This is a genomic window from Polynucleobacter sp. MWH-Adler-W8 (assembly GCF_001889925.1).
Taxonomy (GTDB): Bacteria; Pseudomonadota; Gammaproteobacteria; order Burkholderiales; family Burkholderiaceae; genus Polynucleobacter.
The window spans coordinates 115,344-158,962 of sequence record NZ_LZFI01000006.1 but is presented as its reverse complement, the minus strand read 5'-3'; the positions used below and the strand labels follow the sequence as shown (position 1 = coordinate 158,962).

The window sequence follows — 43,619 nt, the reverse complement described above, 5'->3', positions numbered from 1 at the left end:
CCACCGCTATAGGTATTAGCACCAGAGAGATTAAGCACTCCAGAGTTATATCCACTTGCAGAGTTCAGTGCCACAGATCCCGATCCAGAAATAATTCCGGTTACCTGGCTTGCGTTTGAGGTTGAGTTAATTGTGAGACTAGATAGGCCAGTCACCGCAGCAAGACTGACTGCACCACTGCCCGTAGTAATTGTTAAGCCAGATGTAGTGCTAAATTTAAATACGGCTATTCCAGATCCACCAGTACCGCCAAACTGATTCGTCATGCCACCCGCACCGCCTCCACCGCCACCGTAATTGGAGGCAGCATTGCCGCCTGCACTTCCACCGCTACCATTATTACCACCAGTACCGCCATTACCAGCATAGGTGCCGCCGCTACCCTGATTTCCATTGTTCATGTGTGGGATATCACCGGCACCGGCACCACCCCCACTACCATAAACAGCGGAGCTTCCAGTGATATCAGTTGTAAGGCCTGCCCCACCATTGCTAGCTGTTGATCCATTTGCTGAAGTGCCGACCGCTGTTGCTCCGCCGCCGCCGCCGTTACCTCCTCCAACACCATTCGTACCCGTACCTCCGTTATAGCCGTACGAGGTCAATCCAGATGGGCACCCGGAGCAGGAAGTAACCCCACCAGGATTATGTGCACCACCATATCCATTTCCACCGCCACCCGATCCTCCTGAAATACCTGTTGAAGAGCCCCCACCGTTACCTTCACCACCTGCACCACCGCCATATACAGTGATTGTTGCGCCGCCAGTAATAGTTGTATTGCCACCATTGCAACATGCATTTGTAGTGCTAAATGAACTAATACCCCCCGCTCCTACAGTAACCACATAATTGGTGTTAGCTGTTAGCTGCATCGTGCCAGATGCAACACCACCACCACCACCACCACCACCACCCTCATATCCACCGTTGGAGACAGCGCCACCAGATCCGCCACCAGCCACAAGAAGTGTGGAAACAGAACTCAATGTCAGACTGCTAGAAGGCGTGAATGTGTAATTAGTTCCGCTCCAAGAAATTGAACCTAACATGCCTAACGAAGAGGCTGAGGAACTGGCGGAGTAAGTAATTGCATTGAAGAGATAACTACTGTTTCCCAAAAACTCTAAAACAGTGGGCTGAGTTGTAATGCTGCCAGTAACCGTTACACCTGCATTACTTGTTTGCAATACGATAGATGGCATGCCAAGAACAACGTTGCCAGTGTAGGTCTGACTACCCATTGTTGTAACGTTGTTATTGATATAGATCGTTGTTGCAGTAAGTGATAGCGCAGCTGTTCCACTTGAAGCGCTAATTAATCCATTAATAACGATGGCGCTGGTAGGGCCAGATCCTGAAATGGAGTTTGAGCCAACACTTGTTGCAGCATTTGTAGCGTTGATCGTGACGGCTGTTCCAGCATTTAGAGCCGTGTTAATGTAGCCAGCCTCAGTACTTCCAATGATGTATGTATATGGATCTATTAACCACATTCCCCCTCTACCTGCATTAATACTTGCGAGCATAGAAAGGGTTGCGCCGGAGGTTTCTACTAAACCACCCGCGGTCGTATTACTTAGGTTGGTTTGAGATGCATTAATAGTAGTTAATGCATCTAAGCTCGTATAAATAGAAAACGGCAATGTGCTGTTATTAGCATCATTGCCGATTAAGATTGTTCCGCCTTGAATAAAGCCACTCGCTTCTACTGTTGCACCTGAGAGAATGGTTTGATTGAAAGCTGAAATGCCAATGCTACCGCCGCGACCATTGCCGCCGTTGGTCTGAATCAATGAGTCAAAGAGACTTAAATTCCCTGCGCGAGAGAGGATTCGGATGCTGCCGCCGTCCGTTGTACCGTTTGCGTATAAACCACTATTGACAATAACTGAATCTTGTGAAACATCAATAGATATGGTGCCTCCAGGCCCGTTCGAACCATTCGTTTGAATAGTGGCACCGCCATCAAATTGGGCATTATTTGCAGAAAGCGCAAAAGAGCCACCGTTTGCGCCATTGGCGCTTATCGCTCCTGAGAGGTGTACATCACTAGTTGTCAGAGTGATTACGCCACCGGGGCCATTGTTGCCATTGGCCTGAATCAGAGACCCGCTTTGAGCATTTAATGCTTGAGCAGTCATGTTGATATAGCCACCGGTAGTGCCATTTGCCTTGATTTCTGCAGTGCTGTAGAGATTAATCTCCCTAACGGCAGTCAGATTGATCACATTGGTCTGATTATTGGCGGTATTTGGGGTGCTGATGGTCGCATCATTAGCGGCAGTTGTTGAGTACACAACATCCAGCGCAGTTGTGGCGTTATTTTGTGCAGTCAAGAACGCAGGTAAGTCTTCCTTACGAATAACATTGCCGTTATACGTCACCGATGTATTGGTATTTGTGTTGCTGTTTGTATTGGTGTTCGTTGCAACATTTAAACCACCAGATACGTATATTGCTTGTGCAAGTAATTGAATCGCTGCACCCAGTGTTGTTGAGCTCACTGCATTGATGTTTCCGTTTGCATAAACACTTTGTGCCTGCACCGTCACTTGTGTTGCCGTGATTGTTGTGCCAACGTTCAGATATGCAATTGAACTGTTAATGATCACGCTCAAATTTTGTCCGCTAATGTCAGCGTTCAAATTAAAAATACCAGATGACGTTAATGTCAATGTTGTTTGTGTAAGACCTTGCTTCAGAATATTTGCGCCACTAGCAATCGTAAGATTGCCACTACCCGCTTGCGTACAGCCACCAAGGCTTGGGCAGACATTGCCATTCACAGCAATGCTGACGTTGTTGTTTGCAAGAGCAAGTGAAATGACATTTGCAGCAGATGCGTCAATGATCAAATCAATTGGATCTAGGAACCACAAACCAGATTTACCTTTTACAGCGCTGGTATCAACAACCAATTTTGGCGCAAGGTTTACTTGTCCTTTGGAGCTTGTTTCAACAAAACCACCATTGCCGTTTATTGCACCACCAATTGCTTTGAGCGTTCCAGCAACAGTCGTTTTAACTTGCGACCAAATCGCGATAGATCCTGCATTACCGTTTTGAGTTGCAGACACGTCAATCACAGCGCCCTGCTTCACGGTCACAGTGTTTGCCATTTGTTTTGTGTTCGCTGCTTGTGCTGCATTACTTGCAACGACTGCTTGATTTTGTTGTGCTGTATTTGCACTAGGCGTTTGCGCATTGACTTGCGTACCACCAGAAGCTTGGGTTTGCGCTAAACCAACATTCACCTGTCCGCCACCAGCTGTGCCAGTTGCTGTCGTAGAGGATTTCTTAGTGATCTTGATATCGTTTGCGACAAGATTGACTTGACCGCCTTTGCCATTAGTTGCAGAGCTATTGGCCTCAACTGTGCCTGCCTGGGTGACATTATTGGCAACCAGCTCAATGACACCACCGTTGTTGACCATGGAGGAGGCAGATATCTTGCCGGTGTTTTTTACCACTGAACTCATCAGCTGGTTAGCCGCTCCTGCGGCGAGGACAATCAGGCCCCCATTAGCCTCAACTACCCGCTTATTGACGATGAGGGCTTTCAGGGTCGCCTTATCTACCGTAACGCCAACCAAACTGTGATTGCCCTGGAAATTCAGGGTCACTTGGTCGCCAGCAGCCATGGCAATGCTGCCACCCGCCCTGGCTAGGACATAACCCTGGTTTTGGACCTCTGGAGCCAGCAAAGCGATAAAGCCATCAGGCTCATTGGCCTGAATCGAGCCTTTATTGATGATTTTGCCGGTTCCATTGCCGTTATAGGTGGATTTACCGTCCATAAAGTCTTTATCAGCGATGTTCATGGTGCTGGCCGTAACGGCTGCAGCATCTACCTGAGCACCCCTACCAAAAACTACGCCATTTTGGTTCACCAGGACGATTTGGCCATTGGATTTGAGGGCTCCATCGATCTGAGAAGCGCTAGTGCCAGTAACTCGATTCAAAGTCGCTGAATTTGCACCTGGAGTATTGATGTTTACAGAGGCATTTTTACCAATGTTAAAGCTATCCCAATTAATCACTGCACGTTGCGTGCTTTGATTGATGGTCATGGTATTGGTTGTCTGTGAAATCGATGCAGAACCTGCCACTACCTTTCCGTTGGTTGGCAATGCATTGAGTGGCTGGGCCACCACATATTCACATTGGAATGCAATTAAAACGAAAAAACTCAAAATGGCTTTTGGTTTGATTTTGGAGATGCTTTGTAATTTGAAATTGGAAGACAGGGTCGCTCGAGCAAATTTCTTCTTCAAAACACGATCTTGGAAAGATTGGACCAAGAGTATGAAAGCATCAAAAATACAAATCGTATTTTGGGTAATATTTTGAACCGCAACGACCGAAGAAAACATCTCAAGAGATGAGAAGAATTTTGCAATCTTTCGGGTCGGTGATTTGACGGTATTTTGGAGTGATTTCTTAACCGCTTGCGTGCGCGCAAGCAAGGCAATTCCCTTGCACATTTGTGTGTGCAAATGAATGCTACCTTGCGAGAGAATTTTTTTCAGTAGTACCAAAATATTTTTTACAAATGGTGTGTGTTTTTCATCTATACGAATCTGCGTTAAACCCTTTGTACATATAAAAAAACATCGCAGACGTTATTTTAAATAAAGTATTTTTTGAGAGCAAATATTGAAGTTGTCAAGCCCTGGAAGCCCCGTCAAATCAAGACCCAGTTTTAGAGCCATTCTCTAGATATCGCTTTTGAGAGGAAATCGCCCTTTTATGAGCCAAAGAGGCAATTCCGTTATCAGGGCCATATAGGGGCATTATTTTTAAAAAAATACGCTCGTATTTTTGTCCAATTGAAGAAATAAAGCGGGTTTATTTCAGTAGAAAAATGGAATGGAGCTGGCTCTATTTGAGCGAGAAAAAAGAATGTTGCTTCTCACTCAATGTGTATTTAAAAAGTGCCATTTTTGTGTCATTTTTATTGGCTATTTTTAAGTGTTTTTTGAGTTCACTAAGTGGGTTTTATCTGCCCCAAAATATCCATCTAATTTCACCCAAATTGGGAAAAGATTTCCGCCTAGAAAGAATCGGCTTGAGCTGTCTTGAGAGTTTTCATCTTTGACCACCCACCCGATTTTGATAAACCAATCCAGTGATTAGCCAGATCTTTTTTTTGCATTCTGAATCGAAAAAAGATTCTCAGAATTTTGACTTACACCGCCTATTTTTGAAAATGTAAGACTTCTTCCTTGGGTTCTTGTTGTTTTTGACTGGAGTGATTTACCTTGAAACTTGCATTAGAAATCCAGCGGATGTCCCAAGTTCATTCAAGAAGTCGTTATTAGTAAGGTGCATCAAATTGAAGGTTAAGCATGGCAATTTTTTGCATTTACCAATAAGAAATTGGCTTGTTATTTTGATGCAAAAACATACCGTTTTTTTAGGCAACATTTGGTACGAAAATTTCAAGAAAAAAGACTCAAAAACCACCCTCATTTGCGGGAATTTTTGAGTCCTGTTCTCTATCACTTAGGTTTATCGCCCTAAGTGATTTTTTATTGGGTATTTTGGCTGTATTAGAAGCTATAACTGCCGGTAATCCAGCCTCTTGGTTGGGTTTTGCTGCCATCGGTATTCACAGGTTGGCCATATTGACTATATAGGGGGTTTTTACCCACCATCCAGGCAACCATGGCTCCTAGATTCCAACCCTCGTAATCCCACTTTGCTCCAAAACCTGCACCCATCAGTGAATAGGTATTGTTGGCGTTAGTAAGGCCTTGCCAGCCTGGGTAGGTAAATTTGTATTGCTGCACCACGCCACCATCAAAGAAGGCCGATATGTTTACTTTAGGCATCAGCTCATGACGCAACTCCATTGTGAAGATTCCGCCTTGAGCGCCGCCCGATTGCGCCACTGGGTAAGCGCGCACGCCATAGGGGCCGCCTAAATAAAATTGCTCGGCAGAATTGAGGTTGGTAGAGGCAAATTGGCCAGATAAGGCGGTATACAGGGTTGTTGTACCGTCTTCAACCAATTGCTGGTTGCGGTTACCAGAAAATGTCAGCTTGCTGAAATTGCTGGGGGTAATAGGCTGGTAAACCGTTGGAGTGGTATCTGGTACAGCATACATGCTGTAGTTCGACATGCTGATTCCCAAGATGCTGAGGTTACCCAAAATTGCCGTTACTGAACCACTGCTAACAGCCCCATATCCAAAGCCATCCACAAAATTTCCGGATAAACCTGCTGATAGATTATTAATGTTGTAAGCGCTGATGGTTGTATTAGTAATCGTATTGCGGTTGTTGTAGCTCTTGATGTCGTAGTTCAAGCTAGTATTGAGGTTGGCACCTTGCGAACGAATGAGCGGGTAAGCTGCGCTGACGCCAGTAGTCCATGCATCACCAGCGCCGCCCGTGGACGAATAGTTGCTGACGTTTTTATATTGCAAATAGGTTCCTGCCAAACCCAGTCTTAAGCCATCTCTGGAGCCAGGTAGCGAGATAGCGCCCTGCACATATTGAGACCCCTGGGAGAAAATTCCATTGACTGATGCCGAGTCACCAATTCCCAATGCGCCGTTCAGGTTCATCGAAAATACACCTTGATTTGCGCCAGTAGTTCTACTGCCGTAGTTATTGGCCTCTACCCTACCCTGAACCAAATCGGGCTGAGTCAGCTGCAAACGCAGATTGGTATCACCATCTTTTTCGCCCGGCTCTAATTGACTTGAAACCATCACCCCTGGAGTTTCATTGAGGATGATGATGGCGCGCTCAACTGCATCCATGTTGAGCGGATTGCCCAAAGGGTTGGCATAAGTAATATAGGCCGCTGCTTGCTCTTTACTAAAGCGTGTTGGTCCCTGCGGATTCTCCACTTCAACTTTTCCAAGCTTTGCCTCGGTAATCAGGATCTTAACTACCCCGTCCTTAATTTTTTGGGGAGGCAAAATTGCTTGAACCGTATAACCCTTCTTACGGTATAAGGTCTGAATGGCATCGCAAGCTCTTTGTAAATCATCAAAGCTCACCGGCACACCTACCCAAGAACGAATTGCCAACTGCACTTCTGCTTCAGGAAGAATATTGACTCCTTCCAGCACAAATGAATTAACCGTAAAACGCAATTCACCTTCTTTGCTGGCGCTTGGCTCGCTTGGCGCCGCTTTACCGGGCTCTGGCAATGCCAACGGCGAAGGTAATGGCAATTGTTGCTCGAGACCTCGCTGTAATGCGCCCGCATCAACTTGAGCATTTACAAGAGATGCGAGGCCAAGCTGCAGCGTCAGAAAAGCAATTGCGGATAGCTTGAAGGTCTTAGTACGGTTTGAGTGCATAGTTTGGGTACTGAATATCAGCATTAAATATCAAAAAGTTCTGAGATTTTAACGGTTTAGAGCGTTTTACAGAAAAATGCCTATACAGGTTAAGATTTCGTATGAATTCAACTGTTAGCGCCCCAATTGCCTTTGATTACCCCCTGCAAGACTCAGCTGGCATCACCTGCACAGCTCAAGCCTGGGCCAAAGTACCGCACCACCTAGCTGGTCCTGAAAAAGCAGCTGTCATTACCCGTATTAAGGAGTTATTAGTAGAGAAAGATGCCGCCTTAGTGGCTCACTACTATGTTGACGGTGATATCCAGGATCTAGCTATCGAGACTGGTGGCTTTGTTGCCGACTCTCTGGAGATGGCACGCTTTGGCAAGAATCATCCCGCCAAGAATCTGATTGTTGCTGGCGTTCGCTTCATGGGTGAGTCTGCCAAGATTCTCAGCCCCGAGAAACGCGTCTTCATGCCCGACTTAGAGGCTACCTGCTCATTAGATTTAGGTTGCGATGCTGCTGACTTTGCTGCTTTTAGGGCAGCGCATCCAGATCGTGTTGTCGTTGTTTACGCAAATACTTCTGCTGCTGTAAAAGCACAAGCCGACTGGATGGTCACTAGCTCCTGTGCTTTAGCAATCGTTCATCGACTCAAGGTGGAAGGCAAGAAAATCTTGTGGGCACCCGATCGCCATCTTGGAAGATACATTCAAGAACAAACTGGTGCAGATATGTTGCTATGGAATGGCGCTTGTATTGTTCATGATGAATTTAAGGCGGCTGAACTGGAGATACTGAAAGCAGCGCATCCGAATGCCATGATCTTGGTTCATCCTGAATCGCCACAAGCCGTAGTAGATCTGGCAGATGTGGTGGGCTCTACTTCAGCCATGATCAAGGCCGTGGTTGAGGGCACTGCTACTGAATATATCGTGGCCACCGACAACGGCATCTTGCATCGCATGCGTCAATTGGCGCCCAACAAGAAACTCATTGAAGCACCCACTGCTGGCAATAGTGCTACCTGCAAGAGCTGTGCCCACTGCCCCTGGATGGCCATGAATGGTCTCCAGGGTATTTTGGATTGCCTAGAAAATGCTTCTGGAGAAATTGTTATCGATGAGCCCATTCGGGTTGAAGCGCTAGGTTGCATAGAGCGCATGCTCAATTTCACAACCAATCACACTGACTTACTAGCTAAAGCGCAACATGGCTTTGTCAAGAATATCGGCGCCGCCTAATATTATTAGTTCCATTATTTTTCTTTTTTCCTTTGGATTGATCCGAATTCTCCATGTTTGAATACAACGAAACCCTAGAGCAAGCGCGTCAACGTAATATTCATGATGCGCTCATGGAGGATATTGGCACTGGTGATTGGACTGCAAAGCTTGTCCCCAGTAAACCCGTTAATGCTCAGTTAATCGTTCGCCAAGAAGCTGTTCTTTGTGGCGTAGATTGGTTCGAAGGCACGCTCAAGAAGCTCGACCCTAATGCAAAAGTCACCTGGCATTACCTTGAGGGCGACATGATGAAACCTGACACCAAGGTTTGCGATATTCAAGCTGACTCACAAGCACTGCTTTCTGCAGAACGCACCTGTATTAATTTCTTACAAACACTTTCTTGGACGGCTAGTATTACTCGCCAGCACGTTGATGCGATTGCCGGCGCTAGTCCGAATCCAAAGGGCTGCGCGGTATTAGATACACGTAAAACCGTTCCTGGATTACGTCAGGCCCAGAAGTATGCAGTGTTAGTGGGTGGTGGAAAAAATCAACGTCTCGCTCTTTGGCATGGAATTCTCATCAAAGAAAATCATATTGCTGCTGCTGGTAGCGTTACCGCTGCATTAAAGAATGCGCAAGCACTGAACTCCGGGGTTGATATTCAGATTGAAGTAGAAAACTTTGCTGAATTAGAAGAGGCTTTAGCTGCAGGCGCCAAGAGCATTTTGATTGATAACTTCAATACCGATCAAATGAAGCAAGCTGTTGCCATTACTGCTGGGCGTGCTTTACTGGAAGCCTCTGGTGGTATCAACCTAGACCAAATGCGCGCCATTGCAAGCACTGGTGTTGACCGCATCTCTCTTGGAAAACTCACCAAGGATGTACATGCGGTTGATTTCTCAATGCGCATTTTGTAGCAATTTGGCTATACCAATAGCACTTGAATACCCTTAGTTTCAATTAGCTGAAGTAGCTTGGCAGCGGCACCACTAGGGTGTTTTCCAGAACCTGTCGACTCCCATTTTTGTACTGTAGAGACACTTACATTTAGTACTGAGGCAAAAATGGATTGACTCATTCTTGCTTGATGAATGCGTATATCCGTCACTTTTTTAGGTGTAAATAAAGGTGGCTTTTCTAAGCAAAGGGTCTTCATTTTTGCATAATCATGCTTAGTTAAAAGACCGTGCTCCTCCAATGCCTGCGCCATTTCCAATAACTCGTCAAGCACCCTTCTATCTTCAGATTTTAATTTTTTACTCATTGCAATTTAGCTCCTTCAATATCCCAGCCCTAACTAGTACCCGCAATCTATTTCTATCTGCCTTTTCGAATGACTTAGCAATAATCGTTGCCGCCTCTTGCTCCACATTGCTAAAGTCAGAGCCGGGATAACTCTTTTCCCTGCCAACGATAAAAATAATTGCTTCCTTATTTTTCTTGGCAACAATAGTGCGAATGCCCCCGCTTTTGCCCTGACCTGGAAGTGGGATTCTCTTTTTACATACCCCGCCACCTAAGTCAGCCTCATAAACTCCTCGCTCTATCTCTCTAGCAGCATTACAAAGTTCTATAGCTCCAATAATTTTTCTTGCCCAACGATCGAATGTTTTTGTTTTTAAGACTATTTTCATAGTCGAGATTTTAATATATAGCACTCAGTGCTATAACATTGTATCCGACAATGAATTAGGGTTGCAAGTAACCGGCTTTTATAGAAGAATTCCGTGCAAATCTATAGAGTTAAATCACACAAGCTATGCGCGTCATGTGAGAAGCCTGGTATCTACAACGCAAGAGGGAAGATGAAAAACAAAACTACAAGCCCCTATGATGTGGCAGAACATTTGCGCACACCCCAGGAGATGGCCCTCTATCTTCAAGCATGCATTGAGGAATCAAATGGAGATGTTGAATTTATAGCAAGGGTATTGGACGATATAGCTAGAGCCCAAGATGCAACCCTGGAACCCAATGGGCCAGGGTGTCCTGAGATTTAATACATTAACTACGCTTGCGAGCAAGCGCACTAAATTACCCTTCCCTACCCTTGTAAATCAACTGCTTCTCCAGGGCGTTGCGAATAAATTCAATATTGCTTCGCAGGCTATAGCATTCAGCAGTGGCTAGCTTTGCTGCTTTTGATCTGAGTATTCTGCGCTCCATCTCATTAAGCACCTCAATATATTCACTGCGACGATTAGGGTCAAAGGTTTGAATCGTGTTCTGCTCAAATTTATCCAACTCTTTATAAATCGAGTTAATTTGCTTCTTAGCCAGGTTGGTTCTATATGTTGGAATTGACTTAATAATCGGATATGCAAAAGCAGCAAAGGGGAGCAAGAGGAAGAACATGCGCTCCAAGAACTCAGCGAGCCAAAATGGCAAATACTTCATTAATGTCGGGGTGCCTTTTTCATAGAAGAACTTTGCCTCATCACTCAATGGCGCTTCAGTATTCATATAGGCCGGAAACTCTCCCGCCTTAGAAAAATAGGATTTGTTACCGTTAATTTCTCGGGCAGCCTCGAGGAATAAAACTTGGATTGCTGGGTGGAGGCGGTTATCAATTAAGAGATTGGTCGTAGTCGAAATCAACTGTATAGGGTGATCAGGGATATTTTTCCCGAGATCAAAGCCGCCCATAGGCACTGATACCTCCTCGAAATACGGTAATAAACGGGTATATGCGTCTGCACGCGTAAATGAAGCTAACTTAATGCCTGGATTTTTAATGAGACTTTGCACATTTGGTGAATCAAAACCATCCACCAAGATCACAGCATCAATTTCGCCACGTTCTAAGGCATGAACACCTTCGGCATTGCCAAGGCCGAGCAAATTAGGGGCATCACCATTCAAGCCATTGAGTTTAAATATGCCAAGAGCCTGCGTACGTGTTCCACTCCCTACCGGGCCAATATTGATTTTGAGTTTGGCAATATCTCTATCAGATACATGAATGCTTTCATTGAAGGCATTCTTTCGGTAAAACATCCAAACTGGCTCATAGTCAACACTACCAAGGGATTCCACACCAGAGAGATTGTCTACTGCAATCATTCCACCCTGAACAAGGGCCGCTTGGATTGGATCCTTGCGATCAATTAAATGCTGTAGATTTTCTTTTGAGCCATGGGTCTCTACCAGTTCGAGCTTAATTCCCTTTTTCTCAAAATAGATCTTATATTTTTCACCTAATACTTTGTAGGAGCCACCGGTACCGGTTGCCATTAATACTTTATTGGGTGGTGCAGGCTTTGCAAACCAAATCAGAATAGATAGCGCAAGTATTAATAAGAAAACAAGTGGCCAGACTTCTCGTAAAGCGCTAAACCAGTTCTTGATTTCATCTGCTGCCGTTTGGTAAACAGCAGAGATATGTTCGCTGACTTCTTCTTTAAAACTGGCCATGTCATTCCTCGTGATATTGGGCTAGCTTATCACCAAAAACCCTGATTTAAGGGCTTGGAATGCGCTTTTAAGTGGCTGAATCGCTCTCAGCACCCTCTGCTTGAGGGGTAAGAATGGTTGGGTATGACACAGCCCAGGTGCCTGGGTAGTCGCGGCTGTAATGAAGGCCACGGCTTTCTCTTCGCATCAAGGCTGAACGCACAATGAGCTCTGCGCACTCTAAGAGGTTTCTGAGCTCAATTAAATCGCGCGTTACTTTGAAGTTGGCGTAATACTCTTGCACCTCGTAGCGCAACAGCTTAATGCGATGTAGAGCTCGCTCCAAGCGTCGATTGGTTCTGACGATGCCTACGTAATTCCACATCAGGGAGCGTAGCTCATCCCAGTTGTGGGCAATAACGACTTGTTCATCGGCATCTTCAACCTGGCTCTCATCCCATAAAGGAAGAGCAGGCATTGCTGGTGTCTTGAGATTGGATATGTCTTCTGCTGCTGCCTTACCAATAACTACGCACTCCAACAATGAGTTACTGGCCAAACGATTGGCGCCGTGTAGGCCAGTATAGGTTGCTTCGCCAACTGCATAAAGTCCTGGTAAGTCTGTGCGTCCTTTGAGGTCTGTGACTACTCCACCACAGGTGTAATGCGCAGCAGGCACCACCGGAATAGGCTCCTTGGTGACATCTAAACCGAGACTCATGCAACGCGCATAGATCATCGGGAAATGTTCTTTAATAAATGCTTCGCCTAAATGTGTAGCATCTAGATGGACATAGTCTAAGCCGTGCTTCTTCATTTCAAAGTCGATAGCTCTAGCAACAATGTCACGTGGAGCTAATTCATTGCGGTCATCATGCTCTGGCATAAAACGCGTGCCATCAGGTAACTTCAGTAAACCACCCTCACCGCGCATTGCTTCGGTAATCAGGAAGGTGCGATCGCTCGGGTGATACAAACATGTAGGATGAAACTGAATGAATTCCATATTGCCCACGCGGCATCCTGCTCGCCAAGCCATAGCAATGCCATCGCCGGTAGCGGTATCGGGGTTGCTGGTGTAGCGATAGACCTTACCAACGCCACCTGTAGCCAATACTACTGACTTTGCTTCGATGGTCTCTACGCGATTATTTTTAATATCGAGTGCATACACTCCATAACAACGATTGGGTTTAGTTCGTTGCGTCTTAGCATCCAGTTGACGATTGGTAATGAGATCGAGTGCAATCCAATGCTCCAAGATCTGAATATTTTTATGGGCTCTTGCTTTATCAAGCAGTACTTCATGAATAGCCTTACCAGTGGCATCGGCAGCATGTGCAATCCGGCGATGGCTATGTCCGCCCTCACGCGTTAAGTGCAAACCCATTGGGCCAGATTTATCTTCTGTAAATGGAACGCCCTGCTCTACCAACCAACGAATTGCATCAGCGCTTTCTTCGGCGATATAGCGTGCAGTCGATTCCACTACGAGACCGGCACCCGCATCCAAAGTATCGGCCACATGAGAATCAATACTGTCATGCTCTTTGTCGACAACGCCAACAATACCGCCCTGGGCCCAAGCTGTAGCAGCTTCACCTAAGCCCCGTTTAGCCATCAAAATCACTGGCTGAGATTCAGCCATATGGAGGGCAACGGTTAAGCCGGCTAATCCAGCCCCAATAATAAGGACAGGAAGATCGGCGTTTGCAGTGGTATTTAAGGAGGGTTTGGAACTGGCCATAGGGGGTTCATTCTAACTGGCATTAGAAATAGGGGTTGCCTTTAAATTCCTTTGTCGCACGACGCAAAAGGAAGCAATTCGTCAAACTTAGACTCAGAAAGCGATAGAAGACAGTTAGCTACAAAGGTGGGTGGTAGCTCTGGATTATCTATGCACGCACGCTCCAATCGCGCCAAGAATTGAGCCTGCTCTTCCTTGGAATAACCGTTCTCAGCAGTGATGGTCTTCACGTAACTACATAAATTCCGCTCTAACATTGGGTACTTGCTGCCTAACCGATTGAGAGCAAAGACTTCACCTTAGCCCTTACTTCAGTGAGGGTCCTTGGATTCACTGTATTTTTATACTTTGCTTTTCTTATTTTCCAATCCAGAGACTTCACTTGGTCAGACAAGATAGCAGATTGCACCCCATCGATCTCAACCAACACCTCAAAGGGGTAGCCTTTAATCTGGGTTGTTAATGGGCAGCAAACCAATAAATTTGTTTTTTTGTTGTAACCCTCTGGGGTCAACACAACAGCAGGTCGACGACCAGCCTGCTCTCTTCCCGCCTGAGGGTCAAACACTAGCCAGACTACATCACCAGCCTCTGGCACATAAGCCCTAACCATTAGAGAAGCTCTTTGCCAACGGGCCCACCAAAGTCGGCCTCACCATGCAAATTCTTAGCGGTAATTCCGGACAATAGCTCATCCAGTGGATACTCTTGTTTAGTCATTGGCTCAATCACAATTCGACCCTTTTGCACTTTTACAGAAACAAGTTGATCAATATTCAATTGGGCGGACTTCATCACCGCAGCATTTAAACGCAAAGCTGGGCTGTTACCCCACTTTTTAATAATTGTTTGCATATGAGCCCCTCTAAATGTGTCTACATTGTATCTACATCATCCAATTCAAGCAAGTCAAAAAGAAAAACCCCGCCACCAGGACGGGGTTTTAGGGGGCTGTTCAAATTAAACGTTAGACATCACCTTAGATCCACCTGGGGCATTCGTGCCATAGCCCATGATCTTGGCTACTTCCCCACCCTTAGCAAGCTTCACAGCGCAATACTTAAACTCTGGAATCTTGCCAAATGGATCTAGCGCTGAGTTGGTAATCAAGTTAGCCGCAGCCTCATAGTAGGCAAACGGTATAAAGATCACGCCTCTTGGTGTGCCATCATCTCTTCTCACGTGAATACCAACCTCGCCACGACGAGACTGAACTGTAATGACGTCACCAGCAGATACACCTAACTGGGTCATGTCCTCACCATTCATCGACACAGTAGCCATAGGCTCAATCGCATCAAGCACAGTGGCACGACGCGTCATACTGCCGGTATGCCAATGCTCTAACTGACGACCAGTAATCAATACAAATGGATATTCAGCATCAGGACGCTCATTCGCCGGAATGATATCGGCTGGCACTAACTTCACTCGCCCATCTTTGGTATCAAACTTGTCATTAAAGACAATTGGGCGACCTGGATCTTCGGCGGATAAGCATGGATAAGTAACGCTAGATTCTTTTTCTAAGCGCTCCCAGGTTATGCCGTTGATCGCGCCGTGCATTGCCTGACGCATTTCGTCATAAACCTCAGCAACACCGGCATCAGGACCTTGGTAATTCCAGTTCAAGCCCATGCCTTTAGCGATTTGCTGAATAATCCACAAGTCAGGTTTTGCATCACCCGGAGGATTAATGGCTTTCTTACCCATCTGAACCATACGGTCAGTATTGCTAGCGGTGCCAACCTTCTCAGGCCAAGCACTTGCAGGCAAGACAACATCGGCAAGCAATGCTGTCTCTGTCATGAAGATGTCTTGTACAACTAAGTGTTCAAGAGCCGCTAATGCATGACGCGCATGATTTAAATCCGGATCACTCATCGCAGGGTTTTCACCTTCGACAAACATGCCGCGAATCTTGTCTGGATCAGAATCAGGTGCAGTGATCTTATGCATGATCTCCACCACGGTATAGCCAGGTTTTTTATCTAATGGCGTACCCCAGAACTTCTCAAACCAAGCATGCGCTTCTGGATTATCAACACGCTGATAGTTCGGGAACATCATCGGAATCAAACCAGCATCACTAGCACCTTGCACGTTGTTTTGACCGCGCAATGGATGCAAACCAGATCCTGGCTTACCAATTTGACCTGTGATACTCACTAAAGCAATCAAGCAACGCGCATTATCGGTGCCATGCACGTGCTGACTGACACCCATGCCCCATAGGATCATTGCAGATTTGGTGGTAGCAAATTCTCTAGCCACCTCACGCAAGGTTTCTGCCGAAATACCGCAGATTGGCGCCATTGCTTCAGGGCTATAACCTTTGATGTTTTCTTTTAAGGCTTCAAAGTTATTCGAGCGATTTTGAATAAAGTCCTTATCAACCAAGCCTTCTTCAATAATCGTATAGATCATGGCATTGAGCATCGCTACATCAGTGTCTGGCTTAAATTGCATCGTGCGCCATGCATGCTTACTGATTTCAGTCGCACGTGGATCACACAAGACAATTTTGGCGCCACGTTTAGCGGCATTCTTAAACCAGGTAGCAGCAACTGGGTGGTTTGCAGTTGGATTGGAACCAATCAAGAAAATTAAGCTGGAATGCTCAACATCATTAACCTGATTACTTACTGCGCCAGAACCAACACCTTCGAGAAGCGCTGCCACAGAGGATGCATGGCAAAGACGTGTGCAATGGTCTACGTTATTGCTACCAAAGCCAGTACGAACCAACTTTTGGAAGAGATAAGCCTCTTCATTACTGCCTTTGGCAGAACCAAAGCCCGCCAATACTTTTAAGCCATGTTGATCTTTTAATTTCTTAAGGCCTCCAGCAGCAAACTCCAAAGCCTCTTCCCAGCTAGCTTCACGGAAGATGTCTGACCAGTCTTGCTTGCCTTCAAGGATGGACTCATCCTTTGGAACGCCCGCTTTACGAATTAATGGTTTGGTGAGGCGTTGTGGGTTATGGATGTAATCCATACCAAAACGGCCTTTAACGCATAAACGATTGTGGTTTGCTGGGCCATCACGACCTTCAACACTAACAATTTTTTCGTCTTTGACGTTGTAAGTAATTTGGCAACCAACACCACAGAATGGGCAAACGGAGTCTACCTTGCGATCCACCGTTTGGGAACCAATCAAACCCTTGGGCATCAATGCGCCAGTTGGGCAAGCCTGCACACACTCACCACAGGCAACGCAAGTGCTCTCACCCATTGGATCATTTAGATCAAATACGATCTCGCTGTGACCACCACGCATAGCGTAACCGATCACATCATTGACTTGCTCTTCACGACAAGCACGTACACAACGATTACATTGGATACAAGCGTCCAAGTTCACAGCCATCGCTGGATGAGAAATGTCACTACTCACCTTCTCGCGACGTAGTGCTTTGAGTTCGGGGCGCACAGTCACATCCATGCGGGCAGCCCAAGTACTTAACTCACCATGCTGGTTTTGTTGCTCTTCTTCTTTGCTATCGCCCACCCACTTAAAACCTTCATCAGGCATATCGGAGAGCAACATCTCCAGAACCAGCTTCTGGCTCTTAACAGCGCGCTCGCTATTAGCCTTAACTTCCATTCCTGGAGTAGCACTTCTGCAGCAGCTTGGCGCTAAAGTACGTTCGCCATTAATTTCCACTACGCAAGCACGGCAGTTGCCGTCAGGACGGTAACCATCTTTAAAGCACAGATGAGGAATATCAATACCGTGTCGCTTAGCAGCTTTGAGAATCGTTTCGCCTTCGTATGAAACGATCGTCTTGCCATCGAGCTTGAACTCTACGGTTTGTAATTCGAGTTCTTTTGGATTTGTTGGTGCGTTCATGTTTGTCTCGTTATTCCCTGAATTTTTATTAAGGTACTTCCTTATTGAACTTCTTCAGGGAAATATTTATGAATACAACGAATAGGATTTGGTGCGGCTTGACCTAGACCACAAATAGAAGCATCCACCATCACTGTGGCTAAGTCCTCTAAGGTTTCTTGATCCCAAGATTTAGCCTGCATCAACTTAGCCGCTTTACCCGTTCCTACTCGGCAAGGCGTACACTGACCACAGCTCTCATGCTCAAAGAAATGCATCACGTTCAACGCCATATCACGCGCTTTGTCTTTGTCACTAAACACCATGACTGCAGCAGAACCGATGAAGCAACCATAAGGCTGCAAAGTATCAAAGTCGAGTGGGATGTCATTCATGGACGCAGGCAAAATACCGCCGGATGCGCCACCAGGCAAATAGCCGTAGAACTTGTGGCCATCTTGCATGCCCCCACAGTACTCATCAATCAATTCTTGAATAGTAATTCCCGCTGGGGCCAACTTCACACCAGGTTTGTTAACGCGCCCGCTCACGCTAAAGCTACGTAAGCCCTTGCGATCGTGGCGACCGAATGAACTAAACCACTCAGGCCCACGCTGAACAATATCGCGCACCCAGTAAAGCGTCTCAAAGTTGTGCTCTAGGGTTGGGCGTCCAAACAAACCGACTTGTGCAATATATGGAGGGCGCATACGCGGCTCACCACGTTTACCTTCGATACTTTCAATCATGGCGGATTCTTCACCGCAAATATAAGCACCAGCACCACGACGCAGTTCAATATTCGGCAATGGAAATGGCGGATTAGCTTTGAGTTTTGCTAATTCGGCCTCAAGCAATTCACGGCAACCGTGATACTCATCACGTAAATAGATATAGCAAGCATCAATACCAACCACGCTTGCTGCAATGAGAAGCCCTTCTAAGAAACGATGTGGATCACGCTCTAAGTAGGTGCGATCCTTAAATGTTCCTGGCTCACCTTCGTCGATGTTCACTGCCATCAATTTAGGAGCTACTTGATCTTTCACAATGCGCCACTTACGACCCGCTGGGAATCCTGCACCGCCTAAGCCGCGCAAGCCAGAGCTTTCCATCGCCTTGATGATGCTTTCGGCATCTTTCTTGCCGTCGAAAATTTCTTTAACTAAAGCGTAACCACCTTTAGCGCGGTATGACTCATAGCCAACATAGTCAGGAGAGACAGCTTGCATTTCACCCTGAGGAGAAACGCCCTGCTCTGCTAAGGCAGCGGGATCAAAGACGGCATCATCTTTAGCCATTGGCTGAGTGGTGAGCTTGTTATTAACGGCTGCCTGCACTTTGTCTATTGTTGCAAACAGAACTGGATATTGATGAACTACTGCTACAGGGGCTTGCTCGCAACGTCCCACGCAAGGAGCTGCAGCGACTTTGATATTTGGATTACCCAAGATGCCCGGTAATTTTGCTAGAAGATTTTGTGCTCCAGCTAACTCGCAGGCAATGCCATCGCAAACGCGAATCAGAATATCCGCTACCGGATCGTTGCCACGCACCACTTCAAAGTGGTGGTAGAAAGTTGCTACTTCGTACACCTCTGCCATTGGCAGATTCATTTCCTTGGCTAATGCCACTAAATGTCGGTCATGCAAAGCGCGGTATTCATCATTAAGCTTGTGAAGATTTTCAATTAATAGGTCACGACGATGTGGCGCATTACCAATGAGCTGACGAACTTCAGCAACTGAAACATCATCTGCTTGACGCCCCTTCAATTTGCTCTTACGGCGAATGGTTTCCCTCAAATCATCTGCGGTTGCAACAGCAACTGCTTTGACTTCTCCAGAAGGCTTTGGATGATTCATAGTTCGTAGTCTCTAATTTTCTATTTATTGCTATTTTGTACTCAGCACCAATGCAGAGCCTTATCCCACTTTGCGCATCAAAAAACCCTGCTAAGCCAAATACTTAGCCGGTCATCAATACGCAAAATAACGCTTAATTTTGGGTTATTTAAGGTCCTATGTCCTTGACGGCGCTCAAGGACTTTAACTAAGGGTTTACCCTACTATAGGAGGGATGGTGAAGGCTGGTCGCCAGGAGGAAGTGAGTAGTCCAACTTGCGCTCATACAGTCTGGCTTTGTAGCAATCCTGGTAACCCTTGCTGCCAATTTGCCAACCAATTGATGTGCAATCGTCTTGGGCAGCCGATTCAATAGAGCCACAGCCTACAAGGCCTAAAGCGACTAAGAATGTAATTACAGGGAGAATGGGCAATTTTGTTGAATTCATGACCTCAAGTCTACTTGATTCTGATCTCAACATCGAGAGGTATGCCCTCTTTTCCAGCCTCTACAGTCTTCACATCACCTAGCTGAATACGGTCCTTAAGACTGGGATCAGCCTTAACCATGAAGCCATAGGCCGTCATCGCCCTATTTTTCGCCAATTCTTGAAGCTCGGCATCAGTGATACCTATTCCAGCGATTAATTCCTCATGCAGTTGCTCATTGCGCTTCTCGCCATCTGGAAGTGTCAAAAGACGTTGTCCAAGCTTGATGCGCCCTATGTATTGGGCATATGCCGCCTTCAGGCCTGACTGCACTTTCGGGTCTGTAAATGAGGGGGTGGGTACCGGCTCTCCAGGGGTCAACTTAAAACCAGCATCTAGCAAAATGGCACCATCTGCCTTAGCTCTTGCAAGCTCCTTCTTGTCCTGCACAGGATCATAAGTACCGATGATCTCTAAGTTCGAGTTCGGGCGCCTCACCAAATACTCGCCAAATTTTTCTAGGCGATCTTGATCAGCAACCAGAAAGATCGTCTCTCCAGGCACTGCATTAACACCCTCTTCGCCACCCATACCCAAAATAGATGCAAGAGCTCTAAATGGTGCTGTTGCTACGTTTGTTAGAACATTACTTATGGCCTGCCAAACCAAGCCACTGGCACTAAATTCTGGAGAGTCAACATTGCCTGCAATCCGAACCGTAACGTCAATCGTGTCATCAGAGTCTTCTAACAAAGCAATTGCTAAGCCTAACGGTAATTTTTTGCCAGTAAAGTCCGGCACCTCCTCACCTAGCACCACCTTCTTAATAATGATCTGATTACTTCCATTAAGTTCGCCATCTTTGGCTTTGTAATTGAGATTGAGGTTTAGTCGTCCACTGGTAATTTGATAGCCTGCGAATGTCATGACTGCAGGATTGAAGGCAGTCAGCGGAAGGTTTCTAAAACTCATCAAGATGTCATGATTACGTCGTGGATCATCAAATGATGCTTGACCTTTTACTCGCATACTTCCCGAGCCAGCAACAACGCCATCCATCGCCACAGTGGCAAATCGACCAGGAGTATTGCTGACCCCCAAAAGAGTGGCATTGAACTTCTTCACATCCACCTTGAAGTTAGGATGCATCGCCATATCCGAAAAGTACACTTCCCCATTCTTCAGAAGAGTGGATCGAATATCCAAACTGAATGCAGAAGGATCTGCATTCTTAGAGGCAGCCACAGGCTCAGACTTTGTTTCTACTGCTGACTTAGCAAATAGCCTTCTAAAGTTTGAGAACCCTTCTTCATTAATTTCAAATTGCAGGGTTGGCGCATCAATGGCCAACTCATCTATTGAGAGGCTATTGTTGGAACCCTGTTTTGACTTAACGGATTGATATTCAAACTGACGAATATCCGCCATCTTCCAAACAATCAGTGGATTTTTTTGCCCTTTCTCTAGTATTGCTAAGTCTGCAATATGAATATCGCCCGTAACCAAATCAGTCTCACCGCCTATCTTCACGATTAGATCGGCATTCATCAGGCCACTGGTACCGATGAGCTCTTTATTAGCTGGCAATAGAGCGACGATTGGCGCGGTTGCAAGATTGTGAATTTCTAACTTGCCATTAACTGACTTCGAGCTGGTATTGAAATCCCAGTGTGAGCGTATCTCACCATCGTCCAACTTCAAGTTGAGCTGCGCGCCTAAGTTACCTGGCTGAGGATTATCCAATCCACCTGCAATAGCAACATGGCGATACGCAATAGTTTTATTGATTCCAGGTATTAATAACTGCAAGGCACCAAGATTAAAGTCGTATTGACCACGGACCCCAGTCACTAAACCATCCTTATCGTAATTGGCTACATCAAGCAACTTCATCGTAAACGGGTTGAGTGATTCTTTTAATTTGCTCGAATCATCCACCAAACTTAAAGAAGCTGAACTGACGATAAATTCATCGATCGATATTTTGAGAGGCTTCTTGAGCTCTTTGGGATCTGTAGCAGGCATCGCCTTTTCAACGGCAGCAATTAATTCCTGCCAATTCCAGGACCCTGCGTGCATGCCCTTAGGCAGACTCTTCTCGACCAACACTTTAGGCTCTTCCAGCAAAATCTCATCAAAGCCCAGCTCCCCTATAGCCAGCTTTGTCCACTTGAGGGTAATTGCTAGCTTTTTAAATTCCAGCAATTTAGAGCCACCTTCTTTTGCCAAGTGAAGACCATCAAGCTCCACCCTCAGCCGCAACGGAGAAAGACTGAGGTCTTGATAGGAGATCTCATAACCAATCTTGTTGCCATATTCAGTTAGGGACTTTTTAATCAAGCCAGGCAGCAACAAATGGCTTCCCAACCAGAATAAGGCGGCTATCAGAATAAAAAGTCCCGCCAAACGCAGAGACCATCGCTTTATTCGGGGGTTTGTGAGGGAAAGCATCTACTTGTCTTTATAGGTCAATATCAGTAACAATGAAAATGAACGCAGAATAATAAATATACCCCCCTCAGGAGACCCATGAAAACATTCCTCAAAAAACTGGCCTTATCTGTTGTGTGCCTTGCCGCTCTATCGATCGGTGGTGTTGCTATTGCCCAAAACTCTGATGGCTTTACCGATCTGATTGATGGCGTAAGTTTGAGTGGGTGGAACATTATTGGGAGCGCCAACTGGGTCATTGGTAATGGTATTGTCGAAGGCAATAAGCCCAATGGTTTTTTAGTCAGCACTAAGACTTACAAAAACTTTGTCATCAAGGCTGAGTTTTATGCTGAGTCCAATACGAATAGCGGCATTTTCATTCGCTGCCAAGACCCTAACAAGGTGAGTCAATCCACTTGTTATGAAATCAATATTTGGGATACCCGCCCCGAACAAGCGTACGCAACCGGCGCTATTGTGGATGTTGCTAAAGTTGACCCGGTACCTAAGGCCGGTGGACGCTGGAACACCATGGAGATTATTGCAAATGGTCCCAATTTTAAGGTCATGATGAATGGCGTTGTGACAGTGGCTAATGGTCAGGATAGCAAATATTCTGAAGGCCCTATTGCCCTGCAATCTGCTGGTGGCGTCATTAAATTTAGAAAGCTACAGATAAAGCCGCTTTAAATTATTGAATACTGATTTCGTAGCGATCGCCACATGCCACGGGCCTCAGGGCCTTGGCCTCTTGGAGCATTTTGACTAAGCCGTAATGAGACATTGTTTTTAGCGTGCGTGATAAGTTCCCCTGCTTTCTTCCGGTAAGCTCTGCCAACTCAGAAATCGATACAGGCTTAGTTGCTCTAATGACATGTAAAAGAGCCCTGTTTTCGTCGCTCAATACCTGCGCCAGTGAACGCATCGAGGTAAACCATATCTTCGGATCAGATGCTTTTGGTTTTAGATCGCCTTTAGCAATGGCCAAGACGCGTGCCCGAATATCTTTTTGTGATGCAATCCCTATTTTGATGACTTTCATATATCTTTATCTACCTTTAAGACTTTATCAACATCGACAAAAAAATCACTTAGGAGTTGGTGCGCATCCCTAAACTCATAGACAACGCCTGGGTCACTTGAACTACGATGCCTGTGATCGAATGCCAATTTTCTACCTGAATAGCCTGCTCTAAGCCTTACCGCATGAGCATTGTCTTAACCCAAAATTCGCAAGCCTTTGGGGTTGTGTAAGGTTAATGAATAGCGCACCCCGTGCGGTATTGCCTCGCTAACAACTACCTCCCAAGCCTCAATCTTTACCCAGTAACCATCACCTTGATCAATGACCTCTTGGTGCAGATCTAAAAGAGTGATAACTCCACGATTTCCCATCACTCATGGTATATCACCAGATGATATACCAAAAGTAACAGCCCCGCTTAAATTATGGGTTTATTTTGCTGGCGGAAAGCCTGCTTTTTGCTCCCACATATTATTAAATACATGGATGATTGGCTTTTCATAAACCCCTGCCTTGGTATAGGGCTCATCCTTTAACCAAACATCAACATCTGCCCTACTAGGAAAATCAATTGCAAGCAAGCTGCCAACCGTAGTCTTGCCATCGTCAGCAGTCATTGGACCGGCAAAAGCCATGCGATCCGAAAGTTGCGCCAAGTATGCGCGGTGTTCTGGACGGATTTGTACACGCAAGTCAGCAGTACCAGGCTTATCCATCAATAGAATTGCAAAGATCATATTTTCTCCATCTTTTAATTGGTTTTATTTTTAAATCTTAATTAGCAAGATATTACGGTAAGTTCCAAAGAAAAAACCACCCGAAGGTGGTTTTCTTGATACATGGCGGAAGAGGCGTCCATAAATGAGCCCTCCGAAGAGCTCCATCAAAACCCTGAAGCCCTTTATTTATATAGGTTTTCTGGTTAACCACACTCCCGACTAGCCCTCTCTAACCCACTAAAATCTATGCTTTGGTGGTGGGTAGAGTGGTGGGTAGAGAACGGGGTGTTGAGGCTTGGAAGAAGGTAAAAAAATTAGCTTTACGGCACGAGGTCTTGGGTCAATCATAAGCCCTGGGTACCATGCCGACCCAGAATCTAAGGGTCTATATATCCAAGTATCAAAAGGGTTAAACAACTTTAAGCGTAGCTGGATTTTTCGCTATACCAGCCCCACCCTATTTAAAAGACGCGAAATGGGTTTGGGATCCTTGGAGGCTAGGTCATTAGCTGATGCTCGCCGCAAAACTCTTGAATTACGTCAAATGGTCATGGATGGCATCGACCCGACCGAGGATCGCTGTAAGGCTAGAAGCAAAAGAATTACAGCTATTAATAGTGGCATCACCTTTAAAGAAGCTGCCGAACGCTGTATTGAGGGAAGAAAGGCGGAGTGGAAGAGCTCTAAGCATGCAGACCAATGGAAGAACACTATCTCCACCTTTGCATATCCTGAGATAGGTGAATTGCGCGTAGACCAAATCAACACCAGCCATATCGCCAAATTACTAGAGCAAGAAATTAAAAAGAAGAATGGCGCTGTTGAAGGTACGTTTTGGAATGTACGCACCGAGACCGCAACCAGAGTTAGACAACGCATTGAGGTGATCTTTGATTGGTGCAAGGCCCATGAGTACATCAAGGGAGATAACCCGGCACGCCTAAAAGGTGCACTAGGACATTTGCTGCCTAAGGCTAAAAAGATTCAGAAGAAGAGTCATCACCCAGCCCTACCATTTCAGCGCATTGGGGAATTTGTAAAAGATCTGCGTGAACACAATGGTTATTCTGCCTTGGCATTAGAGCTATTAATTCTGACTGCCACTCGCACAAGCGAAGTTATTGAATCAAAGTGGACTGAGTTCAATTTAGAATCTAAGGTGTGGGTAATTCCTGCGGCACGAATGAAGGCCGGAAAAGAACATCGCGTTCCGCTAAATGCTAGAGCGATGGAAATTCTTGAGCATCTGAAGACTATTAGTGTGAGTAGCTATTTATTTCCAGGATCACTGCATAAAGAAGAGTCTCACCTTTCCAATATGGCGCTACTGTCTATGATGAGAAAGATGCCAAAGTATTCTGAATATGTTCCCCACGGCTTTAGATCAACATTTAGGGATTGGGCAGCAGAGACGACAGACTATTCAAATGAAACTGTTGAACTAGCTTTAGCGCATACCATTAAGAATAAGGCTGAGGCTGCCTATAGGAGGCAGGATCAGCTGGAGAAACGCACAGTACTAATGGAAGAATGGGGCGCCATAGTAAATGCCGCAATTAATAAGAATGAAAATCTATCTACCATGATAAAGAGCAGTTAAAGCATCCTGACCGAAATACTCAACCGTAAATAAAGGAAATCCACTTAATACTGAGACTTGATTAGACCTCAAAATATGCTTCTCTAATTGAGCCCTAAATATCTGACCCTGGCTAAGCCTGGAAATCACCGTTTGATACTCTGGAGGGGCTCTATCACCTTGAACCAGGTAATTGGCTTTTTTGCAATTCTGGAGAACAACATAATCGAGCTCACTCTTTTTGATTTTCGATAGATGCATGTAATCAGTTTCATCATTTACAAGTTTTTTGTAACTTTTACCATCGGGGATATTAAAAACAGTATCAAGAAAGTCATTGACAGCATTGATATGCTTAACCGCTTCAACCATGGGGTAACTTATATATAGCTTTCCAGGTCCAGTTTCCTCATTAAAGTAATCCAACATGCTTCCCAAGTCCTCATCACAGGAAAGCGAAGTATGGCCATCATAATCAAAGAATAAATATATTTCTGATACATCACCCCTCTTTAAGGGGGCAATCTCATCATGATTTATAAGTGCCCGCTCTTTTAAAACCTCCAAAACATCCAAATACTCTTCAGAGGCCATTCGCTTCCAAAGCTGATAGATCTCGGCTCCAAAAGCAACCTTAATTGAAGTCTGTTTGCTAGAGAAATAGTGTCTCTCAAAAACTTCATGAACCTGTGTCTCTGTTTTTTCACCCTCATAAACGAATAAGACAGACTTAGCCACCAAAAGCTCCCGCTTTATACATTTTCTCAATGTTGTGGGCAAATCTTAACTCTTTATCTGTCATTCTAGAGAATGGAGTTATGACCTTATCTTCCATCACAAAACAGCAGTCTGGCCTCATTAAATCATTTGTCATTAAGCTCGTGTTGTGAGTAGTAAGTACAACCTGAGCATTCGCATCTTTTAACTTTTCAACAATGAATTCGGAAAGTTTGTAATGATAAAAAGCATCAAACTCATCAACAAAAACCAAAGAAACCTGACCATCATTAAGCAACTGAAGCCAGTAGTAAAAAAGTGATAGCGACTTTGTGCCAGTAGATGCCCCCTGCCAAAAATTAAGGGTTTTATCACCAAATTTAAAAACCACCTCCTCTTGACCATTGACTTCGATGGTCGCTAACTCACACTCTACATTTGCAGCATTAAGAAACTCTTCAAAGTCTTTTAGATTTCCTTTGTTAAGAATATTTTTTAATATATCGTCACCAGCCGCTTGATTGCCAATAAATGTTCTTTCATCCACAGATCTGAAAAATAGCATGCCATCAATAAAGTTAAAGAGCTTTTTTAGTGCGTCATTGGCTGGGCTTTTATCAAGAACTGCATTATTTTTAATATACTTTAGGGCGGAAATTTTAGTTGCACCCAAATCTCTGTTGAGTGACTCTGCACCAACTAAGTCTATCTGTATCGGTTCGCCCACTTTATAGAGAACAACAGTTTCACCATCAATTTTCAACTCTTCAAAAACAACTTCATTGACGCCCACTTTTTCACAAAAGTAGTCTATGTTAGTTCCATGAAATTTAAAGGCATACCTAAACCTAGCAGGCGCCCCAGAGAGTTCGGCATGCAAATAGTTTGCAATGTACTCGTGCCTTGGGACAAACTTATCCGTTAAATGAGAAATCAAATCAAAAATTGCGTAGCCCAAGTTTGACTTGCCGCACCCATTTTTGCCGTAAATCATGGCCTTATTTACGATGCCGTTATTTATACAGTCGCTGTTGAATTCATAGTTTTTAATCTCAGATAAATCAAAAATAAACCTATTCTTAAAGCCCCTGAAATTCTCCACCTCAAATTTAGTCAACATGATTTATCACCTTATTTAACTCGAATTTTCGAGTTCTCACTTTGGAGCAAAGATTGTATCAGTCATCCGTAATTTTTTTACGGATGACTGATACAATTATTTAATCCATAATATTCAATAAGTTAGGATAACCCTTTCAAAATGCGGCACATCCACAAACCCCTTGAAATTCCCACCCCACCTATTCTTGGGGCTCAGGCTTTCCCAGTATTCGCCGACTGTACGAATGAGTTCTTTATCCCAAACCAACTTCCCATTCCAAAAGAAGTTCAGATCAATAGCGCAGCGTCTTAGGTGGTTACTGTTCATAGTCTTTGATCTTCCACTCTTGAAATAGATCTCCTGCTGCTCAGGTGAGCGCCAAAGCTCTCCTCCTGTGACTACCCACCCTTCCGCAGTAGCAAACTGAATAAGCCTACTGACGTCAATCAAGAATGCTGCCTGCTCTTTTACTAGATTGCTCATTGCTCTTCTTTTTTGTTTAAGCCATGCATGCGCATTTCAAAGATCTTTTCTACCGATCTGCCGCCGAAGTAAGCAAGCATCACCAGTTGACCCCATTCTCCTAGGAGCTTTACATAACCCTCATTGATATCTATACCCATGGCTGAGAGCAATGCAAATAACAGATAGGCCGTGAGAATGTAGACCAGCGTGCCAGGGCGAATATTCTTTGATAGCTTTGAATCGCTACCCATATCCGATTGCCAGCGATTGGTGGCATTGTCTTGTGAGGCTCGATGCATCTCCGCTAGAAGTTTTGATTCTTCTATTTCGAGCTCTTTCTGTTTGAGGGTGTATTGCAACAAGAGTTGCTCTTGCTCAATCTCTAGTTGCTTGAGCTTGATTAGATCCTCGTGACTTGGATTCTCGGGAATGCGCGCACCAATCTTGCTTTCAATGAATTCCTTGCCTTTGGCTTGAACCGCGCCCGCAAGTAGACCAAGGCCATTGACGGCCAAGGTTTGTACTAGAGATGTGATGATTGGAAGCATGTAATAGGTTCTTTTCTTGATGCTTGTATTTAGAAGTCCACCGCCCCACTACCGCCTAGGCTTTTAATTGGTGTTGGCAGTGGGGCGCAGTTACGCGCGCCCACACACCATGGTTACTTCCACACCCGCAGCCGCACCCAAACACCTGCTGCTAGCGGTGGTCTTCCCTTCTGCTAGCGTTTTTTGGCCCCCTTGGTTTCTGGTGGCTCTTGCTCAAGAGTTCCTTCTAATGCCTTCTCTTGTGCTGAAAGCTGACCTTCTTTCATTAGACCTTCTACGATCTCCATTAGGCGATCACCATCATCTTCACCAAAGACTTTGGCTACGACCTCATGACCATACTTGGCGCATAGGCGGTCATACTCTTGCTCTGGAGTAATGGTGGTCTTTGATGGGCGCTCGAACACCGTGACGTTCTCGCGCCCAAAGAGGTTACGAAGGATATTAGTTTCATAGGGCGGTACGTGCACATGGATAGTTGTAAAAGCATCCCTGCGCACTACTGCTTCCACCTCTTTGATTTGGAAGTCACTATGAATAAGTTCTTTATGGTTCATGGTGTTATTCATTTCTTCCTCCTTATTGAATAGCCAATACCGCATGGGCATTTGCTCGTGAGATGGATAAAGCGCATCGCAGGTTCACCATGGCGTACATCGCCAAGGTATCGTGCGGACGGATTGGGGCAACGATGTCTAAGTCATCATCACGTAGCTTCATAAAGCGTGTGTTGAGGAAATAGCAGCGCTTACTCCACTCCACCGTGCGATTAGCCATGGCATCAAGCTCATCAAACTGCGGATCCCAGATGATCTCTACCCCCTTGAAGGCTAAGCCATTGTTAACACCAGCACCTACCCCGGCATCAATGTACTTAGTCTCACCAGATCCCGCAATATGGGTCACCGTCACTTGCTTACGATAGGTATCAATGAACTTACCACCCGCGATGATGAAATCAGGACTACCGCCATGCTTAATACATTGACGCCATGCGGTTTCCATCTCACCCACTAAGTTACCAGGCGATGTTGAGGCAATGTCTTTGATAGCGTAGTTACGCCAGTAACTTGCTTTAGCTCGATCGATACCTCCTACCGTACCGGCATCAGGCGCTAGGCTGACAAGACTATCTAAGCCAACTACCGCATCGGCGCCGTGTGAGCCGTCGCGGTGAAGTTCTAGGTCTAACTTATTCAGAAAGCCTTCTCTTAAGACCTCTAACTGCTCATCCAAGAGGTTGATGAGTTGTACGCGCTCGTTGTATTCCAACTGGAAACCACGCGCCCCGCCCTCACGCACCTTGATGCCGTTACTAAAGAGTCGGTCATAGTCGATATAAAGACCATCTACCGCCCTTCTCCATGGGAAGGAGGCCTGCTCAGTCGTATTGCGTTTATTGAACTTGACCGTCTCCTCCCCAAAGGCCCAGCTAAAGTTACTGCCATGCTCTTTGCGGATGTTCTCGACTACGTTTTGCTTTGCGCCCAATAGGCTCTTACGACCCTCCATCAGTTTTTTAAGGAAAGGTCTCTCTACAGCGATTTGATCGACCGGTAGATTACGCAAGTACTCATCTAAGGAAACCTTGGCTAACTCTTGCAAGTCTGTATTTGAAATTGGCATATGCCACCCCATCAATAATTATTTAAGAAATTGGTGGCTTCATACCTGGTGATGGAGCGTGAACCCATCCATTGCTACGCTACTAGTCGCGACTCTAGCTTTTACGCGATGGTATGAAGCAGTAGATTGAGTGATTAGCTCTCACCACATGAATTGATTATTGGGGTGCTTGGTGTGGGGTTTGGATATTTCTGGGGTTTTTATTGGCCGATTTATTCACATCGCTATGAGTCTTTATACCCAATGTGTCTTTGTGCCACCTTGGGCATAAAAGAGCGTTTCTTTGGCAGTGGCCGTCAAGGGTGCGCAAGCCACCCCTTTGGGGTGCCCTTGACTGAATTACTCTATCGTAAATTCATTAATAGGAATGTGGTGATTTATTTTGTTTGACTCTTTGCAGCTTGATCTCTACATTGCTCATTCATCTAAATGAATAGTGAAGGAGTCCCATGGACAAAGAGCAGTGTTATTTCGCGCTTGATTTAGAGCTTAACAATTCGCAAGATAATTCCACAGTAAATCCAAAGATCATTCAAATAGGGTTAGCAGTCGGAAACTACCATGACTATGTCAATCAATCCCTATCTTCGTATAAATGGTTCTTAGATCCTAAAGAGCCTATTTTTGAGTTCATCACCCAATTAACGGGCATTTGCAATCAGGATATTTCTGACTATTCAGTTCCACATGAACAAGCAGCTAAAGAAATTGGGGAAATTATTACTACGCGTAATTGCTTTGTTAATCCCATTACCTGGGGCGGTGGCGATTCACTTGAACTGAAATCTGAATTTAAAGATCGAGGTATCAGCTTTCCCTATTTTGGTCGTCGATGGATCGATGTCAAAACTTGGTATAGCCTGCACATGCTTGCCATGGGCAAAAAACCCAGTGGCGGTCTATCCTCAGGTCTGGGTTCTTTTAAGCTTCAATTTGAAGGCAGTCCACATAGAGCAGATGTTGATGCTCTCAATACCTTGAGGCTTTTCTTTGAAATCCTTCACAGGCACAATCGGATATATCAACTGGTAAACGATGCCAAGGCCTTGAAATAGCCGTATCTATATACCTAAAAATAGGGTTATTTTGATTCTATACGCACTTTTGTTGACATTAAACTATAATATATGCATAGTTGTTGACATTAATGGATAAATTGAGGCCCCATGAACACTTCTGTTGACCAGCTGCCCCTCTTGCTTTTTAGTTCGAGAGAAGACAAAACCAATGCCCAGAGAATTTCCCGCTTGGCTAGGTCTGGTCGTTTGCGTCAAATTTATCGCGGCATTTACACCAGCGACCTCAATAGCCCACTCGAGCAAATCATTCGGCCAAATTGGCGGCAAATTACCGAATATCTTTATCCAGGCTCCGTAGTAGCTTACCGCTCTGCTCATCTTTGCAAACCGGATGATAGTGGGAATATATTTTTGGTGTCTGGCAATAGAGCACGTCAAATAGCATTTCCAGGGTTGACTCTCAATATCTTGCCAGGCCCTGCTGCAGTTCAATCGCACAAAGATTCGCTAAACGATACCCAGTATGGAAAACTCTTTATATCCTCAGAGGCTAGGCGGTTACTGGAGAACCTCTATAGCCGCAAAGGCTCAGATCTTCGCACTATGGGTCGCCCTTGGGTTGAGTCTTATTTGAGTAAGCTATGCACCATTCGTGGTGAACACAAGCTCAATGCACTACGTGATGACGCTAAAGCAATTGCCCCTCAATTGGGTCTAGAGGTTCAATTTAAAACGCTCAACACGATTGTTTCGGCCTTAATGCAAACTGGTAAAGCCCGCTCTTTACGGGCTGCTGATGCATTAGCGCGCGCAGCTGGTAAACCTTATGATCCTGATCGCATTGAGATCTTCGAAACTTTGTTTTCTGCATTAAGAAAACCTTTTCCCATCATTGAAGATCAGGCAAAAACGGGTAAAAGCGCCTTTAATTTCGCATTCTTTGAATCCTACTTTTCGAACTACATTGAAGGAACTACATTCACTGTCGAAGAGGCCTCCGAGATTATTTTCGATGGGAAGATGATTCCAAAACGAAATGAAGATTCGCATGATGTATTGGGCACCTTTAAAGCAATCATGGAGCAGCCCTTTCGCTCTAAGCCCCCAAAAGATGAAGATGATTTCTTAGCGTGGCTTTTGCAATGCAACCTCCAAATACTCTCTAGTCGCCCAGATAAAAATCCAGGCGAATGGAAAGAGCAAAGTAACCAAGCAGGAAATACTATTTTTGTTCATCCAGAGCTTGTTAAAGGCACTTTGCGGGAAGGATTCAAGCGCATCGCTTTACTAGAAGATCCATTTGCGCGCGCATTGATGGCGATGTTTGTAGTTACTGAAGTGCACCCGTTCATGGATGGCAATGGCCGAACGGCGCGTCTAACCATGAATGCATTCTTAACTCAACACTCCGCCTCTCGCATTATTATTCCCACGGCTTATCGTGAGGATTATTTGCTGCCATTAAAAGCGCTGTCTCAAAACAATGATCCCAGCCCCTTCATTCGATCCATGACTCGCGCATGGCGTTGGACCGCTGGATTTGATTATTCGAACTTCCCAAATCTTTGGGAAAAAATGAAGGCTTGTAACGCATTTACAGACAACCCCTCACAGCATCAATTGCTTGATCCTCACGATATAAGCTAAGTTGTTGACGAAAAATGACTATATCGGCTGTTTTGTAGACAAAATGAGGCGATTTGGGTGTCTAAAGACATTTATGTCTACATGCCACTAGTTTTAAGTGGCATGTAATTCACAGCTATCTATATCCCCATATTCCCTAGATGCTGAGCAATTCGATCCATGGGATTGCCTGCGCTGGCCAATGGCGTGCCTAGGGTTGAGGTTCGCGCCCGTATAGGCTGAGGGCTATGGGTTGCCATAGGCTTAATGCCTCCAAAACTAGGCTCCGGCCTTCCAATCGCCTCATAGATGGACTCAATCATGGTCTGCCACTGCTCTGGCTGATTGCTCTGCACAAAGACTTGCATGTAGAAAGGGTCTGACATGTATTTGCTAAAGCAGATCGCCTTATCGGTGTGATCAATTTCATCTGAACGAGTATTCAAAAACTTGAGCATCTGCAGCTTTGCTTCTAAGACTAATTCGGAAGGCTTTTTCTGTGAATCCACGTGAGCCATCACATTACCCACAAACTTGCTTTCTATTTCATATTTACGAATCACGTCTTGCAAGCTTGTAACCGTGCATTGAAGATCTTCAACCTGCTTTTCTAGATCACGCTTTTCATTGATGATTCTCTGCACACGCTCACAACCCCTCTTCGATTTGATGTTGCTAGAGGCTTCTTGGTTAACGCTGCCATCGACACCAGGACTCAAACCCGTAGGCCCGGGGTTCAATACCCGCTTAATTAGATCTTCACCAGTTTCGATTTGAATCTCAGTTTTCGGAAGTGTATCGACGGTAATGGCGACTGGTGCAGGCAATATTTCACCAAGGTCATGGGCTTGCGGTGCTGCCTTAAGCCCTGAAGTAGGCATAAAGGCTGGTACATGCACCTCGCCCTTCATAGGCGTAAATATAGATTCGGGTTCAAGAGTTTCAGATTCCTCTTCTAATACCTCGCCCTCATCAATATCCTCCGATAACTTGATAAGAGATGTATTAGGGGTCTTACTTAAATCATCTAATAAGTTGGTTGCTTGAGTCCGACTCTGACTCTTACGTTCCGCCTTTTGGGTTTGTTGTGCCTGAGCGCTACGCTCCTTATCTAATTGAGCGGCTTCTTGCCTGGCTTTTGCTTGCGCAATCAATTCAAGCGCACGCTCTTCCCTTGCCTTATTGCGCCTTGCAGCACTTTCGGCCGCGTGCTTCTCATAAGCTTCTTTTTCAAGCCGCTCGCGCTCTTTCTTGGCCTCCCTATTCTGCTCCCTTTGAATTGAGCCACCCTTGCTTAGTACCTCCGATTTAAAGCCTTCCACTTCATTTGCTACTTGCGTCATTGCCTGTCTCCTCTTTTAATAAGTTGCTGCTGTAATGCATTTCAGCGTTTGTCTTTTGCCTTCGCTCAGAAAACCAATTCATTCCTAAGTTTGGATCGTCATCGCGTGACCATCCCTCCGTTTGCTTTTCTACATTCGGTATAAATAGATTTGAATCGATACGATCGTCATATCGCAAGAGGGTCTCATGTAGGAGATTACGGATATGCTCGTAATCCATTCCTCTTGCTTGTAGGTTTTGCATCTGAATTGATAGATTCGTAATCATGGGTAAAACCTTGAGCCAGCTCTCTTTATCTTCTACGCCATCTGGCGCTCCAGTGGTGCCTGCCCTGATGCGTAGATCGACCATGTCAAAGATTCGGTCTTTGGTGAGTTCTGGCCAGTCGTAGGTTTTCTCCATAGTCATGACTAGTTCGCCATTGGCCATGGTGGTCTTGGTGCTTGGCGGCCCCATGTAGCGCTCTACTTGCTCTTTGGTCAGTTCTTGTAAAAGTACCTGGGCACCGTATTGCGCGATCTCTTGTAACCAATCTTCTATCTGGTCTTTGAATTCAAATACGCGCCCTGATAAGGCTCTTTGCAATATGTTGGCTTCTGTAGCTGTCTTGGGTCTTACTACCGTGGAGCGTGCGGCATCTTGCAAGCCAGTAACTTGCTCCCAGTCATAACGCACTGCACTGGTGTCATAGACGATGGGGTCGATCTTGGGGTGACCCCGAGGAATGATGACTTGGTTAAGCGGTTTGCCTTCAGTATCGACAATCGTGATCTCACCAAATCTTGAATCCGAGTGCTTTTTGATGGTCTTTTCATTGATATCAGCAGAGGCTACCCATCCTGGTATGCAGAGATCTCGATGTTGATTGAACCGATCCCTCGCTTCGTTATGCTCGTCCTGAAGACGTTCTGTCAAATCTACTAGGCTTGGGCCAACAAACTGGCCATCAACTACCTGGTATGGCAACAAGAAGAATGGGTACCAGCGCTCTCCAGCCCTTGGTGGTGAATATGGTTCACGCAGCCATTCAGTCGCGCCCTCTACCATCGTGTATACGCGCTGAGTAGCTCTGTCCCAGATCTCTAGGACTGCTATTTGCTGATCATCAGTCACCGATCCTGAATTAGCATTCATTTGCATTGAGGCTAGGCGTTTGGCTTTCTTATGAGATGGCTCGCCTTGGCCTGGTTGGTAGATCTTGGCATTAGCTAGATTCTTCTTGTAGAGCGCTTCTGCTTGGCCACGCTTCATCGGGATGATTTGGCAGATCCAGTCAGCATCGGTGTAGTCCCAGAACTCACAGATGGATGGATCAATAAGGAGGTTTTCTGTAAGAACTCTGTCGATTACCAAGCCTTCGGCAGATTGCACTTCCGATTGTTCCTGCAATGACTTGATGAGCTCTTCTAGCTCCGCTCTCTTGGCATCATGATGATGACGTTGGTCATTCTCTTGGAGGTCTCGCGTTAGCTCCTCTATAGCTAGGAGGTTTTCTTGGGCATCATTAATGCGGCCTTGGATATATGAATCCTTACTTAGATCTCGCTGATACATCACTTTTAGAATCCCGAAGCTACAGGTCAGCGCCGCCCTTACCGTAGACTTGGCTCGATTCTTAAGCTGGGCATGTTCAAGCGCTCTATTGGTGACCTTCTCTAGCGTTTTACAGAAGAGCTTGATGTCAGCGCCCGAGTGGGTAGGCGTTGTAGATATCTCTGGGTTTCGTGCGTAGACGTTAGGCAGCACTGCTGAGATCGTGCCGTGTATGAGATTGGCTCGTAGGCTATAGAAATCTTTGCCGGTGGGATCGGCGTTCCAGTTAAAGCCAGCTACTGTATTGCGGTTGTGCCTTACGCGCTTATGAAATGTTGCCCAGTGAGCGCGCGCATGTGTGATGCGGGCGGTCCATTTTTGCTGGAGGGCTCTTGAGTCTTGGGGCACATCCTATTTATAGATGGCTCGCTCTTTGCTCGTGGATTTATTCTGGATAAATATTAGTAGGTCAGCTATAGGATGAAGAGCAGACCACCTCATGTCAAAATCTAACAGGCAGAGAACGACCCAAGGGAGACCTTGGAGGACAAGTCCAGTAACTCATCCCCCTAGTGTGTTACTACCTTGACCGATCCATCCACATATAGTTCTGCTGCATCATTTGGTTCATCATGTTCTGCTGCATACCCATGTATTGATCCATCATGTATTGGCGTTGCTTTAACTGCTCAGGTGTTAATTTAGAGTAATAGGGGCCCATACCATTCCAACCCATCATGTGTCCACCCATCATGCCGCCGTTACCACCACAACAACCCATCATTCCCGAACCCCACATGCCTTGCATCATATTCATGTTGCCCTGCATTGTGCTCCAGTGAGCCTGCATCAGCTTTTGCCTTTCTTGCGGATCTTGAGTTGCACGGATCTGATCCATCTGCTGTTGCATCTTTTTAAAGTTCTCTTGAATTTGAGCGGCTTGCTTATCAAACTCCGCTACATCAACATTTTTTTGTTGTGTCTGTGAGGCTTTAGTGCCCGCCCCTGCTGTTTGCGCCAAAACGGGCGCACTTAGTAAAACACCTAAACTTAAAATCGCAACCCATCCTAGCTTTTTCATTTTAGTACTCCTTGAGTTAACTGCTTGATATGAACTAACACCTAGCTTCTTAATAACCGCAATCCATTTGCCACTACTAGCAAGCTCGCACCCATATCCGCAAATACCGCCATCCACATCGTGGCTTGCCCTGTAAAGGTAAGCACAAGGAAAATAGCTTTAATGCCAAGAGCAAGAACAATGTTTTGAGTCAGAATTAGAGCGGTTGATTTGGATAGCCGAATAAAGGTAGCAATCTTGCGTAAATCATCATCCATTAGCGCAACATCAGCAGTCTCTATCGCAGTATCGGTTCCAGCCGCCCCCATCGCAAATCCAATACTTGCTCTTGCTAAAGCGGGGGCATCATTAATGCCATCTCCAACCATGCCTACCTTTACATTGGGATCCTTTTTTAGGCGACTGTCAATTATTTTGAGCTTATCTTCAGGCAATAAATTACCCATAATCTCATCGACACCCACCTGTTTACCTATTGCCTTAGCGGTGTGCTGATTGTCACCAGTGAGCATGATGGTAGTCACGCCTAATTGGTGAAGCTCATCAATAGCCTGCTTGCTTGTTTCTCTAACAGTATCGGCCACCGCAATAATGGCTAAAACCTCTGTTTGGTTGGTAAGCAATACCGCCGTTTTGCCTTGCTGCTCTAGTGGTAATAAACGATTCTCAATATCATCAGAGCACAAACCCAATTCTTCAATCAGTCGATGATTGCCAAGGTAATACAAATTACCCTCAATAACGCCTTTGACACCGCGACCCAGAATCGCCTCAAAGCTATCTACAGTCTTTAAATCATTCTTTTGCTCTTGATTAGCATGGGCAATTGCTAGAGATACGGGATGATCAGATCGCGCTGCAAGACTAATGGCAATTTCGTGAATATGCTTGTCATTGCTACTTAATGCAAAAAAGTCCGTTTGTGCAGGCTTCCCGTAGGTTAGTGTCCCTGTCTTATCTACTGCTAAGACCTTCATGCTCCGTCCTGCTTCTAAAAAAGCGCCTCCTTTAATTAAGATGCCTTTTCTTGCAGCGGCTGCTAAGCCACTCACAATCGTTACTGGTGTTGAGATCACCAAAGCACAAGGGCAGGCAATCACTAACATGACTAATGCTTTATAGATCCACTCTTGCCATGACTGCGCCATTAACAATGGAGGCAAAACAGCGACTAACACCGCAAGCAAAAAAACAGCTGGCGTATAGATCTTGGCGAATTGATCAACAAAACGCTGGGTGGGCGCACGACTTCCTTGCGCTGCTTCAACTGCATGAATAATTCGAGCTAGCGTTGAATGAGTCGCTTCTGCAGTAACTTTGTATTCGAACGATCCTGTCTGATTGATCGTTCCTGCAAATACCTCATCGCCAACTATCTTATCGACGGGTAGGCTCTCACCCGTGATTGGCGCTTGATTTACTGCCGAGTTACCACTTATTAATATGCCGTCTAAAGCTATTCGCTCTCCAGGACGCACTCGAACTAAAGCACCTAAAGCGATAGCCTTTACATCCGTTAGCACCCAAGAGCCATCGGCTTGCTGAACGGTTGCGGTTTCAGGGGTGAGGTCTAATAATCCACGAATCGCATTACGAGCACGATCTAATGACTTGGCTTCAATTACTTCAGCTAGAGTAAATAAGAACATCACCATGGCGGCTTCTGGCCAACTTCCAATCGCCATCGCGCCTGTGACTGCAATTGACATTAAGGCATTGATATTGAGATTGCCATTCTTTAATGCAATCCAGCCCTTTTTATAGGTGGTCAGGCCACCTGAAGCAATTGAGGCGATTACTAGAGCAATGACAATCCACTGATTACCAAGTTGCAGCAATTCCATGATTTCAGCCAAGGTTGCAGTGATACCTGCAACAGCCAATGGCCACCAATTTTTTTTAGGTATAGGCTCAATCGAGCTGTCCTTTGTAGAAGTCTGACCACTTTGTAGCACCGCCTGCATTCCAATTGAACCCAAAGCGGACTCGATAGCGTCAAGTGAGTTGAGATTGTGACCAACCGTGAGTATCCTTTGCATTAAGTTAAAGTCCAGCGACTCAATGCCGCTTACACTAACTAGCTTTTTGCGAATAAGCGCCTCTTCAGTTGGGCAGTCCATATTTTCAATGCGATAGATGGCCTTATTCTTGCTCCGTATCTCAGAAGCCTTTGTCACAGGGGTTGATGTAGAACAACTACAGGAGGTATTGCATTCGCTCATAGCGGAAACCTAAATGATGAAGACATAGAACATTTAACACCCTATAGTAACTATAGAGTCAAGGGATTAGAATAAAAATGTAAAAACTTGGAGGTCAAATGAGAATTGGTGAACTAGCAACAGCCACAGGCACTCAAGTGGAAACTATTCGGTTTTATGAGCAAGAGGGTTTGTTAGCAAAACCGGCTCGATCTGAGGGTAACTTCCGAATCTACGGGGATCAGCACCTGCAACGCCTTACATTTATTCGCCACTGCCGCTCGCTGGACATGACCTTAAGTGAAATTCGTCAATTACTTCGCTTAAAAGATTTGCCCGATGAAAACTGTGATGCAGTAAATGAATTGCTTGATGCCCATATTGAAGGTGTAAGCAATCGAATTAATGAGCTACGCCAACTTGAGCGACAATTAAAGCTGCTCAGAAAACAATGTCATGCGAATCAGGACTCAGCACACTGCGGGATCTTAAATAAATTATCGCTACCCGTGAAGTAAAAAAGAGGTGACACTACCGCCTCTTATTGGCCGTTCTCCGCCGGTCCAGCACCACATAAAACTTAGTTGAACGGCAGAAATGGGATGTAAAGCAGACTTTTCGCTTATCAGACAACAGTATCTGCAACTCTTCTCGCCCGCATTACCCCGTATCTAGTTGCATCCCAAGCATGGTCTTCTGCATCGGTATCTACATCTTCTGGATTTAATGAGTCTGGTGGTAGCTGGGGAATAGTTCTTAGCCAATGCTTACAAGTTGAGAAGATCTTGAGTCTATCCTCAGCTAGTAGCCGGATGATTTCTTGTGCTCCGTTTACTCGACTTCTAGGGGCGTTATAGGCCTCGGTCCATTTAACACCTTTGTCCCTAAAGATTTGTCCTATTGATCTTTCTGCTCCTATCTTGGAGAAGATGGATGGGTCTGCTAGATTCATGCGGTATTCATAGCCAAGGCGTTGATCATGAATCTCGATCTTTTTAATCTTGTCCGCGACTACTGTTGCATCTTCTCTGGTGCCCGTGTTTTCTTTATCTCCATACCCATAGAGCTCTCTCCATAGGTAATAGACTCCGTCATTAGATAGTGCGAACCAATACACGGCGTATGGCCTTGCATAGCCCCAATCCATTGAGCGCCAGACCTTCCAGGTTGGTGGAATTGCGAAGGGCTCTACAACGTGTCTAGAGGGCTGCCATACGCCTTCCAAGAAACTTCCCACGTGGATATCCCAATCACCCTCTAGCCAGGCTCTACGCCTGTTTGGATCGCTCAGCGACTCAAGACTCATCAGGTAGTTGGGATCGTTTTTGAGAAGGTGGGTGTTCTCGTAGATAGTCGAGTGAATTCGCACTCTGGGTAACGCGCCCTCCTGCCTGATGATTTGTCCTGCCGGTATTGCCCCAATCTGAAATCTTTCCTTTACGGACGCATGCCCCACTCCAAATGGATTGCACGTAGCTCGCACCATCCGTGGCATGCCTGGGTAAGAGGATCTGCAGGTTGAAAGCATTGCTTCGTAGAAGGAGAGATTGCGCCAATTAGTGAGTTCTTCGAATGCTAAAAATGGATACTCGTGTCCGTGATAATTCCAGTAGTCTCCCTCATTGGCCCCATACCGAAAGTACAACATCTCACCTGTGGGCCATTTCCACACATAGTCTGATTCATTGAACTTGGCACCCGGGAAGATTTGATAGAACCAGCGCTTACTCTTGGCAACAACGTCAGCCAATTGTGGATAGGTCAGGCGAAAGAGTGTGCCGCGCCAGTGATCACCAAAGCCTCTACCTACATGTTGGGCATAGCTCATGAGTAAGGTATCGGTCTTACCCCCACCTCTAGTACCTTCAAGCAATACTTCATACACTGGGCATGTCAGAAACAAAGTCTGGCTACCGGGCAATGGTGCCCAGATGGTTTTCATGGACTAGTGTTTTGCTTGGGCAGCCTGCTCCCACTCGTCTATGCTCATAGCGCTTGGCACGACCAGAACTCCACTTTGTAGGGGTGCGCCATCTTTACCTGTGTGCTCAATGGCAGATAAGCGGGGATGTACGTAAGGTGCAGCGTGCCTTCCTACGGTGGCAGCCATGTTCAGAAGCTTTATGCGAGCTTCATTTGCTAACGTCTTGTCGCCAAGTTCCTCTTCTTGAACATTGCCAGCTTCTTCGTATAGCTGGTGCATTACCTTCATCATGACTTCCAGCGGCGTGATCCCTTGGGTGGCAACAGCTTCAGCAATTTGGCGAGTACGCTTAGTTAGACTGCCAGTCTTGCGACCAGCCCCCTGTCTTTTTCCACCCTTTGATTTCTTTTGATTGTTTTCAATCATGAGGTGACAGTTGGTTCTTTGATGAGCTTCAAAAGATGGGGTTGCAAGGCTACCGAGTCTCCAAGGGGTTCATCAAACTCGATGATGATTCTTTGGAATAAGTCATGTCGGCTTTGGGCTCCGCGATGCTTTACCACGGTGCCTATGCGCCCACTAGGAGTCTTCACTTTTGATCCTATGGGGAAGTCCTCCATGTCTAGACGATCAATAACGCCTGCAATGGTTGGATTAGTTTGCATTGGGTTTCTCCGTGGCTTCTACGCGCTCATTTCGCTTGTGTAGTTCTGCAAAAATTCGGGTTTTAAAGCTCTCGTAGTTTTCCGCTCCTTGCGCTCTCATACCGAGATCCCTGGCCTTGATGTCTATGCCCTCATTGGTTTTCCACCAGGCATCTTCGTCTGCGCTAGCCGCTTCCGCCTTCTTTCGCACCCCTTTGAGTATTGCGAGCACATAGCCTGCATTGATGGGGGTTGGGTTTGAGACTTTCATACGTGTTTCCTTTGCTGTGGCGATAGCTTCTGCCACCTCAGCTTCCGTTACCCCGAGATTGACGATGTCTCGTATACGGTAATCGTCTACGGCAATTGCTCTGCCCTCCTTGCTGATCATGGCTGCAAAGCTTTTATATTTTTCGATGCGCTCCTGAAAAATCTTTTCATCATCGGCAAGCGTGGGTGGTCCTTGGGAAATTTTTTCCTTTTCACCCCCATTGTTTTGTTTGCCTGGCGTATGGAGATTGGTTACTGGTGACTGGTGTTTGGTGTCTGGTGAGCATTGCGTTCGCAATGCGATCGCATTGCGAACGCATCCATTATTTGATGGATTTTCTTCTGATGAATCATCATTTGGAAATGATTGCCATCTGCCTTCTGCGCTCCGCCTGGCTTTAAGTTGCTTGTCTTTGAAACGGGCTATTTCATGGTCACAGCGCTCTTGTCTCCAGCCATCATCAGTGAGGGTAAAAAATTCATTGAGGACAGATACAACTGCATTTTTTTCTTCTTTTGATCGTGCGTTGATCAATCTTTGCACTAGTTTGATTTCGATAGGTAACGGTTTTTCTGTGGCGTAATACTTTCGGATGAGGCGGCTGTAGGTTGCATCCTCTATGAATGTAAGATGCGCAGTCGCTTCTGCGTAATCTCCAATGTGATGCTCGTAGTAATTCATCTCAATCTGTCTCCGTGTAGTTCTTTTTCTTGCGCGCAATATTTTTTGCAAGAGATGAATCTAACAATCGGAAAGCGTATCGTCAAACGCGTTTTTTCTGAATTTTTCTTTAATTTATTTATTCATCAATTCGCTGTAATCCATGTTTGAGATATTCGTAAGAATGAATGTCTTCATCTAAAGTGTTTATTGATCTATGCGTGTCCACCAACCTCTTTGCGCTATCAGAAAGTTCTGACAAGGCTGTAGCCATTTATTTATATGGCTTGTGATACTTCTATGAATAAATATTTTTTTGTAGTCAAAAAATAATATGCGTCTTCAAAGTGGGTATTGACATTTGATTGACCACCAAAATTTCATTGACTACATTGCACTTCAGCAGCACACAAAATGATGCATAACAAAACACAATTGGAGATTAAATTAAATGGTGGCATTTCGTTTGTATAGCTTGTATCGATCTTATGGATACACAAAAATGAGTTCTGCAAAGATGGCGTTGCAGGTTTATCGTAAAAAAGTAAAACGCGCCCGCTAAGGAGATGGTGATGAGTCAATCAAATACTCAAATTCCACCAATTACTTTGATGAGAATTCCTCAAATATTGAAAGTGATGCCAGTTTCTAAATCTAAGTTTTGGCTAATGGTTCAGAAAGGTGAGTTTCCCAAACCAATCAAGATTGGAAGATCTTCGTTTTGGACGATTGAACAGGTTCAGGCTTTTATTAGAGAAAGGAGTGGGCAATCCACCAATTGAAACATGGACATCTCCTGAGCTTATGCTATCTATCCTACGGAAAAATCAGGAGATGACTATGCATGCAGTGAATTTATCCAAACCACTTAGCGTTGAGGTCTTTGACCATAAACGCCCTATGGATCAGAGTGCTTGGATTCAAATTGGGGATTATGAGGATCTGAAGGATGCTGTGGATGCATGCAGGAGAGTAATTGATCGGGCCTTATGCAAACCGCGATATTCATCTCTCGCTGGACACGCTTTGATGCAAGAGTATTTAACTTATGGCCCAGTCCCATGCATTTGCGGGGTTGATAATCTGGATACCTTTAACCCTTATGAGTATCTCGAAAGCAAAGCCAAGTTAGGCAGGCAATGGCGCCACGAAAATGTTCTAGGTCTTAGTCTTTAAATAACGGACAACAGTCCCCCAATCGGGAAACTCAGGGGTAGCAAAGTGAATATGCTCACCCTTAAACCTATCTACTCCATTCTTAAGGCGATCATCCACCAAGAAATCTCCATCATTCAGATTCTTGTGGTGACTTAG

The 43,619-nt window shown here is 45.4% G+C and carries 41 protein-coding genes (1 of these 41 only partly in view); 10 read left to right on the top strand and 31 right to left on the bottom strand.

The features are described 5' to 3' along the window. Window positions 1–4,499 (bottom strand): filamentous hemagglutinin N-terminal domain-containing protein (locus AOC28_RS11595; RefSeq protein WP_158009054.1); only part of this gene is annotated, 4,499 nt, incomplete at its 3' end. A 1,056-nt stretch (window positions 4,500–5,555) separates the two neighbouring features. Next, window positions 5,556–7,322 (bottom strand): ShlB/FhaC/HecB family hemolysin secretion/activation protein, encoded by a 1,767-nt coding sequence (locus tag AOC28_RS08730; RefSeq protein ID WP_158009053.1) that lies wholly within the window; start codon window positions 7,320–7,322, stop codon window positions 5,556–5,558. 101 nt (window positions 7,323–7,423) lie between these two features. On the opposite strand from AOC28_RS08730, the gene nadA reads away from it, so the two are divergent. Next, complete coding sequence (nadA, locus tag AOC28_RS08725; RefSeq protein ID WP_072583589.1) at window positions 7,424–8,551, top strand: quinolinate synthase NadA; 1,128 nt, start codon at window positions 7,424–7,426, stop codon at window positions 8,549–8,551. Between the two features lie 53 nt (window positions 8,552–8,604). Further along, the gene (gene nadC, locus AOC28_RS08720; RefSeq protein ID WP_072583588.1) at window positions 8,605–9,459 is read left to right on the top strand and encodes a carboxylating nicotinate-nucleotide diphosphorylase; all 855 of its coding nucleotides are present in this window, start codon (window positions 8,605–8,607) and stop codon (window positions 9,457–9,459) included. Between the two features lie 8 nt (window positions 9,460–9,467). Here the strand turns inward: nadC and AOC28_RS08715 are convergent, their stop codons facing one another. Then, window positions 9,468–9,806, bottom strand: coding sequence for a transcriptional regulator (locus AOC28_RS08715; RefSeq protein WP_072583587.1), 339 nt, complete (start codon window positions 9,804–9,806; stop codon window positions 9,468–9,470). Further along, window positions 9,799–10,176 carry a type II toxin-antitoxin system RelE/ParE family toxin gene (locus AOC28_RS08710; protein ID WP_072583586.1) on the bottom strand — a complete coding sequence of 126 codons (378 nt, stop codon included), beginning with the start codon at window positions 10,174–10,176 and terminating at the stop codon, window positions 9,799–9,801. Before AOC28_RS08710 ends, AOC28_RS08715 begins: the two co-directional genes overlap by 8 nt. A 171-nt stretch (window positions 10,177–10,347) precedes the next feature. Between AOC28_RS08710 and AOC28_RS08705 the strand changes: the two genes are divergently transcribed. Then, window positions 10,348–10,542, top strand: coding sequence for a hypothetical protein (locus AOC28_RS08705; RefSeq protein WP_072583585.1), 195 nt, complete (start codon window positions 10,348–10,350; stop codon window positions 10,540–10,542). A gap of 34 nt (window positions 10,543–10,576) precedes the next feature. Here AOC28_RS08705 and AOC28_RS08700 read toward each other — a convergent pair whose 3' ends face one another. The 9 genes from AOC28_RS08700 to AOC28_RS08665 form a co-directional block, all read right to left on the bottom strand. Continuing rightward, the gene (locus AOC28_RS08700) at window positions 10,577–11,956 is read right to left on the bottom strand and encodes a TAXI family TRAP transporter solute-binding subunit (protein WP_072583584.1); all 1,380 of its coding nucleotides are present in this window, start codon (window positions 11,954–11,956) and stop codon (window positions 10,577–10,579) included. A 67-nt stretch (window positions 11,957–12,023) separates the two neighbouring features. Beyond that, the gene (gene nadB, locus AOC28_RS08695) at window positions 12,024–13,682 is read right to left on the bottom strand and encodes an L-aspartate oxidase (protein WP_072583583.1); all 1,659 of its coding nucleotides are present in this window, start codon (window positions 13,680–13,682) and stop codon (window positions 12,024–12,026) included. Between the two features lie 41 nt (window positions 13,683–13,723). Continuing rightward, on the bottom strand, window positions 13,724–13,939 hold the full coding sequence (locus tag AOC28_RS11310) for a hypothetical protein (RefSeq protein WP_158009052.1): 216 nt from the start codon (window positions 13,937–13,939) through the stop codon (window positions 13,724–13,726). A 14-nt stretch (window positions 13,940–13,953) separates the two neighbouring features. Further along, a complete protein-coding gene (gene mazF / locus AOC28_RS08690) occupies window positions 13,954–14,295 on the bottom strand; it encodes an endoribonuclease MazF (protein WP_072583582.1) in 342 nt (113 codons plus the stop codon). Further along, a complete protein-coding gene (locus tag AOC28_RS08685) occupies window positions 14,295–14,537 on the bottom strand; it encodes a PbsX family transcriptional regulator (RefSeq protein WP_072583581.1) in 243 nt (80 codons plus the stop codon). Before AOC28_RS08685 ends, mazF begins: the two co-directional genes overlap by 1 nt. A gap of 105 nt (window positions 14,538–14,642) precedes the next feature. Continuing rightward, window positions 14,643–17,537 (bottom strand): formate dehydrogenase subunit alpha, encoded by a 2,895-nt coding sequence (gene fdhF, locus AOC28_RS08680; RefSeq protein WP_072583580.1) that lies wholly within the window; start codon window positions 17,535–17,537, stop codon window positions 14,643–14,645. Window positions 17,538–17,578: 41 nt separating this feature from the next. Further along, window positions 17,579–19,381 carry an NADH-ubiquinone oxidoreductase-F iron-sulfur binding region domain-containing protein gene (locus AOC28_RS08675; RefSeq protein WP_072583579.1) on the bottom strand — a complete coding sequence of 601 codons (1,803 nt, stop codon included), beginning with the start codon at window positions 19,379–19,381 and terminating at the stop codon, window positions 17,579–17,581. A gap of 203 nt (window positions 19,382–19,584) precedes the next feature. Next, window positions 19,585–19,809, bottom strand: coding sequence for a hypothetical protein (locus AOC28_RS08670; protein WP_143143917.1), 225 nt, complete (start codon window positions 19,807–19,809; stop codon window positions 19,585–19,587). A gap of 10 nt (window positions 19,810–19,819) precedes the next feature. Beyond that, a complete protein-coding gene (locus tag AOC28_RS08665; protein ID WP_237767780.1) occupies window positions 19,820–22,195 on the bottom strand; it encodes a DUF748 domain-containing protein in 2,376 nt (791 codons plus the stop codon). A 123-nt stretch (window positions 22,196–22,318) separates the two neighbouring features. Between AOC28_RS08665 and AOC28_RS08660 the strand changes: the two genes are divergently transcribed. Continuing rightward, the gene (locus AOC28_RS08660; RefSeq protein ID WP_072583576.1) at window positions 22,319–22,912 is read left to right on the top strand and encodes a DUF1080 domain-containing protein; all 594 of its coding nucleotides are present in this window, start codon (window positions 22,319–22,321) and stop codon (window positions 22,910–22,912) included. Between the two features lies 1 nt (window position 22,913). On the opposite strand, the gene AOC28_RS08655 is transcribed toward AOC28_RS08660, so the two are convergent. The 3 genes from AOC28_RS08655 to AOC28_RS08645 form a co-directional block, all read right to left on the bottom strand. Next, on the bottom strand, window positions 22,914–23,264 hold the full coding sequence (locus tag AOC28_RS08655; RefSeq protein ID WP_072583575.1) for a winged helix DNA-binding protein: 351 nt from the start codon (window positions 23,262–23,264) through the stop codon (window positions 22,914–22,916). A gap of 176 nt (window positions 23,265–23,440) precedes the next feature. Further along, a complete protein-coding gene (locus AOC28_RS11545) occupies window positions 23,441–23,617 on the bottom strand; it encodes a hypothetical protein (protein ID WP_237767779.1) in 177 nt (58 codons plus the stop codon). A gap of 60 nt (window positions 23,618–23,677) precedes the next feature. After that, window positions 23,678–23,983, bottom strand: a complete 306-nt coding sequence (locus AOC28_RS08645) for a YciI family protein (protein WP_072583574.1) — start codon at window positions 23,981–23,983, stop codon at window positions 23,678–23,680. A 277-nt stretch (window positions 23,984–24,260) separates the two neighbouring features. On the opposite strand from AOC28_RS08645, the gene AOC28_RS08640 reads away from it, so the two are divergent. Then, window positions 24,261–25,565 carry a site-specific integrase gene (locus AOC28_RS08640; RefSeq protein WP_072583573.1) on the top strand — a complete coding sequence of 435 codons (1,305 nt, stop codon included), beginning with the start codon at window positions 24,261–24,263 and terminating at the stop codon, window positions 25,563–25,565. Here AOC28_RS08640 and AOC28_RS08635 read toward each other — a convergent pair. From AOC28_RS08635 to AOC28_RS08610, 6 genes are all read right to left on the bottom strand, one after another. Further along, window positions 25,539–26,282 carry a hypothetical protein gene (locus tag AOC28_RS08635; protein WP_143143916.1) on the bottom strand — a complete coding sequence of 248 codons (744 nt, stop codon included), beginning with the start codon at window positions 26,280–26,282 and terminating at the stop codon, window positions 25,539–25,541. The genes AOC28_RS08640 and AOC28_RS08635 overlap by 27 nt on opposite strands. Next, on the bottom strand, window positions 26,275–27,381 hold the full coding sequence (locus tag AOC28_RS08630; RefSeq protein WP_072583571.1) for an ATP-binding protein: 1,107 nt from the start codon (window positions 27,379–27,381) through the stop codon (window positions 26,275–26,277). Before AOC28_RS08630 ends, AOC28_RS08635 begins: the two co-directional genes overlap by 8 nt. Window positions 27,382–27,495: 114 nt before the next feature. Then, window positions 27,496–27,846 (bottom strand): M15 family metallopeptidase, encoded by a 351-nt coding sequence (locus tag AOC28_RS08625; RefSeq protein ID WP_072583570.1) that lies wholly within the window; start codon window positions 27,844–27,846, stop codon window positions 27,496–27,498. Beyond that, the gene (locus tag AOC28_RS08620; RefSeq protein WP_072583569.1) at window positions 27,843–28,376 is read right to left on the bottom strand and encodes a hypothetical protein; all 534 of its coding nucleotides are present in this window, start codon (window positions 28,374–28,376) and stop codon (window positions 27,843–27,845) included. Before AOC28_RS08620 ends, AOC28_RS08625 begins: the two co-directional genes overlap by 4 nt. Before the next feature lie 173 nt (window positions 28,377–28,549). Continuing rightward, a complete protein-coding gene (locus AOC28_RS08615) occupies window positions 28,550–28,945 on the bottom strand; it encodes a hypothetical protein (protein ID WP_072583568.1) in 396 nt (131 codons plus the stop codon). A gap of 10 nt (window positions 28,946–28,955) precedes the next feature. Further along, on the bottom strand, window positions 28,956–30,002 hold the full coding sequence (locus AOC28_RS08610) for a phage major capsid protein (RefSeq protein ID WP_072583567.1): 1,047 nt from the start codon (window positions 30,000–30,002) through the stop codon (window positions 28,956–28,958). A gap of 449 nt (window positions 30,003–30,451) precedes the next feature. On the opposite strand from AOC28_RS08610, the gene AOC28_RS08605 reads away from it, so the two are divergent. Then, complete coding sequence (locus AOC28_RS08605; protein WP_072583566.1) at window positions 30,452–31,057, top strand: 3'-5' exonuclease; 606 nt, start codon at window positions 30,452–30,454, stop codon at window positions 31,055–31,057. 111 nt (window positions 31,058–31,168) lie between these two features. Continuing rightward, window positions 31,169–32,668: a Fic family protein gene (locus tag AOC28_RS08600; RefSeq protein ID WP_011902964.1), complete on the top strand. Its 1,500-nt coding sequence runs from the start codon at window positions 31,169–31,171 to the stop codon at window positions 32,666–32,668. 119 nt (window positions 32,669–32,787) lie between these two features. On the opposite strand, the gene AOC28_RS08595 is transcribed toward AOC28_RS08600, so the two are convergent. The 4 genes from AOC28_RS08595 to AOC28_RS08580 form a co-directional block, all read right to left on the bottom strand. Continuing rightward, the gene (locus AOC28_RS08595; RefSeq protein WP_072583565.1) at window positions 32,788–33,990 is read right to left on the bottom strand and encodes a cell envelope integrity protein TolA; all 1,203 of its coding nucleotides are present in this window, start codon (window positions 33,988–33,990) and stop codon (window positions 32,788–32,790) included. Further along, window positions 33,971–35,932, bottom strand: a complete 1,962-nt coding sequence (locus AOC28_RS08590) for a hypothetical protein (protein ID WP_072583564.1) — start codon at window positions 35,930–35,932, stop codon at window positions 33,971–33,973. Before AOC28_RS08590 ends, AOC28_RS08595 begins: the two co-directional genes overlap by 20 nt. A 172-nt stretch (window positions 35,933–36,104) precedes the next feature. Then, the gene (locus AOC28_RS08585; RefSeq protein WP_068949419.1) at window positions 36,105–36,605 is read right to left on the bottom strand and encodes a hypothetical protein; all 501 of its coding nucleotides are present in this window, start codon (window positions 36,603–36,605) and stop codon (window positions 36,105–36,107) included. A 41-nt stretch (window positions 36,606–36,646) separates the two neighbouring features. Then, the gene (locus AOC28_RS08580; RefSeq protein ID WP_072583563.1) at window positions 36,647–38,827 is read right to left on the bottom strand and encodes a heavy metal translocating P-type ATPase; all 2,181 of its coding nucleotides are present in this window, start codon (window positions 38,825–38,827) and stop codon (window positions 36,647–36,649) included. A gap of 98 nt (window positions 38,828–38,925) precedes the next feature. On the opposite strand from AOC28_RS08580, the gene cadR reads away from it, so the two are divergent. Beyond that, window positions 38,926–39,324, top strand: a complete 399-nt coding sequence (cadR, locus tag AOC28_RS08575) for a Cd(II)/Pb(II)-responsive transcriptional regulator (RefSeq protein ID WP_068949421.1) — start codon at window positions 38,926–38,928, stop codon at window positions 39,322–39,324. A gap of 107 nt (window positions 39,325–39,431) precedes the next feature. On the opposite strand, the gene AOC28_RS08570 is transcribed toward cadR, so the two are convergent. Genes AOC28_RS08570 through AOC28_RS08555 form a run of 4 tightly spaced genes read right to left on the bottom strand, consistent with a single transcriptional unit; the run spans window position 39,432 to window position 42,326 of the window. Then, the gene (locus AOC28_RS08570) at window positions 39,432–40,748 is read right to left on the bottom strand and encodes a terminase family protein (RefSeq protein WP_072583562.1); all 1,317 of its coding nucleotides are present in this window, start codon (window positions 40,746–40,748) and stop codon (window positions 39,432–39,434) included. Window positions 40,749–40,751: 3 nt separating this feature from the next. Next, a complete protein-coding gene (locus AOC28_RS08565) occupies window positions 40,752–41,156 on the bottom strand; it encodes a hypothetical protein (protein ID WP_072583561.1) in 405 nt (134 codons plus the stop codon). Continuing rightward, window positions 41,153–41,395, bottom strand: a complete 243-nt coding sequence (locus AOC28_RS08560) for a hypothetical protein (protein ID WP_072583560.1) — start codon at window positions 41,393–41,395, stop codon at window positions 41,153–41,155. The genes AOC28_RS08565 and AOC28_RS08560 overlap by 4 nt, the downstream gene beginning before the upstream one ends. Beyond that, window positions 41,385–42,326, bottom strand: a complete 942-nt coding sequence (locus tag AOC28_RS08555; protein ID WP_072583559.1) for a YdaU family protein — start codon at window positions 42,324–42,326, stop codon at window positions 41,385–41,387. Before AOC28_RS08555 ends, AOC28_RS08560 begins: the two co-directional genes overlap by 11 nt. A 551-nt stretch (window positions 42,327–42,877) precedes the next feature. Here AOC28_RS08555 and AOC28_RS08550 point away from each other — a divergent pair. Both AOC28_RS08550 and AOC28_RS08545 read left to right on the top strand, forming a co-directional pair. Further along, on the top strand, window positions 42,878–43,087 hold the full coding sequence (locus AOC28_RS08550; protein ID WP_072583558.1) for an AlpA family phage regulatory protein: 210 nt from the start codon (window positions 42,878–42,880) through the stop codon (window positions 43,085–43,087). Window positions 43,088–43,139: 52 nt separating this feature from the next. After that, complete coding sequence (locus AOC28_RS08545; RefSeq protein ID WP_158009051.1) at window positions 43,140–43,481, top strand: hypothetical protein; 342 nt, start codon at window positions 43,140–43,142, stop codon at window positions 43,479–43,481. Here AOC28_RS08545 and AOC28_RS08540 read toward each other — a convergent pair. Next, window positions 43,464–43,619 carry the 3' portion of a hypothetical protein gene (locus AOC28_RS08540; RefSeq protein WP_202816842.1) on the bottom strand. 291 nt of this gene lie beyond the right edge of the window, so 156 of the gene's 447 nt are visible here — the last part of the coding sequence; its start codon lies off the right edge, out of view — the gene reads right to left on this strand; the stop codon is at window positions 43,464–43,466. The two genes, AOC28_RS08545 and AOC28_RS08540, sit on opposite strands and share 18 nt — an antisense overlap.

What these genes read in the sequence shown, in the direction of transcription:
- AOC28_RS08595 (WP_072583565.1), bottom strand. Translation starts at nt 33,990, where the DNA reads ATGACGCAAGTAGCAAATGAAGTGGAAGGCTTTAAATCGGAGGTACTA.
- AOC28_RS08580 (WP_072583563.1), bottom strand. Translation starts at nt 38,827, where the DNA reads ATGAGCGAATGCAATACCTCCTGTAGTTGTTCTACATCAACCCCTGTG.
- nadA (WP_072583589.1), top strand. Translation starts at nt 7,424, where the DNA reads ATGAATTCAACTGTTAGCGCCCCAATTGCCTTTGATTACCCCCTGCAA.
- AOC28_RS08630 (WP_072583571.1), bottom strand. Translation starts at nt 27,381, where the DNA reads ATGTTGACTAAATTTGAGGTGGAGAATTTCAGGGGCTTTAAGAATAGG.
- nadC (WP_072583588.1), top strand. Translation starts at nt 8,605, where the DNA reads ATGTTTGAATACAACGAAACCCTAGAGCAAGCGCGTCAACGTAATATT.
- AOC28_RS08610 (WP_072583567.1), bottom strand. Translation starts at nt 30,002, where the DNA reads ATGCCAATTTCAAATACAGACTTGCAAGAGTTAGCCAAGGTTTCCTTA.
- AOC28_RS08605 (WP_072583566.1), top strand. Translation starts at nt 30,452, where the DNA reads ATGGACAAAGAGCAGTGTTATTTCGCGCTTGATTTAGAGCTTAACAAT.
- AOC28_RS08715 (WP_072583587.1), bottom strand. Translation starts at nt 9,806, where the DNA reads ATGAGTAAAAAATTAAAATCTGAAGATAGAAGGGTGCTTGACGAGTTA.
- AOC28_RS11310 (WP_158009052.1), bottom strand. Translation starts at nt 13,939, where the DNA reads ATGTTAGAGCGGAATTTATGTAGTTACGTGAAGACCATCACTGCTGAG.
- cadR (WP_068949421.1), top strand. Translation starts at nt 38,926, where the DNA reads ATGAGAATTGGTGAACTAGCAACAGCCACAGGCACTCAAGTGGAAACT.
- AOC28_RS08560 (WP_072583560.1), bottom strand. Translation starts at nt 41,395, where the DNA reads ATGCAAACTAATCCAACCATTGCAGGCGTTATTGATCGTCTAGACATG.
- AOC28_RS08565 (WP_072583561.1), bottom strand. Translation starts at nt 41,156, where the DNA reads ATGATTGAAAACAATCAAAAGAAATCAAAGGGTGGAAAAAGACAGGGG.
- AOC28_RS08570 (WP_072583562.1), bottom strand. Translation starts at nt 40,748, where the DNA reads ATGAAAACCATCTGGGCACCATTGCCCGGTAGCCAGACTTTGTTTCTG.
- AOC28_RS08625 (WP_072583570.1), bottom strand. Translation starts at nt 27,846, where the DNA reads ATGAGCAATCTAGTAAAAGAGCAGGCAGCATTCTTGATTGACGTCAGT.
- AOC28_RS08550 (WP_072583558.1), top strand. Translation starts at nt 42,878, where the DNA reads ATGAGTCAATCAAATACTCAAATTCCACCAATTACTTTGATGAGAATT.
- AOC28_RS08555 (WP_072583559.1), bottom strand. Translation starts at nt 42,326, where the DNA reads ATGAATTACTACGAGCATCACATTGGAGATTACGCAGAAGCGACTGCG.
- nadB (WP_072583583.1), bottom strand. Translation starts at nt 13,682, where the DNA reads ATGGCCAGTTCCAAACCCTCCTTAAATACCACTGCAAACGCCGATCTT.
- AOC28_RS08660 (WP_072583576.1), top strand. Translation starts at nt 22,319, where the DNA reads ATGAAAACATTCCTCAAAAAACTGGCCTTATCTGTTGTGTGCCTTGCC.
- AOC28_RS08700 (WP_072583584.1), bottom strand. Translation starts at nt 11,956, where the DNA reads ATGGCCAGTTTTAAAGAAGAAGTCAGCGAACATATCTCTGCTGTTTAC.
- AOC28_RS08585 (WP_068949419.1), bottom strand. Translation starts at nt 36,605, where the DNA reads ATGAAAAAGCTAGGATGGGTTGCGATTTTAAGTTTAGGTGTTTTACTA.
- AOC28_RS08705 (WP_072583585.1), top strand. Translation starts at nt 10,348, where the DNA reads ATGAAAAACAAAACTACAAGCCCCTATGATGTGGCAGAACATTTGCGC.
- AOC28_RS11545 (WP_237767779.1), bottom strand. Translation starts at nt 23,617, where the DNA reads ATGGGAAATCGTGGAGTTATCACTCTTTTAGATCTGCACCAAGAGGTC.
- fdhF (WP_072583580.1), bottom strand. Translation starts at nt 17,537, where the DNA reads ATGAACGCACCAACAAATCCAAAAGAACTCGAATTACAAACCGTAGAG.
- AOC28_RS08615 (WP_072583568.1), bottom strand. Translation starts at nt 28,945, where the DNA reads ATGAATAACACCATGAACCATAAAGAACTTATTCATAGTGACTTCCAA.
- AOC28_RS08620 (WP_072583569.1), bottom strand. Translation starts at nt 28,376, where the DNA reads ATGCTTCCAATCATCACATCTCTAGTACAAACCTTGGCCGTCAATGGC.
- AOC28_RS08670 (WP_143143917.1), bottom strand. Translation starts at nt 19,809, where the DNA reads ATGAATTCAACAAAATTGCCCATTCTCCCTGTAATTACATTCTTAGTC.
- AOC28_RS08600 (WP_011902964.1), top strand. Translation starts at nt 31,169, where the DNA reads ATGAACACTTCTGTTGACCAGCTGCCCCTCTTGCTTTTTAGTTCGAGA.
- AOC28_RS08655 (WP_072583575.1), bottom strand. Translation starts at nt 23,264, where the DNA reads ATGAAAGTCATCAAAATAGGGATTGCATCACAAAAAGATATTCGGGCA.
- AOC28_RS08685 (WP_072583581.1), bottom strand. Translation starts at nt 14,537, where the DNA reads ATGCAAACAATTATTAAAAAGTGGGGTAACAGCCCAGCTTTGCGTTTA.
- AOC28_RS08545 (WP_158009051.1), top strand. Translation starts at nt 43,140, where the DNA reads ATGACTATGCATGCAGTGAATTTATCCAAACCACTTAGCGTTGAGGTC.
- mazF (WP_072583582.1), bottom strand. Translation starts at nt 14,295, where the DNA reads ATGGTTAGGGCTTATGTGCCAGAGGCTGGTGATGTAGTCTGGCTAGTG.
- AOC28_RS08675 (WP_072583579.1), bottom strand. Translation starts at nt 19,381, where the DNA reads ATGAATCATCCAAAGCCTTCTGGAGAAGTCAAAGCAGTTGCTGTTGCA.
- AOC28_RS08710 (WP_072583586.1), bottom strand. Translation starts at nt 10,176, where the DNA reads ATGAAAATAGTCTTAAAAACAAAAACATTCGATCGTTGGGCAAGAAAA.
- AOC28_RS08730 (WP_158009053.1), bottom strand. Translation starts at nt 7,322, where the DNA reads ATGCACTCAAACCGTACTAAGACCTTCAAGCTATCCGCAATTGCTTTT.
- AOC28_RS08645 (WP_072583574.1), bottom strand. Translation starts at nt 23,983, where the DNA reads ATGATCTTTGCAATTCTATTGATGGATAAGCCTGGTACTGCTGACTTG.